This window comes from Streptomyces sp. AC1-42W (genome assembly GCF_003248355.1).
Taxonomy (GTDB): Bacteria; Actinomycetota; Actinomycetes; order Streptomycetales; family Streptomycetaceae; genus Streptomyces.
This window is the reverse complement of sequence record NZ_QKWY01000001.1, coordinates 3,081,339-3,139,009: the sequence shown is the minus strand read 5'-3', so window position 1 is coordinate 3,139,009 and position 57,671 is coordinate 3,081,339. Positions and strand designations below refer to the sequence as shown.

The 57,671-nt window shown below is 72.3% G+C and carries 39 protein-coding genes, 2 pseudogenes and 1 riboswitch (1 of these 42 only partly in view); of the genes and pseudogenes, 18 read left to right on the top strand and 23 right to left on the bottom strand.

All coding sequences use genetic code 11. The features are described 5' to 3' along the window. Window positions 1-43 precede the first annotated feature (43 nt). The 5 genes from DNK56_RS14450 to acmA form a co-directional block, all read right to left on the bottom strand. Window positions 44-676, bottom strand: a complete 633-nt coding sequence (locus DNK56_RS14450) for a DUF6875 domain-containing protein (protein WP_146610482.1) — start codon at window positions 674-676, stop codon at window positions 44-46. A gap of 13 nt (window positions 677-689) precedes the next feature. Further along, a complete protein-coding gene (locus DNK56_RS14445) occupies window positions 690-1,250 on the bottom strand; it encodes a hypothetical protein (RefSeq protein ID WP_146610483.1) in 561 nt (186 codons plus the stop codon). A gap of 12 nt (window positions 1,251-1,262) precedes the next feature. Next, window positions 1,263-1,463 carry an MbtH family protein gene (locus tag DNK56_RS14440; protein ID WP_057667197.1) on the bottom strand — a complete coding sequence of 67 codons (201 nt, stop codon included), beginning with the start codon at window positions 1,461-1,463 and terminating at the stop codon, window positions 1,263-1,265. A gap of 66 nt (window positions 1,464-1,529) precedes the next feature. Continuing rightward, a complete protein-coding gene (locus tag DNK56_RS14435) occupies window positions 1,530-1,766 on the bottom strand; it encodes an acyl carrier protein (RefSeq protein WP_111334110.1) in 237 nt (78 codons plus the stop codon). Then, window positions 1,763-3,181, bottom strand: a complete 1,419-nt coding sequence (gene acmA / locus DNK56_RS14430) for a 3-hydroxy-4-methylanthranilate adenylyltransferase AcmA (protein WP_111334109.1) — start codon at window positions 3,179-3,181, stop codon at window positions 1,763-1,765. Before acmA ends, DNK56_RS14435 begins: the two co-directional genes overlap by 4 nt. A gap of 430 nt (window positions 3,182-3,611) precedes the next feature. Between acmA and acmB the strand changes: the two genes are divergently transcribed. The 7 genes from acmB (at window position 3,612) to acmI (ending at window position 29,105) form a co-directional block, all read left to right on the top strand. Beyond that, a complete protein-coding gene (gene acmB / locus DNK56_RS14425; protein ID WP_111334108.1) occupies window positions 3,612-11,447 on the top strand; it encodes an actinomycin synthase II AcmB in 7,836 nt (2,611 codons plus the stop codon). Continuing rightward, on the top strand, window positions 11,444-24,178 hold the full coding sequence (gene acmC, locus DNK56_RS14420; RefSeq protein ID WP_111334107.1) for a 3-hydroxy-4-methyl-anthranilate pentapeptide lactone synthase III AcmC: 12,735 nt from the start codon (window positions 11,444-11,446) through the stop codon (window positions 24,176-24,178). The genes acmB and acmC overlap by 4 nt, the downstream gene beginning before the upstream one ends. A gap of 71 nt (window positions 24,179-24,249) precedes the next feature. Further along, window positions 24,250-24,882 carry a DUF6875 domain-containing protein gene (locus DNK56_RS14415; RefSeq protein ID WP_111334106.1) on the top strand — a complete coding sequence of 211 codons (633 nt, stop codon included), beginning with the start codon at window positions 24,250-24,252 and terminating at the stop codon, window positions 24,880-24,882. A gap of 34 nt (window positions 24,883-24,916) precedes the next feature. Next, window positions 24,917-25,831, top strand: coding sequence for an alpha/beta hydrolase (locus tag DNK56_RS14410; RefSeq protein WP_057667171.1), 915 nt, complete (start codon window positions 24,917-24,919; stop codon window positions 25,829-25,831). Continuing rightward, window positions 25,828-26,670, top strand: coding sequence for a tryptophan 2,3-dioxygenase (locus DNK56_RS14405; protein WP_111334105.1), 843 nt, complete (start codon window positions 25,828-25,830; stop codon window positions 26,668-26,670). The genes DNK56_RS14410 and DNK56_RS14405 overlap by 4 nt, the downstream gene beginning before the upstream one ends. A gap of 60 nt (window positions 26,671-26,730) precedes the next feature. Continuing rightward, entirely contained in the window at window positions 26,731-27,993 is a 1,263-nt protein-coding gene (kynU, locus tag DNK56_RS14400) for a kynureninase (RefSeq protein WP_111334103.1), read from the top strand. Window positions 27,994-28,064: 71 nt separating this feature from the next. Then, window positions 28,065-29,105 (top strand): 3-hydroxy-D-kynurenine methyltransferase AcmI, encoded by a 1,041-nt coding sequence (acmI, locus tag DNK56_RS14395; RefSeq protein WP_057667167.1) that lies wholly within the window; start codon window positions 28,065-28,067, stop codon window positions 29,103-29,105. 135 nt (window positions 29,106-29,240) lie between these two features. On the opposite strand, the gene DNK56_RS14390 is transcribed toward acmI, so the two are convergent. The 4 genes and pseudogenes from DNK56_RS14390 to DNK56_RS36710 form a co-directional block, all read right to left on the bottom strand. Next, entirely contained in the window at window positions 29,241-29,630 is a 390-nt protein-coding gene (locus DNK56_RS14390) for an LmbU family transcriptional regulator (protein ID WP_146610485.1), read from the bottom strand. Further along, the gene (locus DNK56_RS14385; protein ID WP_111334099.1) at window positions 29,614-31,011 is read right to left on the bottom strand and encodes an IS30 family transposase; all 1,398 of its coding nucleotides are present in this window, start codon (window positions 31,009-31,011) and stop codon (window positions 29,614-29,616) included. The genes DNK56_RS14390 and DNK56_RS14385 overlap by 17 nt, the downstream gene beginning before the upstream one ends. A gap of 47 nt (window positions 31,012-31,058) precedes the next feature. Next, a pseudogene (locus DNK56_RS14380) lies at window positions 31,059-31,966 on the bottom strand (IS3 family transposase); the annotation flags it as partial. A gap of 503 nt (window positions 31,967-32,469) precedes the next feature. Beyond that, window positions 32,470-32,580 (bottom strand): annotated as a pseudogene (locus DNK56_RS36710) (HipA family kinase); the annotation flags it as partial. 161 nt (window positions 32,581-32,741) lie between these two features. On the opposite strand from DNK56_RS36710, the gene DNK56_RS14365 reads away from it, so the two are divergent. Continuing rightward, on the top strand, window positions 32,742-33,173 hold the full coding sequence (locus tag DNK56_RS14365) for a protein-tyrosine phosphatase family protein (RefSeq protein WP_111334091.1): 432 nt from the start codon (window positions 32,742-32,744) through the stop codon (window positions 33,171-33,173). A 45-nt stretch (window positions 33,174-33,218) separates the two neighbouring features. Here DNK56_RS14365 and DNK56_RS34965 read toward each other — a convergent pair whose 3' ends face one another. Continuing rightward, entirely contained in the window at window positions 33,219-33,368 is a 150-nt protein-coding gene (locus DNK56_RS34965; RefSeq protein WP_158558524.1) for a hypothetical protein, read from the bottom strand. Between the two features lie 275 nt (window positions 33,369-33,643). On the opposite strand from DNK56_RS34965, the gene DNK56_RS14360 reads away from it, so the two are divergent. Beyond that, window positions 33,644-34,222 carry a hypothetical protein gene (locus DNK56_RS14360; RefSeq protein WP_146610486.1) on the top strand — a complete coding sequence of 193 codons (579 nt, stop codon included), beginning with the start codon at window positions 33,644-33,646 and terminating at the stop codon, window positions 34,220-34,222. A 152-nt stretch (window positions 34,223-34,374) separates the two neighbouring features. Here the strand turns inward: DNK56_RS14360 and DNK56_RS14355 are convergent, their stop codons facing one another. Continuing rightward, on the bottom strand, window positions 34,375-35,763 hold the full coding sequence (locus tag DNK56_RS14355; protein ID WP_111334087.1) for an IS1380 family transposase: 1,389 nt from the start codon (window positions 35,761-35,763) through the stop codon (window positions 34,375-34,377). Between the two features lie 224 nt (window positions 35,764-35,987). On the opposite strand from DNK56_RS14355, the gene DNK56_RS14350 reads away from it, so the two are divergent. Further along, entirely contained in the window at window positions 35,988-36,590 is a 603-nt protein-coding gene (locus DNK56_RS14350) for an acyl-CoA-like ligand-binding transcription factor (RefSeq protein ID WP_111334085.1), read from the top strand. A gap of 109 nt (window positions 36,591-36,699) precedes the next feature. Beyond that, window positions 36,700-38,301 (top strand): MDR family MFS transporter, encoded by a 1,602-nt coding sequence (locus DNK56_RS14345; RefSeq protein ID WP_111334083.1) that lies wholly within the window; start codon window positions 36,700-36,702, stop codon window positions 38,299-38,301. Between the two features lie 156 nt (window positions 38,302-38,457). Here the strand turns inward: DNK56_RS14345 and DNK56_RS14340 are convergent, their stop codons facing one another. Beyond that, the gene (locus DNK56_RS14340) at window positions 38,458-39,372 is read right to left on the bottom strand and encodes a LysR family transcriptional regulator (protein ID WP_111334081.1); all 915 of its coding nucleotides are present in this window, start codon (window positions 39,370-39,372) and stop codon (window positions 38,458-38,460) included. 38 nt (window positions 39,373-39,410) lie between these two features. Here DNK56_RS14340 and DNK56_RS14335 point away from each other — a divergent pair, with 38 nt between their 5' ends. Further along, complete coding sequence (locus DNK56_RS14335; protein WP_111334079.1) at window positions 39,411-40,439, top strand: DMT family transporter; 1,029 nt, start codon at window positions 39,411-39,413, stop codon at window positions 40,437-40,439. A 24-nt stretch (window positions 40,440-40,463) separates the two neighbouring features. Here DNK56_RS14335 and DNK56_RS14330 read toward each other — a convergent pair whose 3' ends face one another. Continuing rightward, window positions 40,464-41,795, bottom strand: a complete 1,332-nt coding sequence (locus DNK56_RS14330; protein WP_111334077.1) for an aminotransferase class I/II-fold pyridoxal phosphate-dependent enzyme — start codon at window positions 41,793-41,795, stop codon at window positions 40,464-40,466. Window positions 41,796-41,830: 35 nt separating this feature from the next. On the opposite strand from DNK56_RS14330, the gene DNK56_RS14325 reads away from it, so the two are divergent. Then, entirely contained in the window at window positions 41,831-42,544 is a 714-nt protein-coding gene (locus tag DNK56_RS14325) for a pyridoxamine 5'-phosphate oxidase family protein (RefSeq protein ID WP_111334075.1), read from the top strand. A 27-nt stretch (window positions 42,545-42,571) separates the two neighbouring features. Here the strand turns inward: DNK56_RS14325 and DNK56_RS14320 are convergent, their stop codons facing one another. Then, window positions 42,572-43,567 carry an EamA family transporter gene (locus DNK56_RS14320; protein WP_111334073.1) on the bottom strand — a complete coding sequence of 332 codons (996 nt, stop codon included), beginning with the start codon at window positions 43,565-43,567 and terminating at the stop codon, window positions 42,572-42,574. 184 nt (window positions 43,568-43,751) lie between these two features. Between DNK56_RS14320 and DNK56_RS14315 the strand changes: the two genes are divergently transcribed. Beyond that, on the top strand, window positions 43,752-43,952 hold the full coding sequence (locus DNK56_RS14315; protein ID WP_111335798.1) for a hypothetical protein: 201 nt from the start codon (window positions 43,752-43,754) through the stop codon (window positions 43,950-43,952). Between the two features lie 33 nt (window positions 43,953-43,985). On the opposite strand, the gene DNK56_RS14310 is transcribed toward DNK56_RS14315, so the two are convergent. The 5 genes from DNK56_RS14310 to DNK56_RS14290 all read right to left on the bottom strand — a co-directional run bounded on the left by DNK56_RS14310 (window position 43,986) and on the right by DNK56_RS14290 (window position 48,406). Next, on the bottom strand, window positions 43,986-44,564 hold the full coding sequence (locus DNK56_RS14310; RefSeq protein WP_111334071.1) for a PadR family transcriptional regulator: 579 nt from the start codon (window positions 44,562-44,564) through the stop codon (window positions 43,986-43,988). A 43-nt stretch (window positions 44,565-44,607) separates the two neighbouring features. Then, complete coding sequence (locus DNK56_RS14305) at window positions 44,608-45,969, bottom strand: MFS transporter (protein WP_241989867.1); 1,362 nt, start codon at window positions 45,967-45,969, stop codon at window positions 44,608-44,610. After that, window positions 45,966-46,610 carry an ArsR/SmtB family transcription factor gene (locus DNK56_RS14300; protein WP_111334069.1) on the bottom strand — a complete coding sequence of 215 codons (645 nt, stop codon included), beginning with the start codon at window positions 46,608-46,610 and terminating at the stop codon, window positions 45,966-45,968. The genes DNK56_RS14305 and DNK56_RS14300 overlap by 4 nt, the downstream gene beginning before the upstream one ends. A 104-nt stretch (window positions 46,611-46,714) precedes the next feature. Next, window positions 46,715-47,731 (bottom strand): HEAT repeat domain-containing protein, encoded by a 1,017-nt coding sequence (locus tag DNK56_RS14295; RefSeq protein ID WP_199563759.1) that lies wholly within the window; start codon window positions 47,729-47,731, stop codon window positions 46,715-46,717. A 6-nt stretch (window positions 47,732-47,737) separates the two neighbouring features. Then, complete coding sequence (locus DNK56_RS14290) at window positions 47,738-48,406, bottom strand: HEAT repeat domain-containing protein (RefSeq protein WP_111334067.1); 669 nt, start codon at window positions 48,404-48,406, stop codon at window positions 47,738-47,740. A 130-nt stretch (window positions 48,407-48,536) separates the two neighbouring features. Between DNK56_RS14290 and DNK56_RS14285 the strand changes: the two genes are divergently transcribed. After that, window positions 48,537-49,355, top strand: coding sequence for a PhzF family phenazine biosynthesis protein (locus DNK56_RS14285; RefSeq protein WP_111334065.1), 819 nt, complete (start codon window positions 48,537-48,539; stop codon window positions 49,353-49,355). 19 nt (window positions 49,356-49,374) lie between these two features. Here DNK56_RS14285 and DNK56_RS14280 read toward each other — a convergent pair whose 3' ends face one another. Both DNK56_RS14280 and DNK56_RS14275 read right to left on the bottom strand, forming a co-directional pair. After that, on the bottom strand, window positions 49,375-50,223 hold the full coding sequence (locus DNK56_RS14280; protein WP_446750426.1) for a CPBP family intramembrane glutamic endopeptidase: 849 nt from the start codon (window positions 50,221-50,223) through the stop codon (window positions 49,375-49,377). 94 nt (window positions 50,224-50,317) lie between these two features. Then, window positions 50,318-51,823 (bottom strand): glutamate-cysteine ligase family protein, encoded by a 1,506-nt coding sequence (locus tag DNK56_RS14275; protein WP_111334061.1) that lies wholly within the window; start codon window positions 51,821-51,823, stop codon window positions 50,318-50,320. A 482-nt stretch (window positions 51,824-52,305) separates the two neighbouring features. Here DNK56_RS14275 and DNK56_RS14270 point away from each other — a divergent pair, with 482 nt between their 5' ends. Next, the gene (locus DNK56_RS14270) at window positions 52,306-52,902 is read left to right on the top strand and encodes a hypothetical protein (protein WP_111334059.1); all 597 of its coding nucleotides are present in this window, start codon (window positions 52,306-52,308) and stop codon (window positions 52,900-52,902) included. Between the two features lie 245 nt (window positions 52,903-53,147). Continuing rightward, window positions 53,148-53,354 (top strand): DUF5999 family protein, encoded by a 207-nt coding sequence (locus DNK56_RS14265; protein WP_111334057.1) that lies wholly within the window; start codon window positions 53,148-53,150, stop codon window positions 53,352-53,354. Between the two features lie 94 nt (window positions 53,355-53,448). Here the strand turns inward: DNK56_RS14265 and gcvP are convergent, their stop codons facing one another. Continuing rightward, a complete protein-coding gene (gene gcvP / locus DNK56_RS14260; RefSeq protein ID WP_111334055.1) occupies window positions 53,449-56,334 on the bottom strand; it encodes an aminomethyl-transferring glycine dehydrogenase in 2,886 nt (961 codons plus the stop codon). Between the two features lie 190 nt (window positions 56,335-56,524). After that, window positions 56,525-56,622: riboswitch (glycine riboswitch) on the bottom strand. A gap of 116 nt (window positions 56,623-56,738) precedes the next feature. Between gcvP and DNK56_RS14255 the strand changes: the two genes are divergently transcribed. Next, the gene (locus DNK56_RS14255) at window positions 56,739-57,107 is read left to right on the top strand and encodes a PRC-barrel domain-containing protein (RefSeq protein ID WP_111334053.1); all 369 of its coding nucleotides are present in this window, start codon (window positions 56,739-56,741) and stop codon (window positions 57,105-57,107) included. Here DNK56_RS14255 and DNK56_RS14250 read toward each other — a convergent pair. Then, window positions 57,032-57,671, bottom strand: partial view of a DNA polymerase IV gene (locus DNK56_RS14250; RefSeq protein WP_111334051.1) — the 3' portion only. 809 nt of this gene lie beyond the right edge of the window; 640 of the gene's 1,449 nt are visible here — the last part of the coding sequence; its start codon lies off the right edge, out of view; the stop codon is at window positions 57,032-57,034. The two genes, DNK56_RS14255 and DNK56_RS14250, sit on opposite strands and share 76 nt — an antisense overlap.

The window sequence follows — 57,671 nt, the reverse complement described above, 5'->3', positions numbered from 1 at the left end:
TCGTGCCGGGATCGGCACGACGGCTCAACGGTGGGGGCCGACTTCAGGAGCTGTGGCCGTACGCCTGTTCGGCTCGGCGGTAGAGGTCCTGGAGGGCCGGGTCCATGGCGGTGGCGTCCGGGCCGTAGGACTTGCCGAACTTCTCGCGGTACTGGTGGAACCAGTGCGGGTGGTCGTGCAGGAAGAAGATGTCGTGCAGGGCGATGGCACGGACGGCGAGGACGGGTACCGGTGCCCTGCTGACGGCGAACCGGGGGTTGCGGGCCGCCGTGACCTCGCAGTTCTGGTGGAACTGGCCGATCATCAGGCCCCGGGCGACGAAGTCGTCCTTGACGCGGGACTGGGCCAGGTCGAGGAGCGGCGTGTCCTCGCTGCGGAGGTCGGACAGCACGACCACGAGGGCTCGGAGCATCGGGTTACGGCCCTGCCAGGAGAGCAGTTCGTACTCGCGCAGGCTGCTGCGTGCGACCTCCTCCAGGAGTTCGGCGGTGGGGTCCTGCCCGACCAGCCGGAGGCGGACCTCGAGGGTGTTGTTCTTGCGGGAGGGCGCCACGAACGGGCAGATGGGGCCCGTCCGGCCGATCTCCGGGTGGCTCGCCGAAATGTACTCGGTCAGCCAGGTGTCGATCTCGGCCAGTGTGGACTCGATGGTGACGACGGATCCGGTGGGGCTCATCATGTGTACGCCTTCAGCTCTTCACCGGCTCCGAGACGCGGTCGACGGCGACGCGTGCGAGCCGGTGGGTCTCGGCGTGGTCCGGGATGCGGGTGTTGACGAAGGAGAGGACGTCTCCCTTGATGACGACGGCCCAGGCCGTCTCGATCCGGAAGTGGTCGACGGTGGACACCCAGCGCACGAGGATGCCGCCGTCCCCGAGGTCGAGCGGCTCCGACCCGGTCCTGGTGATGTCGATCCGGACGCCGTCGTTGAGCTCCATCCGGTACTCGCGGCAGTCCTGCACCGCGTCCAGGAGTTTTTGGAACACCTGACGGCACGCCGGTCCGTCGAACTGGGCGACGTGGTGGAAGACCACCGAGCCCACCGCGTTGGTGAACAGCGCCGAGCCGTGGTGCAGCGTCTCGGGGTGGGTGCCGCGGGTCAGCATGTTCGTCAGGTCGACGATGGACCGTCCGGCGGGGTCGCCGGAGACGAAGACCGGATCGTAGGCGGCGCTCGGCTCCTCGCCGAAGAACGACTCCTCCAGGTCCTCCTCGGTCAGCAGCAGCCGCTGGAATGCGGTGTCGTCCATCATGTTCCTCTCCTATCGGCGCACGAGGCTGAGCGGGCGCATGTCGGTCCAGTGCGCCTCGATGTGGTCCAGGCAGGACTGGCGGTCGGTCTCGGCGAGCGCGACCGTCCAGCCCGCGGGCACCTCGGCGAAGGCGGGCCAGAGCGAGTACTGGCCCTCGGCGTTGACGAGCACGAGGTACTGGCCGTCGGGGTTCTCGAACGGGTTGGTCATGATCGCTCCTGGCGGATGGTGTGAACGGGGCGCGATGGGTCGTCGGGGCGGGTCGCAGCGCGGCGGTCAGCGCTCCGCGGGCAGCGCCGTGAGGTAGGCGTGGATCCCGTCGATCGAGGTGAACTGCTCCATGTCCTCGAAGTGCGGGTCGATGACCACGCCGTGCCGTTCCTCCAGCCCGTGCTGGAGGACGATCAGGGTGAGCGAGTCCATCACCAGCCCCGCGTCGTCCGGGAACTGCTCGGGCGGGCCGAGGTCGGTGCATTCGGCCAGGATCGCCCTGATGTCGTCCTTCGAGATCACGAGGCCCCCTTGAGCTCAGCGGGCCGGGACTGCGCCGACCGCTCCGAGGTAATGTGCCGGTGCATCAGCGCGCGGTCGCGGGCGAGCTTCCCCATCGAGTTGCGCGGCAGCTGCCGGGTGACGAAGAACCGCTTCGGGATCTTCACCGCGCTCAGCCGTTCCCGGCACCAGGCGGTGAGCTCGTCCGCGGTGAGGTCCTCGTCGCCGCCGACGAACGCCTCGATCGCGTCCTGGTGGGTCACGACCACCTCGGCCACCCGCGGGTGGTCGAGGAGTGCCGCCTCGACCTCGGTGAGGTCCACCTTCAGCCCGCCGACCACGACGAGTGAGTCGGAGCGGCCGAGGATGCTCAGCACCCCGGTCTCCGGGTCCCGGCCGACCCGGTCGAAGGTCCGCAGCCAGCCGTCGCGGTAGCGGTCGGTGTGCTCGCCGTACAGGTAGGGAGAGCGGTCCATCCGGACCAGCAGTTCCTCGCCGTCGATCTCCAGTTCGACGCCCGGCACCGGCGGACCGATCTCGGGCGGGATGCACCGCCCGGACAGGTCCCCGGCGATCAGCCCGATCTCGGTGACGCCGTAGACCTGGCAGATCGGCAGGCCGAAGGCCGCCAGGAACCGCTGACGGGTCTCCTCCGGCACCCGCTCGCCGCCGGAGACGGCCAGCCGCAGCGACAGCCGCTCGGGGCGGTCCGCGGTACGGGCCAGCAGGTCATAGTGGACCGGCGTCCCGTACATCACGGACACCTCGGTCCGCGCCATCAGCCGCAGCACCTCGGCCGGGCGGAAGGTCGCCGGGACGACCAGGGTCGCCCCGGCGGCCAGCGCGTGCAGCACGCCGGTCATCAGGCCCATGTTGTGCATGACCGAGTTCAGCAGCAGTACCCGCTCGCCCGGACCCGGGGTGCCGGGGAGCCCGGCGTGCCGGTCGAGTTCGGCCAGCACGGACCCGGCCGGGCGGCCGATCACCTTGGGCCGGCCGGTCGAGCCGGAGCTGAACTGCACCAGGACGACGCCGTCCTCGGCCGGACGGCCGCCTGCGAGCCGCCGGACCTCGAAGTCGGACTCCTGCCGGAATCCGGTCACCGACCCTCCGGCACCCGCAGCCACGACCAGGTACTGCGGCCGCACACGCTCCACCAGAGGCTCGAATTCGGCCGGTTTCAATCGGAAATCGACCAGAACCACCTGGGCACCGCAGCTCCACAGAGCCAGCAGCACCTGGAGGTACGTGAAACTCGGCGTCATCCGCAGCAGCACCGAGCTGCCTTCGGAAATACCACTCTCTCGAAATCGGAGCCGCAGTCCGGCGACTCCGGCGCGGAGCTCGCCCCGGGTGACCGGGGCGGCCGAGACCGCCCAGAGATCACCGTCGTCCCCGCGCTCCAGCAGCTGTTCCCCCCACCATTTATCGGCCATACCAGCTTCCTCTTATGGGGAAATTCCGGTGGCTTCCAAATCCCGGAAGCCGGAAATTCTGACATTCGGCGATGTCGAAGCTAACACGGCCGCGAGACGGCGGGCAAGGACGCCGACGATCAGTGCCCGCCGACCCGACAAGCCTCTGACCGGCAGCACTTCGGCGATCTCCCGAGCCGGTATCCCGCCGGCGGGACACCGGCTTGAGCCACCCTTGACCCCTCCAGCACCCCGAGTTAGGTTGCCAACGAATTTGCTTTCCGACCAGCTGCCGCCCGGTACCGACGGCGTTCCGTCCTGTCGCGCGAATGTCGGCCAGGCGCACCCATTCCCGTCCTTCCGACCACTTCGCCCATCATTTGAGCCTTCGCAGGATATTCACTTTTCGCTCTCCGGCCGTCCGCGCGGGGGAATCATCGGAGGTTGAAACGTGTTCGTCCGTCCTGATGCCGAGCTGCCGCTCACGGCCGCGCAACGCGAGATCTGGATCGCCGAGCAACGACTGGGGAAAAGGAACCGGGTATTTCGGGTCGGCGAATACCTCGAGATCCACGGGCGGGTCGATCTGGAGCTCTTCGACCGGGCCGTACGACTGGTCGTCGGCGAGGCCCAGGCGCTGCACGTGCGCTTCACCGAGGCGCACGGCGAGGTCCGGCAGGCGCTCCGGCCGCCCACCGACTGGGCGCCGACCCTGGTCGACCTCAGCGCCGAGCCCGACCCCGAACGAGCCGCCCGCGCATGGCTGGCCGCCGCGGTCGCCCGACCGATGGACCTCGCCCGGGAGCACCTGTTCGATCACGCGCTGCTACGCCTGGGGGACGACCGCTGCTACTGGTACCAGGGCTACCACCACATCGTGATGGACGCCTTCGGTACCGTGCTGATCACCCGACGCACGGCAGAGGTCTATACCGCACTCGCCGAGGGCCGGCCGGTGTCGCCGAGCCCCTTCGGGGCGCTGGACGAGTTCCTCGCCGCCGATCAGAAGTACCGCGACTCCGAGGGGTTCACCGGCGACCGGGCGTACTGGACCGAGCGCTTCGCCGACCGCCCCGAGCCGACCGGGATCGTCGCCCGCCCGTCGACCACCCCGGACCACTACCTGCGCCGGACCGCGGCCCTGCCCCCCGGGGAACTGGACGGGCTGCGCGAGGCCGCCCGCGGGGCCCGGGCGCCGTGGTCACACCTGGTGATCGCCGCGGTCGCCGTGTACCTGCACCGGATGACCGGCGCCACCGACGTGGTGCTCGGCCTGCCCGTCACCGCACGGCTGGATCAGCTCCAGCGCCGGACCCCCGGCACCGCCTCCAACGTGCTCCCGCTGCGGCTGACCGTCCGACCCGAGCTGACCCTGCGCCAGCTGCTGACCCAGGTCTCCGCCCGGATCGTCGAGCTGGGCCGGCACCAGCGCTACCGGGCCGAGGACCTCCAACGGGACCTCGACCTGCCGGGCGGCCTGGGCACCTGGTACGCGCCCGTCGTCAACATCATGTCCTTCGACGCCACGCCGACCTTCGCCGGACTGCCCACCACCGCCCACAGCCTCTCCTCCGGCCTGGTCGGCGACCTCACGTTCGCCGCCTGGGACCGCCGCGACGGCGCCGGGCTCACCGTCGACCTCAACGCCCACCCCGAGCTCTGCCCCGAGCGGGAACTCACCGCCCACCACGGGCGGCTGGTCGCCACGCTGCGGGCCATCGCCTCGGACGGGATCGACCGACCGGTCGGCCGGATCGACCTGCTCACCGCCGAGGAGCGGCGCGCGCTGCTGGCCGGCCCCGAGGACGCTCCGGCGACCACCGGGGCGACCACCGAGGCCACCCTGCCGGAGCTGTTCCGGGCCCGTACGGCCGCCGCGCCGGACGCGGTGGCCGTGGTCTGCGACGAAACCTCGCTGACCTACCGGGAGTTGGACGAGCGGGCGAACCGGCTGGCGCACCTGCTCGCCGCGCACGGCGTCGGCCCGGAGCGGATCGTCGCCCTGGCCCTGCCGCGCTCCGTCGACCTGGTTGTCGCCGTCCTCGCCGTCCTCAAGGCCGGAGCCGCCTACCTCCCGCTCGACCCCGAGTACCCGGCCAACCGCCTCGCCCACATGGTCACCGACGCCCAACCCACCCTGATCCTCACCACCACCGAAACCGAGGCCAAGCTCCCCGACAGGCACACCGCGCCCGTCCTCCGGCTGGACGATCCGGAGACACTCGCCGCGCTGGCCGGGCAGCCCGCCCACTCCCCCGCGGTCGGCCTCCGCCCCGACCACCCGGCCTACGTCATCTACACCTCCGGCTCCACCGGGGTGCCCAAGGGCGTGGTCAACACCCACCGGAACGTCGTGCGGCTCTTCGACGCCACCCGCCCGTGGTTCGACTTCGGCCCGGACGACGTCTGGACGCTGTTCCACTCCTACGCCTTCGACTTCTCCGTCTGGGAACTGTGGGGAGCCCTGCTGCACGGCGGCCGACTGGTCGTGGTGCCCTACGACGTCTCCCGCTCCCCGCACGCCTTCCTGGACCTGCTCGCCGACCAGGGCGTCACCGTCCTGAACCAAACCCCCTCCGCCTTCCACCAGTTGGCCCAGGCCGAGGCCGACCCTAGCCGACCCCCGCGCCGACTCACGCTGCGGACGGTGGTCTTCGGCGGCGAGGCCCTGCAACCGGCCCGGCTCGCCGAGTGGTACCGCCGGCACCCGGAGGACACGCCGCAGCTGGTCAACATGTACGGCATCACCGAGACCACCGTGCACGTCACCCACCAGCCGCTCACCCGTGACCGGGCCGCCGCCGGGGCGGCGAGCGTGATCGGCGCCGGCATCCCCGACCTGCGGACCCATGTCCTGGACGGCGGGCTCCAGTTGGTGCCGCCCGGCGCGGTCGGCGAACTGTACGTCGCGGGCCCGGGCCTGGCCCGTGGCTACCTGGGGCGGCCCGCGCTGACCGCCGAGCGTTTCGTCGCCGACCCCTACGGCGTGCCCGGCGCCCGGATGTACCGCACCGGCGACCTGGTGCGCCGGAACCCGGACGGGGAGCTGGAGTTCGTCGGCCGCGCCGACCACCAGGTCAAGGTCCGCGGCTTCCGCATCGAACTCGGCGAGGTGGAGGCAGCCCTCCTCGCGCACCCGGACGTGGAACAGGCGACCGTGATCGTCCGCGAGGACCGGCCCGGCGACACCCGCCTGGTCGCCTACGTCGTCGGCCGGGAGGCCCTCCGCCCCGAGCAGGTACGGGAGTTCACCCGGGAGCGGCTGCCCGAGCACATGGTCCCGGCGGCCGTCGTCCAGCTGGAGCGGCTGCCCCTGACGCCCAACGGCAAACTGGACCGAGCGGCCCTGCCCGAACCGGACTTCGCCCTCGCCGGGACCGGCCGGGAGGCCCGCACCCCGCAGGAGCAGATCGTCTGCGACCTCTTCGCGCAGGTCCTGGGCCTGCCCAGGGTCGGCGTCGACGACGACTTCTTCGAACTCGGCGGCCACTCCCTGCTCGCCACCCGGCTGATCGCCCACCTGCGGACGGTACTCGGGGTCGAGCTGGAGCTGCGCTCACTGTTCGAGGGCCCGACCCCGGCCGCGGTGGCCGCCCGGCTGGACACCGCCGGGCCCGGCCGCCTGGCGCTCACGGTGCGGCAACGGCCGCCGGTGATGCCGCTCTCCTCGGCGCAACGACGGCTCTGGTTCCTCAGCACCTTGGAGGGGCCGAGCGCCACCTACAACATCCCGCTCGTCCTTCGGCTTTCCGGGCGCCTGGACGTCCCGGCGCTGTGCGCGGCGCTCGGGGACGTCGTGGGCCGGCACGAGAGCCTGCGGACGGTGTTCCCCGAGGTCGACGGGACGCCGTACCAGCGCCTGCTGACGCCCGAGGCCGCCGCGCCCCGGCTGACCGTCACCCCGACCAGCGAGGCCGACCTGCCGAATGCCCTCAAGGCGGGCGCCCGGTACGCCTTCGACCTCGCGGGCGAACCGCCGCTGCGCACCGAACTCTTCGAACTGTCCCCGCGGGAACACGTCCTGCTGGTCGTCGCCCACCACATCGCGGCGGACGGCTGGTCGATGGAACCGCTGTCCCGCGAGCTGACCGAGGCGTACGCCGCCCGCGCCGAGGGCCGCGCGCCGCAGTGGGCGCCGCTGCCCGTGCAGTACGCCGACTACACGCTCTGGCAGAACGAGCTGCTCGGCGACCAGAACGACCCCGACAGCCTCTTCGCCACCCAAGTCGCCTACTGGACCGAAACCTTGGCCGGGCTGCCCGACCAGATCACCCTGCCCACCGACCGCCCCCGCCCCGCCGTCATGACCTACCGCGGCGACTACCTCACGGTGGACATCGACCCCGAACTCCACCGACGGCTCACCGAGCTGGCGCGGGGCTCCGGCGCCAGCCTCTTCATGGTCCTCCAGGCCGGACTCGCCGCCCTGCTCAAACGCCTCGGCGCCGGTGACGACATCCCCCTCGGCAGCCCCATCGCCGGCCGCACCGACCAGGCCCTCGACGACCTCATCGGCTTCTTCGTCAACACCCTCGTCCTGCGCACCGACACCACCGGCGACCCCACCTTCACCCAACTCCTCACCCGCGTCCGCGAAACCTCCCTCGCCGCCTACGCCCACCAGGACGTCCCCTTCGAATACCTCGTCGAAGTCCTCAACCCCACTCGCACCCTCGCCCACCACCCCCTCTTCCAGATCATGCTCGCCCTCCAGAACGCTCCGGAGAACGAGTTCAGCCTGCCGGGACTGCGCGCGGGGATCGAACTCGGCAGGACGGGAACGGCCAAGTTCGACCTCTTCTTCAGCCTCACCGAGCGGCGGGGGCCGGACGGCGAACCCCAGGGGCTGACGGGCGAGGTCGAGTACTCCAGCGACCTCTACGAGGCAGCCACCGTCCAGGCCCTCTTCAACCGCTGGATCCACCTCCTGGATGCCGTGACCGCCCAACCCGAGCAGCCGCTCAGTCGCATCGACGTCCTCACCCCGGAGGAGAGGAACCGCACGATCGTCGAGGTCAACCGGACCGAACTGCCGCTGCCCGACGCCTCGTCGGCGGAGCTGTTCGAACAACAGGTGACCCTCACACCCGACGCCCCCGCCCTGGTCAGCGACGGCGCCACGCTCAGCTACTCCGAGCTCAACACGCGCGCCAACCACCTCGCCCACCAGCTCACCACCCGGGGCATCCGCCCCGGCGACGCCGTCGCCGTCCTCCTCCAACGCTCCCCCGACACCGTCACCACCGTCCTCGCCCTCGCCAAGACCGGCGCGACCTACATCCCCCTCGACAGCCGCTACCCCGCCGACCGCATCCGCCTCGTCCTCGACGAGACCCGCACCAAACTCCTCATCACCGACCACACCACCGAACTCGACACCACCACCACCCAGTTCAACCCCGCCGACACCCCCCACGACGGCGAAGACCCCGGCAACCCGAACCACACCACCCACCCCGACGACGCCGCCTACATCATGTACACCAGCGGCTCCACCGGCCGCCCCAAGGGCGTCATCGCCACCCACCGCAACATCACCGCCCTCGCCCTCGACCCCCGCTTCGACCCCACCGCCCACCGCCGCGTCCTCCTCCACTCCCCCACCGCCTTCGACGCCTCCACCTACGAGATCTGGGTCCCCCTCCTCAACGGCAACACCGTCGTCCTCGCCCCCACCGGCGACCTCGACGTCCACACCTACCACCGCGTCATCACCGACCAGCAGATCACCGCCCTCTGGCTGACCAGCTCCCTCTTCAACCTCCTCACCGAGCAGAGCCCGGAGACCTTCACCCGGGTCCGGCAGATCTGGACCGGCGGCGAGGCCGTCTCCGGCGCCACCGTCACCCGGCTTCAGCAGGCATGCCCCGACACCACCGTGGTCGACGGCTACGGCCCCACCGAGACCACCACCTTCGCCACCCACAACCCCGTCCCCACCCCCTACACCGGCTCCGCCGTCGTCCCCATTGGCCGCCCCATGGCCACCATGCACACCTACGTCCTCGACGACAGCCTCCAGCCCGTCGCCCCCGGCGTCACCGGCGAGCTCTACCTCGCTGGCAGCGGCCTCGCCCGCGGCTACCTGGACCGTCCCGCCCTCACCGCCGAACGCTTCGTCGCCAACCCCCACCGGCCCGGCGAACGCATGTACCGCACCGGTGACCTGGCACGCTGGAGCGCTGACGCCCAGCTGGAGTTCGTCGGCCGCGCCGACCAGCAGGTCAAGGTCCGCGGCTTCCGCATCGAACCCGGCGAGATCGAGAACGTCCTCACCGGCCACCCCGCCGTCGCCCAGGCCGCGATCCTCGTCCGCGAGGACCAGCCGGGCCGCCCCCGCCTCGTCGCCTACGTCGTCGCGGACGGCGGAACGGCCCCGGACGGTCTGCGCGAGGCCCTCCGGCGGCGCCTGCCCGAGTACATGGTGCCGTCCGCATTCGTCGTCCTCGACCGGCTGCCGCTGACGGCCAACGGCAAGGTGGACCGGGCCGCCCTGCCCGCGCCCGAGGTCTCCCGCGCCGGGTCGGTGCGCGAGCCCCGCACCCCGCGCGAGGGGCTGCTCGGGGACCTGTTCGCCCAGGCTCTCGGGGTGGAACGGGTCGGGCTCTACGAGGACTTCTTCGCCCTCGGCGGGGACAGCATCGTCTCGATCCGGCTGGTGAGCCTGGCCCGTTCGGCGGGCATCGGTTTCTCCGTCCGGGACGTCTTCGAGCAGCGCACGGCGGCCGGCCTGGCCGTGGTCGCCGAGGAGCTGACCGCGTCGGACGGGGAGGCGGACGAGTCGGCGGTCGGGCCGGTGACGCCGACGCCGATCATGCGCTGGTTCGACGAACGCGGCGGCTCGATCGACCGGTTCCACCAGGCGATGCTGTTGCAGGTGCCGGCCGCGCTGGGCGAGAAACGGCTCGTGACGGCCGTCCAGGCCCTGCTGGACCACCACGACGCGCTGCGCCTCACCAGGGTGCCGAGCGAGGATGGCCCCGCCGGGCCGTGGGAGCTGCACATCCCGGCGGCCGGCACGCTCTCCGCCGCCGACCTCGTCCGGCGCGTCGACCTCGACGGCCCCCTCGACGAGGCGACCGTCCGCACCCACCTCGACGCCGCCCAGGCCCGGCTCCACGCCGAGCGCGGGGTGCTGCTCCAGGCGGTCTGGTTCGACGCCGGTCCGCGCCGACCGGGCCGGTTGCTGCTCCTGGTCAACCACCTGGTGGTGGACGGGGTGTCCTGGCGCATCCTGCTGCCGGACCTGGTCGCGGCCTGGGAGGCCACCGCGCAGGGCGACCCGCCGCGGCTGGAGCCGGTGCCCACGTCCTTCGGCCGCTGGTCCCGACTGCTCGCGGCCGAGGCCCGGCGCCCGGCCAGGGCCGCCGAGGCGGCGCTGTGGACGGAGGTGCTCACCCCCGTCGACCCGCCGCTCACCGCCACCCGGCCGGACCGCACCCGGGACACCGTCGGCCGAGCCCGCAGCCTCACCGTCTCCCTGCCGCCGGAGGTCGTCTCCCCACTGCTGACGACCGTCCCTGCGGCCTTCCACGCCGGGGTGAACGACGTGCTGCTGACCGCACTCGCCCTGGCGGTCGCCCGCTGGCGGCGCGGCCACGGCCGGGGCCCGCACACCGCGCTCCTGGTGGACGTCGAGGGCCACGGCCGCGAGGAGATCGTCGACGGCACCGACCTGTCGCGCACCGTGGGCTGGTTCACCTCCCTGTACCCCGTCCGGCTCGACCCGGGCGCCCTGGGCTGGGAGGAGGTGACCGGCGGTGCCCCGGCCCTCGGGCCGGCCCTCAAGCGGGTCAAGGAACAGCTGCGCGAACTGCCCGACCGTGGCCTGGGCTTCGGCCTGCTGCGCCACCTCGACCCGGCGACCGGGCCGGTGCTGGCCGGGCTCGCCACCCCGCAGCTGGGCTTCAACTACCTCGGCCGCTTCCCGGCCGCCGGCACGCCGCTGGTGCCGGGCAGCCCGGCCTGGACGGTCGCGCCGGAGGCGGGCCTGTTGAGCGGCACCGACCCGACCACCGCGCTCGCCCACGGCCTGGAGGTCAACTCGATGGTCCGCGACACCCCGGACGGCCCGGACCTGGAGGCCGTCTGGACGTGGGCCCCCGACCTCTGGCCCGAGCCGCACGTCCGCTCCCTCGCCGAGGACTGGTTCCAGGCGATCCGCGGCCTGGTCCGGCACGCGGACCGGCCCGACACCGGCGGCTACACGCCGTCCGACTTCCCCCTGACCGAGCTCAGCCAGCACGACATCGAACAACTCGAAGCCCCGTGGAGGATTCAGAAATGACGTCGTCGGGCCTGGAAGACATCCTGCCCCTCTCCCCGATGCAGGAAGGGCTGCTGTTCCACTCCCGCTACGAGCAGGACGGCGCGGACGTCTACGCGGTGCAGCACGTGTTAGACCTCGCCGGCCCCCTCGACGGCGCGCGGCTGAGGGAGGCGGTCGGCGCCCTGGTGCAGCGGCACCCGAACCTGCGGGCCGCCTTCCGGCAGGTGGATTCGGGCCGGACGGTCCAGCTAATTTCCCGTCATGTCGACCTGCCCTGGGAGGAGTTCGACCTCTCCTCGATGCCCGCCCCGGAAGCGGAGGCGGAGCTGTCCCGGATCGCCGCGAAGGAGCACGGCCGCCGCTTCGACCCGGCCGAGCCGCCGCTGCTGCGCTTCACCCTGGTGCGCACGGCCGAGGAGCACCACCGGCTGATCCTGACCACCCATCACATCCTGCTGGACGGCTGGTCGACGCCGATCCTGGTGCGCGAGCTGACCGCGCTGTACGCCGACGGCCCGGCCGCCGAGCTGCCCCGGGTCACCCCGTACCGGCAGTACCTCGGCTGGCTGGCCCAGCAGGACCGGCCGGCGGCGGAGGCGGCGTGGCGCGAGGCGCTCGGGGACCTCGAACAGCCCACCCTGGTGGCGCCGGTGGACCCGGCGCGGGCCGCGCTGATGCCGGAACGCATCACCACCGAGCTGGCCGAGGAGCGCACGGCGGCGCTCGTCGAGTGGGCCCGCCGGCACGGCGTCACCCTCAACACGGTGCTGCAGGCGGCCTGGGGCCTGGTCCTGAGCCGTCGCACCGGGCACCACGACGTGGTGTTCGGCGCCGTCGCGGCCGGGCGCGACCCTCAGCTGGCCGGGGTCGAGTCGATGGTGGGCCTGCTCATCACCATGGTCCCGGTCCGGGTCCGGCTGGACCACGCGCAGTCGCTGCTGGAGGCGGTCCGACGGCTCCAGGACGAGCAGTCCCGCCTCACCTCGCACCACCACCTCGGGCTCGCCAGGATCATCCAGCAACTCACCGGTATGAGCGAGCTGTTCGACACCTCCCTGGTGTTCGAGAACTATCCCTGGCAGGACCCGGCCGAGCTGCCGGCGACCGGGCTGCGGATCACCCCCGACCTCGGACGTGGCCGGGACGCCACCCACTACCCGCTGACGCTGATCGCCGCCCCGGGCCGCCGGCTCTACCTGCGCCTCGACTACCGCGGCGACCTGTTCGACCGGGCGGAGGCTTGTGCCCTCGTCGAACGGCTGATCCGCGTCCTGGACCTGGCGGTCGCCGACGCCGAGCGCCCGCTCGGCCGGGTCGACCTGCTCACCGCCGAGGAGCGGCGGGAGCTGCTGCACGCCGGGAACGGCGCCGGGATGCCGCTCGAGGCCGCGAGCCTGCCGGAGCTGTTCCGGGCCCGGGTGGCCGCCGCGCCGGACGCGGTGGCCGTGGAGTACGGCGAGGAGGCCCTCCGTTACCGGGAGTTGGACGAGCGGGCGAACCGGCTGGCGCACCTGCTCGCCGCGCACGGCGTCGGCCCGGAGCGGATCGTCGCCCTGGCCCTGCCGCGCTCCGTCGACCTGGTTGTCGCCGTCCTCGCCGTCCTCAAGGCCGGAGCCGCCTACCTCCCGCTCGACCCCGAGTACCCGGCCAACCGCCTCGCCCACATGGTCACCGACGCCCAACCCACCCTCGTCCTCACCACCACCGAAACCGAGGCCAAGCTCCCCGACGGGCACCCCGGCCTGCTGCTGGACGACCCGGCCGTGCTCGCCGACCTCTCCGGCCGCCCCGCCCACGACCCCGTGGTGGAGCTCCACCCCGACCACCCCGCGTACGTCATCTACACCTCCGGCTCCACCGGCGTGCCCAAGGGCGTGGTCATGCCCGCGGGCGGTCTGCTCAACCTCCTCCAGTGGCACCACCGCGCGGTCGGCGACGAACCCGGCACCAGGACGGCCCAGTTCACTGCGATCAGCTTCGACGTGTCCGCCCAGGAGGTGCTCTCCTCGGTGGCCTTCGGCAAGACCCTGGTGATCCCCGACGAGGAGGTGCGGCGCGACGCCGCCCGGTTCGCCGGGTGGCTCGACGACCGACAGGTGGACGAGCTGTTCGCGCCCAACCTCGTCCTGGAGGCGCTCGCCGAGGCGGCCGTCGAGACGGGCCGGACGCTGCCGCAACTACGGACGGTCGCCCAGGCCGGCGAGGCGCTGACGCTGAGCCGCACCGTCCGCGCGTTCCACCGCTCGGCCCCGGGCCGTCGCCTGCACAACCACTACGGCCCGACCGAGACCCACGTGGTCACCGCCCACGCCCTCGGCGACGACCCCGAGGACTGGCGGCTCCCCGCGCCGATCGGGCGGCCGATCGACAACACCCACGCCTACGTCCTGGACGCGGGCCTGCGGCTCGTCGAGCCAGGTGTGGTGGGCGAGCTGTACATCGCGGGCGCCGGTCTGGCCCGCGGCTACCTGGGCCGGCCCGCCCTGACCGCCGAGCGTTTCCTCGCCGACCCGTACGGTCTCGAACCGGGCGGCCGGATGTACCGCACCGGCGACCTGGTGCGCCGGAACCCGGACGGGGAGCTGGAGTTCGTCGGCCGCGCCGACCACCAGGTCAAGGTCCGCGGCTTCCGGATCGAGCCCGGCGAGATCGAGAAGGTCCTCACCGACCACCCCGACATCGCCCAGGCCGCCGTCGTCACCCGCCCGCGCCGGCCCGGCGATCTGCGCCTGGTCGCCTACGTCGTCGGCCGGGAGGCCCTCCGCCCCGAGCAGGTACGGGAGTTCACCCGGGAGCGGCTGCCCGAGCACATGGTCCCGGCGGCCGTCGTCCAGCTGGAGCGGCTGCCCCTGACGCCCAACGGCAAACTGGACCGAGCGGCCCTGCCCGAACCGGACTTCGCCCTCGCCGGGACCGGCCGGGAGGCCCGCACCCCGCAGGAGCAGATCGTCTGCGACCTCTTCGCGCAGGTCCTGGGCCTGCCCAGGGTCGGCGTCGACGACGACTTCTTCGAACTCGGCGGCCACTCCCTGCTCGCCACCCGGCTGATCGCCCGGATCCGGGCCGCCTTCAGCGTGGAACTCGGCCTGCGCACCCTGTTCGAGGCCCGTACGGCGGCCGCCGTCGCCGCGCACCTCGACCTCGCCGGGCCCGCCAGGACAGCACTGACGAAGCACCAACTGCCGGACGCCGTACCGCTGTCCTTCGCCCAGCGACGGCTCTGGTTCCTGCACAAGATGGAGGGGCCGAGCGCCACCTACAACATCCCGCTGGCGCTGCGGCTCACGGGCGAGCTGAACCTCGAGGCGCTGCGCGCGGCGCTCGAGGACGTCACAGGCCGGCACGAGAGCCTGCGGACGGTGTTCCCCGAGGTCGACGGCACGCCGTACCAGCGGGTGCTGGACACGGCGACCATCGAGCTGGTCCGGACCGCCACCACCGAGGCGGAGCTGACCGACCACCTGCTCCGGGCCGCCCGCCATCCGTTCGACCTCGCGGGCGAACCGCCGCTGCGCACCGAGCTCTTCGAGCTGTCGGCGCGGGAGCACGTCCTGCTGCTGGTGGTCCACCACATCGCGGGCGACGGCTGGTCCCTGGGCCCCCTCGCCTCTGATCTCGCCCGCGCCTACGCCGCCCGCGCCGAGGGCCGCGCGCCGCAGTGGGCGCCGCTGCCCGTGCAGTACGCCGACTACACGCTCTGGCAGAACGAGCTGCTCGGCGACCAGAACGACCCCGACAGCCTCTTCGCCACCCAAGTCGCCTACTGGACCGAAACCTTGGCCGGGCTGCCCGACCAGATCACCCTGCCCACCGACCGCCCCCGCCCCGCCGTCATGACCTACCGCGGCGACTACCTCACGGTGGACATCGACCCCGAACTCCACCGACGGCTCACCGAGCTGGCGCGGGGCTCCGGCGCCAGCCTCTTCATGGTCCTCCAGGCCGGACTCGCCGCCCTGCTCAAACGCCTCGGCGCCGGTGACGACATCCCCCTCGGCAGCCCCATCGCCGGCCGCACCGACCAGGCCCTCGACGACCTCATCGGCTTCTTCGTCAACACCCTCGTCCTGCGCACCGACACCACCGGCGACCCCACCTTCACCCAACTCCTCACCCGCGTCCGCGAAACCTCCCTCGCCGCCTACGCCCACCAGGACGTCCCCTTCGAATACCTCGTCGAAGTCCTCAACCCCACTCGCACCCTCGCCCACCACCCCCTCTTCCAGATCATGCTCGCCCTCCAGAACGCCCCCGAGGGCACCTTCCAACTCCCCGGCCTGACCGTCGACGTGGCACCCGGACGCACCGGCACCGCCAAGTTCGACCTCTTCTTCAGCCTCGCCGAACGTCGAGGCGCCGACGGCGAACCCCAGGGCATCACCGGCGCCGTCGAATACTCCAGCGACATCTACGACGCCCCCACCGTCCAGGCCCTCTTCAACCGCTGGATCCACCTGCTCGACACCGCCACCGCCCAACCCGACCAGCCCCTCAGCCGCATCGACCTGCTCACCGCGCAGGAGCACCACCAGCTGCTGGACACCTGGCTGGACACCGCCGTCGAGGTCGGCCCGGACCTGCTGCCGGCCCGCTTCGCCCGTCAGGCCGCCGCCACGCCGCAGGCCGTCGCCCTGATCGCCGGGGACGACTCCCTGACCTACGCGGAGCTGGACGCCCGCGCCAACCGGCTCGCCCACGCCCTGCTGCGCGAGGGCGCCGGACCGGACCGGCTGGTCGCGCTCGCCCTGCCCCGGACCGCCGAGCTGGTCGTCGCCCTACTGGCGGTGCTCAAGACCGGCGCCGCGTACCTCCCGCTGGACCCCGACCACCCGGCGGCGCGGCTCTCCCACGTGCTGGGCGACGCCCGGCCCGCCCTGCTGCTCACCGACACCCGTACCGAGCAGCACCTGCCCGCCGACGCGGACACCCGCCGACTGGCGCTCGACTCCGCCGAGGTCCGGGCCCTGCTGGCGGACTGCCCCGACACCGACCCGGCGGAGGAGGGCGTGACCCCCGCGCCGGGCTCCGCCGCCTACGTGATCTACACCTCCGGCTCCACCGGCCGGCCCAAGGGCGTGGTCGTCCCGCACTCCGCGCTGGTCAACTTCCTCACCGCGATGCGCCGGCAGGCCCCGCTGCGGCCCCAGGAGCGGCTGCTCGCGGTCACCACGGTCGCCTTCGACATCGCCGCGCTGGAGCTGTACCACCCGCTGCTCTCCGGTGCCGCGGTCGTCCTGGCACCCAAGGAGGCCGTTCCCCAGCCGTCCGCCGTGCTGGACCTGATCGCCCGGCACGGCGTCACCACCATCCAGGGCACCCCGTCGCTCTGGCAGCTGCTGGTCGGACACGACGCGGAGGCCCTGCGCGGGCTGCGGATGCTGGTCGGCGGCGAGGCCCTTCCGCTGTCCCTGGCCGAGGCCCTGCGGGCGCTCACCGACGACCTGGTCAACCTGTACGGCCCGACCGAGACCACCATCTGGTCCACCGCAGCCGAGCTGGCCGGTGGCACCGGCGCCGCACCGATCGGTCGGCCGATCGCCAACACCAGGGTCTACGTCCTGGACGACGGCCTCCAGCCGGTCGCCCCCGGCGTGGTCGGCGAGCTGTACATCGCGGGCGCCGGGCTGGCCCGCGGCTACCTGGACCGCCCCGCCCTGACCGCCGAGCGTTTCCTCGCCGACCCGTACGGTCTCGAACCGGGCGGCCGGATGTACCGCACCGGCGACCTGGTGCGCCGGAACCCGGACGGGGAGCTGGAGTTCGTCGGCCGCGCCGACCACCAGGTCAAGGTCCGCGGCTTCCGGATCGAGCCCGGCGAGATCGAGAAGGTCCTCACCGACCACCCCGACATCGCCCAGGCCGCCGTCGTCGTCCGTGAGGACCAGCCCGGCGACGCCCGGCTGGTCGCCTACGTCGTCACCGGCGGCTCGGCGGACGCCCGCGACGAGCAGGTCGAACAGGACCAGCTCGACGAGTGGCAGGACCTCTACGACTCGGTCTACACCGCCGCGTCGGAGACCGCCTTCGGTGAGAACTTCGCCAGCTGGAACAGCAGTTACGACGGCCTGCCGATCCCGCTCGACCAGATGCGGGAATGGCGGGACACCACCGTCGAACGCATCCGCGGCCTCAACCCCCGCCGGGTGCTGGAGATCGGCGTCGGCACGGGCCTGCTGCTGTCCCGACTCGCCCCGCACTGCGAGGAGTACTGGGGCACCGACTTCTCCCCCACCGTCATCGCCGACCTGCGCGGCCACGTGGAGGCCGACCCCGAACTCGCCGCCCGGGTGCAGCTGCGCACCCAGCCCGCGCACGACGTCGACCAGCTGCCGCACGGCCACTTCGACACCGTCGTCCTCAACTCGGTCGTCCAGTACTTCCCGAACGCCGGGTACCTGGAGCAGATCCTCGACCACGCCCTGCGGATCCTCGCGCCCGGCGGCACCGTCTTCATCGGCGACATCCGCAACCCGCGGCTGCTGCGCACCTTCACCACCGCCGTCCACACCGCCCGTGCCACCGACCCGGCGGACCACGCCGCCGTGCGGCGCGCCGTCGAGCACGCGCTGGTCCTGGAGAAGGAACTGCTGATCGATCCCGAGTACTTCACCGCGCTCGGCCATCACGTCCCCGATCTCGCCGGCGTCGACATCCGCCTCAAGCCCGGCACCGTCGAGAACGAGCTCACCCGCTACCGCTACGACGCCACCCTCCACAAGGCCGGCGCCCACACCCACCCACTCACCGGCCCCCCCGAGCGGCCGTGGTCCGGGCACGCGGACCCGGACGCCGAACTGGCCGCGCTGGCCCGGCAGCTCGACTCCGAGCGCCCCGCCCGACTGCGCGTCACCGGCATCCCCAACCCGCGCCTCGCCCGCGAACTCGCCCTCCAGCACGCCCTCGACACCGCCACCGCGCCGATCGCCCCTTCGCCGACCGCCGACGCCCAGGGGCCGCAGCCCGACCTGGACGCCCTGCACCGGCTCGGACGGCAGCTCGGCTACTGGACCGCCGCGACCTGGAACACCCACCGGCCCGACGCCGTCGACCTCGTCCTCGTCGCGCTGAGCGACCTCGACGGTGCCACGCCCACCGGCACCTACGCCTCGGCCGGCACCAGCACGCCCGCCACCCCGCTGTCCAGCCTGACCACCAACCCCGCGGCCGGGCGCGGCACCAGCGCCCTCCTCACGACCCTGCGCGAGCACGCCCGCACCCACCTGCCCGACTACATGCAGCCCAGCGCCCTCGTCCCGCTCGACCGGCTGCCGCTCACCGCGAACGGAAAGCTGGACCGGGCGGCCCTGCCCGCACCAGACTTCACCCTCGCCGGGACCGGCCGGGAGCCGCGCACCCCGCAGGAGCAGATCGTCTGCGACCTGTTCACCCAGGTCCTGGGCCTGCCCAGGGTCGGTATCGACGACGACTTCTTCGAACTCGGCGGCCACTCCCTGCTCGCCACCCGGCTGATCGCCCAGATCCGGGCACTCTTTGGCGTCGAACTGGAGCTGCGCTCGCTGTTCGAGGGCCCGACCCCGGCCGCGGTGGCCGCCCGGCTGGACACCGCCGGGCCCGGCCGCCTGGCGCTCACCGTGCAGGAGCGGCCCGCGACCATGCCGCTGTCCTTCGCCCAGCGACGGCTCTGGTTCATCCACAAGATGGAGGGGCCGAGCGCCACCTACAACATCCCGCTGGCGCTGCGGCTCAGCGGTGACCTGGACCGCGACGCGCTGCGCGGCGCGCTGACGGACCTGGTCGGCCGGCACGAGAGCCTGCGGACGGTGTTCCCCGAGGTCGACGGGACGCCGTACCAGCGCCTGCTGACGCCCGAGGCCGCCGCGCCCCGGCTGACCGTCACCCCGACCAGCGAAGCCGACCTGCCGGACGCCCTGGAAGCGGCCGCCCGCCATCCGTTCGACCTCGCGGGCGAACCGCCGCTGCGCACCGAGCTCTTCGAGCTGTCGGCGCGGGAGCACGTCCTGCTGCTGGTGGTCCACCACATCGCGGGCGACGGCTGGTCCCTGGGCCCCCTCGCCTCTGATCTCGCCCGCGCCTACGCCGCCCGCGCCGAGGGCCGCGCGCCGCAGTGGGCGCCGCTGCCCGTGCAGTACGCCGACTACACGCTCTGGCAGAACGAGCTGCTCGGCGACCAGAACGACCCCGACAGCCTCTTCGCCACCCAAGTCGCCTACTGGACCGAAACCTTGGCCGGGCTGCCCGACCAGATCACCCTGCCCACCGACCGCCCCCGCCCCGCCGTCATGACCTACCGCGGCGACTACCTCACGGTGGACATCGACCCCGAACTCCACCGACGGCTCACCGAGCTGGCGCGGGGCTCCGGCGCCAGCCTCTTCATGGTCCTCCAGGCCGGACTCGCCGCCCTGCTCAAACGCCTCGGCGCCGGTGACGACATCCCCCTCGGCAGCCCCATCGCCGGCCGCACCGACCAGGCCCTCGACGACCTCATCGGCTTCTTCGTCAACACCCTCGTCCTGCGCACCGACACCACCGGCGACCCCACCTTCACCCAACTCCTCACCCGCGTCCGCGAAACCTCCCTCGCCGCCTACGCCCACCAGGACGTCCCCTTCGAATACCTCGTCGAAGTCCTCAACCCCACTCGCACCCTCGCCCACCACCCCCTCTTCCAGATCATGCTCGCCCTCCAGAACGCCCCCGAGGGCACCTTCCAACTCCCCGGCCTGACCGTCGACGTGGCACCCGGACGCACCGGCACCGCCAAGTTCGACCTCTTCTTCAGCCTCGCCGAACGTCGAGGCGCCGACGGCGAACCCCAGGGCATCACCGGCGCCGTCGAATACTCCAGCGACATCTACGACGCCCCCACCGTCCAGGCCCTCTTCAACCGCTGGATCCACCTGCTCGACACCGCCACCGCCCAACCCGACCAGCCCCTCAGCCGCATCGACGTCCTCACCCCGGAGGAGAGGAACCGCACGATCGTCGAGGTCAACCGGACCGAACTGCCGCTGCCCGACGCCTCGTCGGCGGAGCTGTTCGAACAACAGGTGACCCTCACACCCGACGCCCCCGCCCTGGTCAGCGACGGCGCCACGCTCAGCTACTCCGAGCTCAACACGCGCGCCAACCACCTCGCCCACCAGCTCACCACCCGGGGCATCCGCCCCGGCGACGCCGTCGCCGTCCTCCTCCAACGCTCCCCCGACACCGTCACCACCGTCCTCGCCCTCGCCAAGACCGGCGCGACCTACATCCCCCTCGACAGCCGCTACCCCGCCGACCGCATCCGCCTCGTCCTCGACGAGACCCGCACCAAACTCCTCATCACCGACCACACCACCGAACTCGACACCACCACGACCCAGTTCAACCCCGCCGACACCCCCCACGACGGCGAAGACCCCGGCAACCCGAACCACACCACCCACCCCGACGACGCCGCCTACATCATGTACACCAGCGGCTCCACCGGCCGCCCCAAGGGCGTCATCGCCACCCACCGCAACATCACCGCCCTCGCCCTCGACCCCCGCTTCGACCCCACCGCCCACCGCCGCGTCCTCCTCCACTCCCCCACCGCCTTCGACGCCTCCACCTACGAGATCTGGGTCCCCCTCCTCAACGGCAACACCGTCGTCCTCGCCCCCACCGGCGACCTCGACGTCCACACCTACCACCGCGTCATCACCGACCAGCAGATCACCGCCCTCTGGCTGACCAGCTCCCTCTTCAACCTCCTCACCGAGCAGAGCCCGGAGACCTTCACCCGGGTCCGGCAGATCTGGACCGGCGGCGAGGCCGTCTCCGGCGCCACCGTCACCCGGCTTCAGCAGGCATGCCCCGACACCACCGTGGTCGACGGCTACGGCCCCACCGAGACCACCACCTTCGCCACCCACAACCCCGTCCCCACCCCCTACACCGGCTCCGCCGTCGTCCCCATTGGCCGCCCCATGGCCACCATGCACACCTACGTCCTCGACGACAGCCTCCAGCCCGTCGCCCCCGGCGTCACCGGCGAGCTCTACCTCGCTGGCAGCGGCCTCGCCCGCGGCTACCTGGACCGTCCCGCCCTCACCGCCGAACGCTTCGTCGCCAACCCGTACGCCGCACCCGGAGAACGCATGTACCGCACCGGCGACCTGGCACGCTGGAACCCCGACGACCACCTCGAGTACGCCGGCCGCGCCGACCACCAGGTCAAGGTCCGCGGCTTCCGCATCGAACCCGGCGAGATCGAGAACGTCCTCACCGACCATCCCGCCGTCGCCCAGGCCGCCGTCCACCTCAACCGGGACCAGCCCGGCAACCCCCGGCTCGTCGCGTACGTCGTCGCGGACACCTCGGCGCCGAGCAGCGATGTGGACCAGCAGCACCAGATCGGCGAGTGGCAGGACCTCTACGACTCCCTCTACGCGGCCCCCACGGCCGAGTTCGGCGAGGACTTCTCCGGCTGGAACAGCAGCTACGACGGCCGGCCGATCCCCCTCGACCAGATGCGGGAGTGGCGCGACGCCACCGTGGAACGCATCCGCGGCCTCAACCCGCGCCGGGTGCTGGAGATCGGCGTCGGCACGGGCCTGCTGCTCGCGAAGCTGGCCCCCGAGTGCGAGGAGTACTGGGGCACGGACCTCTCGCCCACCGTGATCGAGGCGCTCTCCCGGCACGTCGACGCCGACCCGGAGCTGGCCCGGCGGGTCACCCTGCGGGCCGGTGCCGCGCACGAGCACGAGGGGCTGCCCGTCGGCCACTTCGACACCGTCGTGCTCAACTCCGTGGTCCAGTACTTCCCGAACGCCGACTACTTCGCCCAGGTCATCGAGCAGGCGCTGCGGCTGCTGTCCCCCGGCGGCGCCGTGTTCATCGGCGACATCCGCAACCCGCGGCTGCTGCGCACCTTCACCACCGCCGTCCAGACCGCCCGCGCGGAGGACCCGGCCGACACCGCCGCCGTGCGGCGCGCCGTCGAGCAGAGCCTGGTGCTGGAGAAGGAACTCCTGGTCGACCCGGAGTACTTCACCGCGCTCACCCACCGCCTCCCGGACCTCGCCGGCGTCGACCTGCGGCTCAAGCGCGGCGCCGCCCACAACGAGTTGACCCGCTACCGCTACGACACCACGCTCCACAAGGCCGGAATCACCGCGCTCCCGCTGTCCGAGGCCGCCGTCCTGGCCTGGCCGCAGGACGCCGAGGCACTCGCCCGGCACCTGGCCGAGGCCCGGCCGGAGCGGCTGCGCGTCGCCGGCGCGCCCAACTCCCGGATAGCCGCCGACCTCGCGGCCCAGCACGCCCTGGAGTCCGGCACCGCCCCGGCCGGGCCCTACGCCACGGAGCAGCCGGACCTCGAGGCACTCCACCGCCTCGGGGAGGACCACGGGTACTGGACGGCCGTCACCTGGTCCGCCCACCGCCCCGACACCGTCGACCTCACCTTCGTCCGGCGCGGCCTGCTCGACGGCGCCGTCCCGGTCGGTACGTACGCCCCGGCGGCCGCCGGCGACCCGGCGACGCCGCTCACCGCCTTCACCACCAACCCCGTCGGCAGCCGGGGCACCGCCGCGCTGCTCACCGCGCTGCGCGAACACGCCGCCGCCCAACTGCCTGACTACATGCGGCCCGCCGCAATCGTCCCGCTCGACCGCCTGCCGCTCACCGCCAACGGCAAGCTCGACCGGGCCGCCCTCCCGGCACTCGACCCGGAGCACGCGGACACCGGCCGCGCCCCCAGGACGCCGCAGGAGCAGGTGGTCTGCGAGCTGTTCGCGGAGGTGCTCGGCCGGCCGCTCGTCGGTGTGGACCAGGACTTCTTCGACCTCGGCGGGCACTCGCTGCTCGCCACCCGGCTGATCGCCCGGCTGCGCGCCGCCTTCGGCGTGGAACTGGGCCTGCGCAGCCTCTTCGAGGCGCCGACGCCGGGCGGGATCGCCGCCCGGCTGGACCTCGACGACCCGGACGGCTCCTACGAGGTGGTGCTGCCGCTGCGCGCCCAGGGCAGCAGGCCGCCGCTGTTCTGCATCCACCCCGGTGGCGGCATCAGCTGGTCGTACAGCGCGCTGATCAAGCACCTCGGCCCGGAGTACCCGCTGTACGGCATCCAGGCGCGCAGCCTGGCCCGCCCGGAGCCGCGGCCGGAGAGCATCGAGGAGATGGCGGTGGACTACGCCGACCAGATCCAGGGCGTGCAGCCGCACGGCCCCTACCACCTGGCCGGCTGGTCGTTCGGCGGGCTGTGCGCCCATGCCCTGGCCGCGGAGTTCCAGCGGCGCGGCGAGCCGGTGGCGCTGGTCGCGGTGCTCGATGTGATCCCGAACTGGCAGGGGCTCACCCACGACGACGTCCCGGCCCCCGACGACCGGGTGATGCTGCTGTACCACGTCGGCCTGGTCGACGACGGCAGCCACCGCAACGACCGCGAAGAGCTGACCTTCGCCAGGGCCCGCGAGATCCTGCGCCGCCAGGGCAGTGTGCTCGCCAACCTGGAGGAGGACCGGCTCACCACGATCACCGAGATCTCGGCCAACAACACCCATCTGACCGTCGACTACCAGCCCGGCCCGATCGACGGCGACCTGCTGCTGATCGCCGCCTCGGAACAGCAGGACCCGCCGGTCACCGCCGATGCCTGGCGGCCGTACGTCTGCGGCGCGGTCGAGGCCCACGTGGTGCCCGGCGAGCACGGCTCCATGCTGACCCGGCCCGGCACCCTGGCCGAGATCGGCCGGATCCTGTCGGCCAAGCTCCGCGAACTCGGTGACGGCGCGTGACCCGCCGGCCGGCAGCGCGAGGCACCTCTCATCCGCGTCCCACCAGGACTGACCAGCGAGGACTGACAACGATGCTGACCGATGTGCTCTCCGTCGACCTGGAGAAGGCTCTGGAGGTTGTCGACGGTTGGTTGAGCGACTACATCTGTCGACCGCACGAGGAGCTCGGACGCCCCGGGCCGGTGTGCCCGTTCGTCGAGCCGGCCCAGCGGGCCGGCGCGCTGGAGGTCCGGGTCCGGCTGGTCGGGCCGACCCCGAGCCAGACGCTGCTCAACGAGATCGTCCGCTGCGGCCTGGACGAGTTCAGCGAGGTGGACTGGAAGTCCGGCAATCCGAACCTGCGCTCGCTGCTGCTGGTGCTGCCCGACCTGCCGCCCGAGCACCTGCACCTGCTGGACGAGGCGCACGCGCTGCTGAAGCACGAGAGCGTCCGACGCGGGCTGATGATCGGACAGTTCCATGAGCGCTGCGCCGAGAAGGCCGCCCTCAACCCGCTCTTCGAGGTCAGCTGGGCCCCGGTACCGACGGTCGCGGTGCGCTCCATGGCCATCCACGACGTGCTGTTCCTGTCGAACCGGCGGGACTGGTTCGAGGAGTACGCCCGCCGCTTCGGGCCCCGCTACCGCACCTCCGCCAACGGCGTCGACCCGCTGCTGGCCGAGATGTACGAGCGGGCCTGCGCCCGCCACGGTGTGAGGGGCTGACCGGGATGCACCAGGAACCTCGCGGGGCTGCCCGATGACCGGCGCCGCCGTGTACCGCGGCATGGACCGGGCCACCCTCGACCGGCAGTACTCGCCGAGCACCACGGTGCCCAGCCTCCAGGCGTACCTGGACGACTACCGGCGGATAAGCGCCGACGCCCGGCGCCGCCACCCGGTGCGGGCCGGGCTCGCGTACGGCCCGCACCCGGCGGAGCTGCTCGACTACTTCCCCGCGACGGGCCGCAGCGATGCGCCGCTGCTGGTCTTCGTCCACGGCGGCAACTGGCAGGCGCTGGGCCGGGCCGAGTCCGCCTTCGCGGTGCCGGCCCTGCTCGCCGCCGGCGCGGCCGTCGCCGTGGTCGAGTACGGGCTGGCGCCGGACACCCCGCTGGAGGCGATGGCCGGCATGGTGCGGCGCAGCGTCGCCTGGCTGCTGCGGCACGCGGACGCGCTGGGCTTCGCCCCGGACCGGCTGCACCTGTGCGGCACCTCCGCCGGCGCCCACCTGGCCGCGATGGCGCTGCTGCCCCACCCCGACGACGGCCCGGACACGTCCGGCCGGATCGCCGGAGCCGTCCTGCTAAGCGGGATCTATGACCTGGAGCCGGTCCAACTGTCGTACGTCAACGACGCGCTGCGGCTGGACGGGGCCGGGGCCCGGCGCAACAGCCCGCTGCTCCGGCTGCCGCCCCGGCTGCCCCCGCTGGTGGTGGCCCGTGGTGACAACGAGACCGAGGAGTACGTCCGCCAGCACGAGCAGATGGTGGCGGCGCTGCGTGCGCGGGCGGCGGTGACGGAGGTCGTGGCCGAGCGGCGCGACCACTTCGACCTCCCGTACGACCTGGGCGTCCGGGGGACGGGGCTCGGCGACGCCGTGCTCGCACAGCTGGGCCTGGCAGAACAGCCGGGAGCGGAAGAGCAGTTGGAACCGGAGGAGGCGACCGCATGACCGTCGAACAGGAAGCCACGGGGTGTCCCTTCTCCGGCGCCGCACCGGACGACGCCTTCGCGCCGTACGCCCAGTACGCGCGGATGAACTCCCTGCTGTCCCTCCAGCACCCGCTCAGCACGGCGGACACCGAACCCGGCTTCATCATCATGAGCCAGGTGAAGGAGCTGCTGTTCAAACTCCTGCACACCGAACTCACCACCGCCCGCGACCAGTTGCGCAACGACGGGCTGGACGACGCACTGTGGACGCTGCGCCGGGCCGGCCGGGTGCAGCAGGTGCTGCTGGTGAGCTGGGAGACCTTCGCCGTGCTGTCGCCGGTGGAGTTCGCCGAGTTCCGGGACGTCCTCGGGACGGCCTCCGGCTTCCAGTCGGTGGGCTACCGGCGGCTGGAGTTCCTGCTCGGCAACAAGAACCCGGCGATGGTTGAGCCGCACCGCGACTCCCCCGCGTACCAGGAGGTGCTGGCCCAGCTCCACGAGCCGAGCCTGTACGACGAGGCGCTCGCCCTGCTGACCCGGCGCGGTCTGCTGGCGGCGGGTCAGCAGGGCGGCCCGGCCGATCCGGCGGCGCCGTACCGGTCCGGCGCCGAGGTCGAGGCGGCCTGGCTGGCGGTCTACCGGGATCCGACCGGCCACCGCGACCTCCACCTCCTCGCCGAGGCGCTGATGGACCTCGCGGACCAGTTCGCCCGCTGGCGCTACACCCACCTGGTCACCGTCCAGCGGATGCTGGGCGCCAAACCGGGCACCGGCGGCACCTCCGGGGTGTCCTGGCTGTCCGGGATCAGCGAGCACCGGTTCTTCCCGGAACTGTGGTCGGTGCGCTCGGAGATCTGATCCCCCACGACCCGAAAACCCGATCACAGCACGAGAGACACAAGAGAGACGAGGCGACCGATGAACGGCGGGACAACCCGTGAGGCGGCCGAACGGCTGGACGCGGACGATCCGCTGGCCGCGTTCCGAGGCCGGTTCGTGGCCACCGATCCCGAGCTGATCTACCTGGACGGCAACTCGCTGGGCCGACTGCCCGCGGCCACCCCGGAGCTGCTCCGCGGCGTGGTCGAACAGGGCTGGGGCGACGGCCTGGTGAGGTCCTGGGAGAGCTGGATCGACTGGGGCTCGCGGTTGGGCGACCGGCTCGCCGAGCACGTGCTCGGGGCGCGCCCCGGCGAGGTGGTGATTTCCGACTCCACCTCGGTCAACCTGTTCAAGCTGGCCGCCGCCGCCCTGGACGCCGCCCCCGACCGGGGCACCGTCCTGATGGACGCCGAGGACTTCCCCACCAACCGCTACGTCCTGCAGGGCCTGGCCGAGCAGCGCGGGCTGCGGCTGCGCCGGCTGCGCTCCGACCTGGACGGCGGCCTGTCCCTGGACGTGCTGCGCTCGGCCCTCGACGGAGACGTCGCCCTGGTGGTGCTGTCGCTGGTGTCCTACCGCAGCGGCGCCCTGCTGGACATGGCGGCGGTGAACGAGCTGGCCCGCGCGGCCGGTGCGCGGGTGCTGTGGGACCTCTCCCACGCGGCCGGCGCCGTCCCGGTCGAACTGGCCGCGACCAGCGCGGACCTCGCGGTCGGCTGCACCTACAAGTACCTCAACGGCGGCCCGGGTTCGCCTGCCTTCCTGTACGTGCGCCGGGAACTTCAGGCCGCGCTGCGCCAGCCGATCTGGGGCTGGTACGGGCAGCGCGACATGTTCCACATGGGCCCCGACTACGACCCGGTGCCCTCGATCGAGCGCTTCCTGGTGAGCACCCCGCCGCTGCTGTCGCTGGCGGCGATCGACCCGGCGCTGGCGCTGGTCGAGGAGGCCGGGGTCGAGCGGATCCGCGCCAAGGGGCTGCTGCTGGGCCAGTTGGTGACCGACCTCGCCGAGGAGTGGCTGACACCGCTCGGCTTCCGGCCGGCCTCGCCGGCGCGGCCCGAACAGTGCGGCTCGCACGTGTCCCTGCACCACCCCGACGCCTGGCGGATCTGCCAGACGCTCGCCTCGGACGCCCGGGTGGTCTGCGACTACCGCGTCCCGGACCGGCTGCGGATCGGCCCGTCCCCGCTGTACACCGGCTTCACCGAGGTCTGGGACGCCGTGCACCGCCTGCGCGAGGTCGTGGCGCGCGGCGCCCACCTGTCCCGGCCGGCCGAACTGGCACGGGTGACCTGACCCCCCGGCCTGTGCTCAGCCTTCCCCCCAGCCCCGTCGCTGACCCGATACTGACCCGATACGGAGTACCCATGGCAGACGTCCGCCCCTTCGGCACCGAGGACCTGGTCCGGATCCTCTTCGGATCCTCGGCCTTCCAGATGCTCAACGCCGGCTGCAACCTCGGCCTGTTCGCGCTGCTCGACGCCCGGCCCGATCTCGACCCCGAGGAGATCGGCCGGGAACTGGGCCTGGAGGCCCGCCCGGTGCAGATCCTCCTGCTCGGCACCACCTCCCTCGGCCTGACGGTGCGCCAGGACGGGCGCTACCGCAACGCGGCCCTGCTGGGCGGCATGATCGCCGACGGGACGTGGGAGATCATGGAGGACCTGGTCGCCTACGAGGAGCAGATCGTCCGACCGGCCGAGGTGGACTTCACCGAGTCGCTGCGCGCCAACACCAACGTCGGCCTGCGCCGGATCGAGGGCACCGGCACCGACCTGTACCACCGGCTGTGCGCCAACCCCGAGCTGGAGCAGCTCTTCTACCGCTGCATGCGCTCGTGGTCGCGGCTCTCGAACCCGATCCTGGTCGAGCAGGCCGACCTGACCGGTGTGCGCCGGGTGCTGGACGTCGGCGGCGGCGACGGCGTGAACGCGATCGCCCTCGCCCGGGCCAACCCCGGGGTCGAGTTCACCGTGCTCGATCTGCCCGGCACGGTCGGGATCGCCCGCAAGAAGATCGCCGAGAACGGCCTCACCGACCGGATCACCGTGCTGGCGGCCGACATCTTCACCGACACCTACCCGTCCGGGCACGACTGCGTGCTGTTCGCCAACCAGCTGGTGATCTGGTCGCCGGAGGAGAACCTGACGCTGCTCCGCAAGGCCCACCGGGCGCTGCCCGACGGCGGCCGGGTGCTGGTCTTCAACGCCATGTCCGACGACTCCGGCGACGGCCCGCTGTACGCGGCGCTGGACAACGTCTACTTCGCCACCCTGCCCGCCGCGAGCAGCACCATCTACCCCTGGGGCCAGTACGAGGAGTGGTTCACCGCGGCCGGGTTCACCGGCTTCCAGCGGCTGCCCGGCGGCCGGTGGACGCCGCACGGCGTGATCAGCGCGGTCAAGTGACGCCTCCTCCGCTCCCGGCGTCATCAAGGCCGTGAACGGCGGACGGGCTCCCCGGCAGCACCGAGGAGCCCGTCCGGATCCGGATCGGCTCAGCCGCCCTCCGGGGTGACGGTGTGGCGCGGTCCATCGCCCGACTCAGCCGACTTCGTGCGCGGCGGCGCGGTCGAGGGCGGCGAGGACCCAGTCCTCGAAGTCCAGGTCGACCCTGGACGCCGCGTGGCGCCAGTGCTCCACCCGATCACGGTTCACGCTGATCCGGGGCAGGCTGGCCGATCCCGGCCGGGGCTCCCGGACTCCCCGGCGGCTCTCCCGCAGTTGGAGCCGGAGCTGGTTGCGGGACCAGCCGTGCTGCTCGGCGCGATCGAGCCAGGCGTCCGCCTCGGCGGGGGACAGCGAGGCCACTTCGGCGTGGTGGCCGAAACTGAGCGCCTCGCGGCGGCGCCGGAGTTCGAAACGCCGGGCCACCCAGGCATAGTTGCGCAGAGTCTGGTAGTCGAGCCCGACGGATTCAACCGGTCGTCGCAACGCTGGCTGGTGGGACCGATCGTAGCTGCTTGGTGAACACTTCAGCCGGGGTTCGCCACCCGAGGGTTTTCCGGGGCCGGTTGTTGAAGACCGCCGCGACGGCCAGGAGCTCTTCGCTGTTCCAGCGGGACAAGTCGGTGCCCTTGGGGAAGTACTGACGTAGTAGGCCGTTGGTGTTCTCGTTGGTCCCGCGTTGCCAGGGGCTGTGGGGGTCGGCGAAGTAGACAGGGATGCCGGTCTCGACCGTGAAGGCGGCGTGCGCGGACAACTCCTTGCCGCGGTCCCAGGTGAGAGACCGCCGGAGTTGCTCAGGCAGTGTGGTCATCGTCCTGGCCAGGGCGTTCTTCATCGTGATGGCGCCGTATCCGGCCAGAGCGGGTCCGTTCTTCGTGCGCGGGACCACACCGTAGCCCTCCTCGCGCGGCAGGTGGACCAGTATGGTGAACCTGGTGGTGCGCTCGACGAGAGTCCCGATCGCCGAGCGTTTCAGCCCGATGATGAGGTCGCCCTCCCAGTGCCCGGGAACGGCGCGGTCCTCGGCCTCGGCGGGACGCTCGCTGAGGAGGACCTTGTCGGTGACGTGGGCCCACGCCTTCTGCCGGCTGCGTGCCCGGGGAACACGCAGCGCCCGTCCGGTGCGCAGGCAGGCCACCAGCTCGCGTTTCAGCGCACCACGTCCCTCGACGTAGAGCGCCTGGTAGATCGCCTCGTGACTGATGCGCATGTCCTCATCGTCGGGGAACTCGACCGGCAGGCGTCGCGCGATCTGCTCCGGGCTCCATGCTGTCACCCAGCCTCTGTCGCCGCGGTGCGGTTTGTTGCGCCCCTTCCAGGCCGGGCCCTTTGGGCCCACACGATGGCCTCCGGCGTCGGTGACGTCCCCAGACAGCCGGGCCTGGACGTAGGCTCGCAGCCTCGGATTGCCCACGAGCTTGGCCGTCTTCGGGCGCCGGGCCCGGCGTTCAGCGTGCCACTGCGCGGTCGAGGCCCGGTAGTCCAGCTTGTAGGTCCGGGTAGAGGCATTGCGCCGCAGCTCACGGGAGACCGTCGACGGCGCCCGTCCGAGCCTGCGGGCGATCTCGCGGACGCCGGCGCCCTGGGCATGCCAGACGGCGATGTCCTCCCGTTCGGGAAACGACAGGTAGCGCCCGGACACCTCATCAGGAAGACACGGATTCACGCCGCCAGCGTGCCGGAACCAGCGGAATCCCACAGGCCCGGACACCCTGGCAGCACTGCACGCATCCTCTGTCTTGGCACCCCGAGCGATCGCCGTCCAGAACCTGACCCTGTCCTCACGCCAGGCCACCGACGGCCTGCCCGGCGACGGCATCAACCCCCGATACGCACGAACCTGCTTGTGCCGCTCCACAGAGCCCATCGCTCCACCTCCCGATCAAGGTGTTGCGACGATCAGTTGAATCCGTCCTGAGCTCCGTGGTCGGTGTGCATGATCGATCCGGCGAGACTGCCGCAGGTGTGGACCGCTGCGGCCAGGGCGTCGGTCACCAGGTCCGCGCGCACGTGGCCGGCGATCGCCCAGCCGGCCAGACGGCGTGAGGCGAGGTCGATGACGGTCGCCAGGTAGCAGAACTTCCCGCCCTCGAGGGGCAGGTAGGTGATGTCGCCGACGTACTTCGTGTTCGGCCTGTCCGCGGTGAAGTCGCGGCTGATCCGGTCCGGGGCCTTGGCCGCTGCCGGGTCGGGGACGGTGGTGCGGTGCCGACGGCGCAACCGGACCCCTTCGATCCCGGACGCCCGAATGATCCTGGCGACGCGCTTGTGGTTGACGGCCTCACCGTTCTCCTCGCGGAGCTCGGCGGTGATCCTGGGGGCTCCGTAGGTGCCGTCCGATTCCTGGTGCACCGCCCGTATCCGGGCGGCGAGGCGGGCGTCGGTCACCTGCCGGGCGGCCCGGTCCGCTGCCGTCCGCCGCCAGTAGTAGAAGCTCGAGCGGCTGACGCCGAGGATGCTGCAGAGCCGCTTCACGCCGTGACGGCGCTGGAGGTCGGCGACGCACTGGAAGCGGTTCACCAGCGCGTCTCCCCGGCGAAATACTTCGCCGCTTTGCGCAGGATCTCGCCTTCCTCCTCCAGCTCACGGACCTTCTTCCGCAAGGCGGCGTTCTCCGCCTCCAGCGGGGCCGGCGGCTGGGCCGGCTCCTGCGTCCGCCGTCCTCGGGGACGGCTCACCCCTGCTGCCCTCACCCAGTTCCGCAGTGTCTCCGGGTTGATCCCCAGATCGGCTGCGACCGACCTGATCGTCGCTTCCGGCCTCGACTCGTAGAGCGCGACCGCGTCCTCCTTGAACTGCGGCGGGTAGTTCTTCATGACCACGAGATGTCCGTTCTCAGTTCCTCAGGATCCAGTGTCTCGTGTGTCCAACATCAGGGGTCAAGGCCCCGTTTTCTCTCACACACATCTCACCAACAGAGTCGACGTGCCTGGACAGCAAGGGCCTGAACTGGCCTTATACGGCTCACCTGGGCCGCCCGAGACCCCACAAGACACGATTCACAACCTGTGCCATGTGGGACCGACCGCCGCCGGCATCTGCCCCTCAATCCCATCTCGGTCAGCCGCTAGCGTGGGCGGCCAAAGCGCGCCGTGGTCACTCAACGTGCTGGTCCTACAGCCGCAGGAAGACCGGCCCTCCCCGTGTCACAGTGCGCCCGGCACAGGATCCTCTGGGGAGAATCTGGGGAGTATTCGAAGGCTTGGGGAGTGCGTGGGGAGAATCGGCTGCATAACGCAGTACCAAGCTGAAAGACACCGAAAGACGCGTCCCTGCAGTTCAGAGGCCCACAGAACCTCGAAACCGCAGGTCAGCGCCATCAGGTAGACAACTTCATGACGTACGTACCGAGATCGTCGGCCTCGACGATCCCGGGGAGCGAGCCGCCTTCACGCAGGGGCGTGACATAGCGAGTCGCTACAACCTCTTGCAACACTTTCCCGGGCCACCCATCTCTTCAGCCTCACGATCCACGCAACACATCGTAAGCAAGGGTGATCGGCCGGGCGACGGCGCTCGGGCGGGTGCCGGTGGTGGCGGGTCCGCGGGTCAGCCATGCCGGGCAGGCCGTGATCGTGCCCTGTATAGGGTGCTCGTATGAGTGAGGGATGGGACACCACGGACGGAATCCTGCGGTTACCTTCGGGTGCGCTCGTGCGTGGCCGGGGTCTGCGATACCCGCTGCCTTCGGGGCCCGTGCCGTCGTTCGCGGTCTATCTGCTCGGCAAGCAGCCCCCGCCGACCGAGTGGGAGGCGCGATGGCTGCCGTGGCCCGACTTCCGCCTTCCCCGGGATCGCAGGCAGGCCCAAGAGGTGCTGCGGGAGGCGTTGGAGCGGGCGGGGAACGAGCGCGTCGAGGTCGCCTGCGGAGGCGGGCGGGGCCGGACGGGGACCGCCTTGGCCTGCATGGCCGTCCTCGACGGGGTTCCGCCGGACCAAGCCGTCGCGTTCGTCCGCCGGCACTACCACCCCCGCGCCGTGGAGACGCCCTGGCAGCGCCGATTCGTGCTGCGCTTCGACGCCGCGTAGCGGCCCCGGCCGGAGCGGGAACCGCCGCGTCGCCCCGGACTGTGGTCACGACGCCATCGCCGCCGGGTCGCACGTCCGCAGGGCCGTGACGTAGTTCGCGTTCGTCCCGTAGGCGGAGGGGGCTGCGGCCAGGGTCAGGAGGCCTGCCGCGATCGTGGCGGCGAGGGCGAGAGCGGGCGATATGCGGTTCGTCATGGGCCCATGGCCGAGATTCGACGGTGCCCGGCACCCCGCCCCCGTCGTCCTCCCTCACCGAGAACCCCACGTATGGGTGAAGATCCGCCATCGGCCAGGACGATATGCCAGGAAAAAACGTTGTTTCGGGCATGAATCCACAGGAGTCCTGGAGTCACCACAAGGTTCTGGCAGAGGAATTCTGTTTGCATGACGAACAAGTCAGATTCGCGGAAGCCGCCTTGCGTGAGGCACAGATGCACCGTAGCCGGTCGCTGGCCGCTTTCGCTGTCACGGTGGGTCGTGACAGGTCCGTCGCCGATCTGCTGGGACTGCAGGCGCGGGAGGTGAGGTCGGCGCGGCGCGAGGTGGGCGTGGAGACCGCCCGGTCCGCCGCCGACCATCTGCTCAACGCTCCGGCGGCCGGAACCGAGGGCACCGGGACGGTGTGGTCCGAGGAACTGGACGCCGCGCTGAGCGCCGGCTGGCGGGAGGGCGTGGACCTGCACGCGCTCGCGGCGCGGCTCGGTATGGACGTGGCGAGCGTCGTGACCCGGCTGAAGGATTTGTCCACGCAGGGCATCCTGCGGGGCGACGGCACCCCGACGAGCAGGGGCCGCCACCGCAAGCAGGCCGACGGCGCCCCGCCGCGCCCGGCGGGGCGCACGCCCCAGACCCAATCACAGCCCCAGCCCCAGGCGCACCCGCACCCGCACCCGCAGCCGCGCGAGCAGCCGGCCGGGCAGGGGATGACGGAGAGCTGGGCGGAGTGGGAGTCGCAGCTCACCCCCGAGCGCGAGCAGCCCCCGGCCCAGGAGATCAGCGGGCTCGTCCTGGAGGGCGTGGTGTGTCCGCCGTACCAGTACGGCTACTGAGCCTCGATCCACCGCGTGAATTCTGATCTTCGGTATCGGGCGGGCTCGGGGTGATCTTTCGGGGTGCGGGCAGCGCGATGGGCCGGGTGGCCGTCCGGTGCGGGGTCTCCGAGGTTCTTCCAGGTCGTGGGCGGTCAGGTCGAGCGTGTGGTTCAGGTGAGCATGCGCTGGCCGGTGGCTGTCCACAGGTCGGTGAAGTCGTCGGCCCGGCGCCAGCGTTCGGGCAGGTGGAGGGTGACGCGGCGGGCGCCGGTGGCGATCCGGGCGGGGATGTTGATCAGGTGGCGTCGGATGGTGCCGGTCCTCGCCCTGGCGTGGAAGGCGGAGGCGAGGTGGCCGCTGGCGCGGGTGAGGTTGTAGGCGGTGGCTGCGAGGGTGAGCCAGGCGGCGTTCGCGGTGAACTTCCCCGACGGCAGGTGGGCGAGCGCGGAGTTTTCCAGGTCGGCGAAGACCTGCTCGATGACGGCGTGTTCGCGGTGCATGGGTTCGGCCTGGGCCAGGACGAAGGGGCTGTCGGTGAAGATGACGTGGTGACGCCAGACGCCGAAGAGCTGGGCCTGCCCCTCGGGCACGCTCTTGGGGTTCAGGCGCTTCACCCGGCGCACGATCAGCCGGGCGGTGGTGTGGAACGCCTTCTTCTTGCTGGTGAACGCGGTGAAGGGGACCTCGGCGATCTCCGCGTCGGAGATCCAGCGTTCCTCGTCGGCGTCCCAGACGGCGGCGGCGTACTTGATCGGTGTCCAGGCGTCCTCGGGAACGGTGGCGATGGCCTCGCGGATCTTCTTCCTGACCGCGACCGCGAGCGAGAACCGTGCGCCGGCCTTGCGGCAGACGTCGACGACCTTGTGGGAGAAGTACGCGGAGTCGGCGCGGACGATGATCTGTGCGGTGATGCCCATCGCCCGCACCACCGCAAGGGCCTCGCGCAGCAGACGTGCCGCACCCTTGCCGGAACCCGCCGAGCCCTTGCGCAGCCTGGTGGCCACGATCACCGGCGCGCAGGTGCCCGTCTTGACGGTGACGATCTGGAAGTGCAGGCCGCGCTGTTTGGTGTAGCCGAAGGAGGCGCCCTGCTTGGCCGGGCCGTAGACCTGCTTGACCTTGGAGTCGATGTCGACGAACACCACCTCGTCCGCGGTGGGGACCAGGCCGGTGTGCGCGGCGAGATTGCACGTGAACGCCCGGGCGGCGGACTCCAGTTGGCGTACGTGCCCCCAGGTGAACGCGCGCAGGAACGTGCCCAGCGTGGACGGGGCACGCACCCCGCCGAACAACCGGGCCAGCCCACCATGACGCAGCACATCCAGGTCATCGATGCTGTCCGCCCCGGCCACCATCCCGCCCACGATCGACAGCGCCTTCGCGTCGGCGGCCGTCCCGGCACCGTTCTTGGCGCCGGTGAGCTTCACCTTCTCGGCCACCAGGGCGGGCAGGCCGCACCGCTCGGCCAGCCGGATCGTGGGGATGAGCCCGGCATGCGCGATCAGGTCGGGGTCGTCGAACGCGGCGAACAGCGCCGCCGGACTGTGGAAGACTTTCACTTACGAGGTGCCTTGCTTCGTGGGACTGATGAGAGCCTAGGAACTCCCATCATCCCAGGTCAGCAGGCACCTCTTCTTATTTCCTCGTCCACAGACCCACTATCGCGCGGTGGATCCAGGCTGAGGCGCCGCCCACGCACGCTCCGGCACCGAGTGCGCGGGCCGGCGCTGCGGCCCCGTTTAAAATTTTGCCTGGGCTGCAAAATTGCATAGCATCCATCTTCATGAGCGACGACCCGCCCCTGGGGCTGCGTGAGCGCAAGAAGCGCGCCACGCGCGACGCCCTGGCGGGCGTGGCACTGCGCATGGCCGCCGAGCGGGGCTTCGAGCAGGTGACCGTCGAGGCGGTCACCGATGCCGTCGGGGTCTCCGTGCGCACGTTCTTCAACTACTTCGCGTGCCTGGAGGACGCCATCACGCGTCCCGGCCCGGAGAGCGCCGAGCGGACCCGGCGGGCCGTGCTCAACGCGCCGGAGCACCTCACCGCGCTCGAAGCCCTCAGCGAGGCCATCGCCCAGGAGCTCGCCTCCATCGAGGAGGACCACGAGCGCTGGGAGCTCCAGACGGCCGTGCTGCGCAAGAGCCCGGCGCTGCTGCCCAACTTCCTGGCCGCCCGCGGCGCCGACGAGAAGGCCATGATCGCCGTCGTCGCCGAGCGCCTCGGCCAGGACCCCGTGGCCGATCTCTACCCCCGGCTCCTCGCCCATGTCGCCCTGGCCGCGGTGCGCGCCTCGGTCGAGGTCTGGGTGGCCACGGGCCGTACACGTACCTTCCAGAGCCTGTACCGCGAGGCGTTCGCCTCCCTGGCCGCCGGTCTGAAGGCCTGAGCGCGCCCCCGGCGTACCGCGCCGGGCCGCTCACCCACCCCCGCACCATCCCTCCGCGCGGCCCCACCCGTCGCGGAGCCAGTCACCAGAGAATGAGGAACGTCAGCCGATGACCGCTGCCGTCACACCCGAAACCGGCCCGGCCGGTCCGAAAGAGGAGGCCGCGTCAGGCATGACGCGGCGCCAGATACTCCAGGCCATGTCGGGCCTGATGGCCGGCATGTTCGTGGCGATCCTGGCCTCCACCGTCGTCGCCAACGCCCTGCCCAGGATCATCGCCGACCTGCACGGCACCCAGTCCTCGTACACCTGGGTCGTCACGGCCGAACTCCTCGCCATGACGGCGACGGTGCCGATCTGGGGCAAGCTCTCCGACCTGTACGACAAGAAGCTGCTCATCCAGCTGTCGCTGTCGATGTTCGTCGTCGGCTCGCTCGTCGCGGGCTTCTCGCACAGCGTCGGGCTACTCATCGTCAGCCGTGTCGTGCAGGGCATCGGCGCGGGCGGGCTCACCGCGCTCGCCCAGGTCGTGATGGCGGCGATCATCCCGCCGCGCGAACTCGGCCGCTACTCCGGCATCTTCGGCGCCGTGTTCGCCGTGGGCACGGTCGCCGGGCCGCTCATCGGCGGCGTCCTGGTGGACACCTCCTGGCTGGGCTGGCGCTGGTGCTTCTTCATCGGCGTACCGTTCGCGCTGCTGGCCATCGTGCTGCTCCAGCTCACCCTCAAACTGCCGACGATCCGCCGCGAGGTGAAGATCGACTACGTCGGTGCCGTGCTCATCATGAGCGGCGTCAGCGCGCTGCTGCTGTGGGTGACCCTGGCCGGCAACCGCTTCGACTGGATGTCCTGGCAGACCGCCGCGCTCGTGACCGCCGGTGTGGTCCTGCTGGGCACCGCCGTGTGGGTCGAGTCGCGCGTGCCGGAACCGATCATCCCGCTCGACATCTTCCGCAACCGCACGGTGGCGCTGACGACGGTCGCGAGCCTGCTCGTCGGTGTCGCCATGTTCGGCGGCACGGTGTTCCTCTCCCAGTACTTCCAGATCTCGCTCGGCAAGTCCCCGACGACCGCCGGTCTGATGAGCCTGCCGATGATCCTCGGCCTGATGGTCTCGACGACCGTGGCCGGCCAGATCATCTCCGCGCGGGGCAAGTGGAAGAGCTTCCTCATCGCGGGCGGCATCATCATGACCGCGGGCATGGGTCTGCTGTCCACGATCGGCGCCGACTCCTCGTTCGGCCTGCTCAGCGTGTACATGGTGGTTCTCGGCGTCGGCGTCGGCATGCTGATGCAGAACCTGGTGCTGGCCGCGCAGAACGACGTGCCCGCCTCCGAACTGGGCGCGGCGACCTCGGTCCTGTCGTTCTTCCGCAGCCTCGGCGGTGCCATCGGTACGAGCGCGCTCGGCGCCGTCCTGGGCCACCGGGTGGCGCAGGAGTTGGAGAAGGGCTTCGGCAAACCGGCGGGCGGCGGTGAGAGCACCGTCCCCGATCTGAGCACGCTGCCCGCCCCGGCGCGCGAGATCGTCGAGCAGGCGTACGGCGTCGCCACCGCGGACGTCTTCCTGATCGGCGCCCCGTTCGCCTTCCTGGCGCTGATCGCGGTGCTGTTCATCAAGGAGAAGCCGCTGCGCACGCAGAGCGGCATGGAGCGTCTGGCGGAGGAGACGGCGGCGGCCGAGTCCGCCGCGGCCACCCCGGCGCACTGAGCGCGGCCCCTGCGGGGCCCGTCCTCCCCCACACCGGGGGCGGGCGGGCCCCGCAGGGCTGTTCCGGCGGCGGGACTTCCCGCGCGGGTCGCTGGGCGTCCGAGGGCGCGCTTCTGAAGCAACGCCGTCCGCCCGGCTAGCGGAACCTCAAAAGGTTCACCCGCCCTGCTCGCCCACGTTCCGGCCCGACTCGCGCAGGGCCGCGACGGCCGCCCTGATCGAGGGCCGCCGGTCCGCGTCGGAGCGCCACACCGCGTGGACGTGCCGCCGCATCGTCTGGCGGACGGGCACCAGCCGTACGCCGTCCGGCACCGGCCCCCGGCCCAGCCGGGGCGCCACGCACACCCCCATGCCGGCGGCGATCAGCGCGAGCTGCGTGTGGTGCTCGCCCGCGAGATGGGCGATGCGCGGTTCGATGCCCTTGGAGCGGAGCGTGAACATCAGCCAGTCGTAGCAGAACTCGCCCTCCGGCCAGGACACCCAGTCGTCGTCGGCGAAGTCCTCCAGGTCCACCTCGGACCGCCCGGCCAGCGGGTGACCGGCCGGCATCGCGATGTCCGGGGCGTCGTCGAGCAGTTCCGCCCTGGTCAGTCCGCCGGGCACGGGGAGCCGCTTGTTGCTCCAGTCCAGCACGACCGCCAGATCGATGTCGCCCCTGAGCACCGCCCGGATGCCGTCCTCCGGTTCCAGCTCCAGGGTGCGTACCCGCAGTTCGGGATGGCCGGCGCGCAGCGCGAGCAGCGTCGAGGGGAACAGGCCGCGCGCCGCCGTGGGGAACGCGCCGAGCCGGATCTCCCCCACCACCTCGCCGCGCTGGGCCTCGATGTCGGACTGGGCCAGCTCCACCTGTGACAGGATGCGGGCCGCGTGGTCGGCGAGCAGCCGTCCGGCGTCCGTGAGCCGCACTCCGCGTCCGTTCCTGGCGAGGAGCTGCTGCCCCACCTCGCGCTCCAGCTTCGCCATCTGCTGCGAGACCGCCGACGTCGTGACGTGCAGTCCCTCGGCGGCGCCGCTGACCGAACCAAGTCTGGCCAGGGCGTCGAGGGTGCGCAGGCGCTCCAGGTTCAACATGTAAGCGATGCTACGTGAAACCGCACACAAAATCTCACTTGTGCTACGAAGTCCGGCCGGTCATCGTGGTCCTCATGAGCGCCCCGCCCGCACCCCGGCCCGCCACCGAGTCCTCCGTGCCCCCGGGCGCGCCGCCCGAGGCACCGGCCACCGCCGGACCGTCCGCCACCGGCACGCCCGCCCGGCGCCCGGCGCTGGACTGGCGGCTGCGGTTCGCGGCGCTCTCGCTCATCTGGGGTTTCAGCTTTCTGTTGATCAAGGTGGGGACCGACGCGTACGCGCCGTTCCAGGTGACGTTCGGGCGGCTCGTGTCGGGGACCGCCGTGCTGGCGGTGGTGATGGCGGTGAAGCGGGAGCGGCTGCCGCGTTCCGCCCGCACCTGGGGCCATCTGGCCGTGGCGGCGTTCTTCCTCAACGCCCTGCCGTTCTCCCTGTTCGCCTACGCGGAACTGACCATTCCGTCGACGCTGGCGGGCATCTGCAACGCGACGTCGCCGCTGTGGGGGATGGCGCTGTCGCTCGTCGCCCTGTCCGAGGACCGGCCGACCCGGCGGCGGGTCGCCGGTCTCGGGCTCGGCTTCCTCGGCGTGCTGACGGTGCTCGGGGCCTGGCAGGGCTTCTCCGGGCTGGACTTCGGCGGGACCGCCATGGCCCTGTTGGCGTCGCTCAGCTACCCGATCGGCTGGATCTATGTGCGCCGGACACTGGCCGGCAACGACGCGTCCACCCTCGCCCTCACGGGCAGCCAGCTCTTCCTGGGGACGGTGCAACTCGCGGTCGTCACCCCGCTGTTCACCGGCATGCCCGGCGGCTTCCCGGTGCTGCCGACGCTGGCCGTCCTCGCGCTCGGGGCGCTGGGCACCGGTCTCGCGGTGCTGCTCCAGTACGGCCTGGTCCAGGAGGTCGGGCCGACGACCGCGCAGATGGTCACCTACTTCATCCCGGTCATCGCCACGGCGGCCGGCGTCGCCGTGCTGGGTGAGGAGCTGAGCTGGAACACCCCGGTCGGCGCGCTCGTCGTCCTGGCCGGCGCCGCCCTGACCCAGAGCAGACCGCGCGCCGCGTGACGGGGTGCCGGGGCCCGGTCCCGGTCAGCCGTAGTTGAGTGGCCTCGCCGGACCGGCCGCCCCGGCCACCGCGTCGGCCAGTGGGCCGATGTCGGCGTCGGTGAGCGAGGACACGGTGAGCCGGACCGCCTGCGGCGCGTCGATACGGAACCGGGCTCCGGGCGCCACCGCCCAGCCGGCCTGGAGCAGCCGGGCCACGGCGCCCGTCTCGTCGCTCACCGGCACCCAGACGTTCATCCCGCTGCGGCCGTGCGCCTCGACGCCCCGGTCCGCCAGGGCCCGCACGAGCGCGTCGCGGCGGCGGGCGTAGGAGCCGGCCACCTCGCGCGGGTCCACGGCCCCGGCGTTCCACAGGTGGACCACGGTCCGCTGGAGCAGCCGGCTGACCCAGCCGGGCCCCAGCCGCTGGCGGCCGGTGACCCGGTCCACCGTGACGGCGTCACCGGTGAGCACCGCGACCCGCAGATCCGGCCCGTACGCCTTGGCCGTCGAGCGGACGAACGCCCAGCGGTCCGTGACCCCCGCCAGCGGGTGCAGCGGCTGGTCGACGATGGCGTGCCCGTGGTCGTCCTCGATGAGCAGGATGCCGGGATGGCGGGCGAGGACGGCACGCAGCCGGTCCGCGCGCGCGGCGGAGACGGCCGCGCCGGTCGGGTTCTGCGCCCGGTCCGTGACGACGACGGCCCGCGCGCCCGCCCGCAGCGCCGCTTCGAGCGCGTCGGGCAGCGGTCCCTCGTCGTCGAGCGCGACCGGCAGGGGCCGCATGCCCAGCGCGGGCACCAGGTCCAGCAGCCCGCCCCAGCCTGGGTCCTCGACCGCGACCGGGTCGCCGGGCCGCAGATGCGCGGCGAGCACCCGCTCGATCGCGTCCAGCGAGCCGGAGGCGACGGCCACCGGCCCGGCCGGGACGCCGTCCGCGTCCAGGGCGGCGCGGGCGAGCGCGGCGAACTCCGGGTCGACGAAGGCCCCTCCGTACAGGCCCGGCTCGTGCGCGTACGCCTCGGCGACCGCCGCGAAGGCTTCGCCCAGGCGCGGCAGCAGGGCCGGGTCGGGGTTGCCGTCGCCCAGGTCCCGTACGCCGGGCGGGGCCTCCACCCGTATCGAACCGCGCGCGGTGCTCGCGGGGCGGGGCCGGACGCGGCTGCCCCGGCGACCGGCGGTCTCGATCACCCCGCGCTCGCGCAGGATGCGGTAGGCGGCCGCGACGGTGTTCGGGTTCACCTCCAGGTAGACGGCCAACTCGCGCATGGGCGGCAGCACTTGGCCGGGCTCCAGCTCCCCGGAGCCGACCCCGTGCTCGACGCTGGCGGCAATGTCCTGTGCACGCCGCCCACTGATCCGATACTCTCCTAGCACAAACCATAGTATGCACTAGTGCAATGGAGTCCGCAATGCCGGAGACCGCTCCCCAGCAGACCACGTCCTCGGACGCCCCGGCCGGCTACGGGCCGACGGACCGCACCGTTCCCACCCGGCTGCGCGAGCGGGCCGCGTACGACCGCGAAACGGTCCACGCGATACTCGACGACGCCTTCCTGTGCCACCTCGGCTTCGTGCGCGAGGGCGCGCCGGTCGTCCTGCCGACGCTGTTCGGGCGGGTCGGCGACCGGCTGTACGTCCACGGCTCGACCGGTTCCCGGCCGTTGCGGGAGTCCGGCGGCGAGGAGGGGCTGCCCGTCTGTCTGACGGTGACGCATGTGGACGGCCTGGTGCTGGCCCGCTCCGCCTTCCACCACTCGCTCAACTACCGTTCCGTGGTCGTGCACGGCACGGCGTACCAGGTGACCGATCCCGAGGAGCAGCGCGTCGCGCTGGACGCGATCGTGGAGCAGGCGGTGCCGGGGCGCTCGAAGGACGCCCGCCCGGCCGACGCCAGGGAACTGGCCGCCACCGCCGTCGTCCGGCTGGATCTGCGCGAGGTCTCCGCCAAGATCCGTACCGGCGGACCCGGCGACGACGCGCGCGACCTCGGCCTGCCGCACTGGGCGGGCGTCGTCCCGGTCGCCCCCGCCTTCGCCGCACCGGTCCCGGCGGACGACCTGGACCCGTCGATCGAGGTGCCCGCGTACCTCGAAGCGCTCCAGGGTGTCCGGCGAACCCGCTAGACGCCGCGGGGATTGGCCGGACACCCGCTAGGACCGTGCGGCGGACCGCTCCACGCCGGCGTCCGCCGCGGCCGGTCCCGAGGCGACGGGGCCGACAGACGGGCGGGGCGTGGCCGACTGGGCGATGAGGGCGCCGGCCAGGACCAGCGCGCCGCCGATGAGCTGCGGGAGCGCCAGGTGCTCACCGAGGAGCACCCAGGCGAGGCCGGTCGCGATGACCGCCTCCAGGCAGGCGACGACCCCGGCGACCGCCGGGGACAGCATGCGCACGGAGACCACGCCGGTGACGTACGCGAGGACGGTGGCCAGCAGCACGATCCAGGCCAGCAGCAGCCATGCGGGCACCTCGGTGCCGTCCATCACCGTGTCGCCGCCGAGCACCGAGTGGTCCATGGTCCACGGCCGTGCGACCGCGGTGAGCACCAGGGCGCCGATGAGCAGCCCGTAGGCGATGACGCCGACCGGATTCGGCGGCCCTGCCCCGTCCGGCGACGCCTCGCCGCCGCCCTGGTCGGAGAGGACGAAGTAGCCGACCTGGCAGCAGGCGGCGCCGAGCGCGAGCAGCAGCCCGATCGCGTCGAATCCGAGGCCGGCCCACACCTCGACCACACAGGCGAGGCCGCCGACCGCGAGGACGACGCCGAGGGCCGCCGCGCGCGTCACCGGCCGCCGCTGGACGAAGCGCACCCAGCCGAGGACCAGCGCCGGCGACAGGTACTCCACCAGCAGGGCGACACCCACGGGGATGCGGGAGATGGCCGCGAAGTAGCAGGCCTGGACGCCCGCGACGGCGAGCAGCCCGAAGCCCAGCAGCAGCGCGGGCCGTTCGCGTACCAGCGCGCGGTGGCGCCAGGCCACGGGGAGCATCACGAGCGCGGCGCCCGCCACCCGCAGCCAGACCACGTGGAGCGGGTCGAGTCCCGCCTCGATCAGCGGCTTGGCCGCCACTCCGGAACCACCGAATGCGAACGCCGAGGCGAGGGCGAGTCCCAGGCCGGCGCTTCTCCCCTGAGACGCGTGCATCGGCACATCATGACAGCTGGGGTCAGGACCGTCACCCCGTTGACGCCTGACGTCGCGTAACCCCCCGACACCGTCCGCGCCCCTGACATCCGCCTCGTCCGGGTGTACGGGGCAACCGGCGGCCCGCCCGTACACGTCCCACAGACGGGAGCGGGTGTTCGCGGCGCGGCGGGAGGGAACCGGGGTGAGCTGGCTGGTGTCCCTGCCGGCGCTCGACGGGCGCGACTACGTCTACCGGGTCCACGCACCGCACGACGCGCTGCCCGCCGATCTGTTCTGGTCGGCGTTCCACTGCCACGACGACGGTCCGCATCCGCGCGCCTCCGACCGCTTCGACGCGGCGCACATCTGGTGCACGGGCGGGGACCAGGCCCCTCCCCGCTGACCCGCCTCCGACCCGCCTCGGGGTTCTCGGGGCTCAGTGCTCGTCGGCGAGGATGAGGTAGAGCTTCTTGCGGGCCTCGTTGACGACCGCGAGCGCCTTTTCGCGCTGGTCGGGCGAGCCGGTCTTCCAGACCTGGCCGAACGCCTCCATCAGGCCGACGCCGGCCTGCCGGACCTCGTTCATCCTCTCCCAGTCGACGCCGCGCCCGGCCTCCTCCCAGGGGGCCTCCGGCCCGGTCTCGGCCTCGGTGCGTCCGGCGTCGGTGAGCGTGAACAGCTTCTTGCCGCCCTCGCTCGCGCTGACGATCAGCCCCTCGTCCTCCAGCAGCTGGAGGGTCGGGTACACCGACCCGGGGCTGGGCCGCCAGGCGCCGCCGCTGCGCTCGCCGATCTCCTGGATCATCTCGTAGCCGTGCATCGGCCGGTCCCTGAGCAGCGCCAGGATCGACGCCCGCACATCACCGCGCCGCGCCCTCCCCCGGCCGCCACCCCGGTTGCGCCCGCCGCCGAACGGCGGCCCGAACGGCCCGAAAGCCGCCCGGCGCCCCTCGAACCCCCCGCCCGGCCCGTGGCTGTGGCGGCCGTGTCCATGTTCGTACCCATGTGTACGCATAACCGTACTCCTCTGCTTCTCTTCGATACGTTCTCTTCGTTCTCTACATCGCTGAACCATCGCGATGCCTCGACGATATATCGGAACCGATCGCATAGCAACCCACCGAGTCCGGCGGAGTCCGGCGTGCGGTCGCGCCGCGGTGAGTCCACAGGAGAGCTGCCGCCAGCAGCAGGGCGCCTCCCAGCAGCCAGGGCATCGGGCCCGGCGGAAGGGCACCCATGATCAAGCCGGTGAGCGCTGCCACCAGTTGCAGGGCGAGAGACTGGACGGACAGGGCGGTGGCCCGGCCCGAACTGGCGACCCGGCGATGCAGAAGGTCGTTCTCGCTCGGCCCCGCCGCGCCGAGCCCGAGGTAGACCAGGCCGTAGCCGACGGCCGCGATGACCGTGGAGCCCGCTCCGGCGAACGCCGCGGTTGCGCCGAGCAGCAGCAAGCCGCTCGCGCTCACGCCGAGGCTGACCATGACCGCGCGCTCTCCGCCGCCCGCGAGCCGGGCGGTCAGCGGTGCCAGGTGGCTGCCGATACCCGAGCAGATGAATCCGGCGCAGGCGAGCGCGGCAAACAGCACCGCCCCCGACTCCGATGCGCCCGTGAGGGCCGCGGCACGGCCCGGCGTGAGCAGTTCGATCGCGGCCAGGGCGCCGCCGGCGGCCCCAGCGCTGAGGAGCACCCGGCGGACCAGCGCGTCGCGGCCCCCCAGCCGCAGTCCGTCCACGATGGTGGCCGGGATGCTGCGCAGTACGTAGGGGAGGGTGACCGGCGGCCGGGGCGGCTCCCGCAGAGCGGTCACGACGTACAGCACGTAGACGATCTCGATTGCCGCGCCCAGCAGTATCGGGACGGACAGGGGCAGCACCAGCCCGGACGTCACTTCGCCCAGTCGCGTGCCAAGGGCGGGGCCGAGTCCGAGCAGCCAGGGAAGGGCGCCGCCGAGCAGGGTTCCGGTGGCGAGCGCGGCGGATGTCGCAGATCCGCCGCGGGCCAGCCCGGTACGCAGGTCGGCGTCGGGGCCGGAGTGCGCCTGGACGGTGTCGACGTACCAGGCTTCGGCCGGGCCACTGGACAGGGCGCGGCCCGCGCCCATCAGGGCCATACCGAGGCCGAGCAGCCAGGGAGCGGTGCCCAGGCCCACGAGGGTCAGGGCGGCCAGGTTCAGCAGCCCGGCGGCGGCCAGAACAGTGCGGCGGCCGAAGACGTCGGACAGGCCCCCGGTGGGCAGTTCCAGTGCGGCGGCGGTGAGGGAGTGCGCGGCGAAGAAGCCCGCGATGGCCGCCATGGCCATGCCGCGCTCGGTGAGCAGCAGGATCAGGGGAGCGGTGCTCAGTCCCAGTGGCAGCCAGAACAGAACGCAGACCGTGACGTAGCGGCGGCGTGCTGCGCGTATGTCCAGCGGCCCGGTCATGACGCGTCCTCGGCATCCGTCACCGCGGGGGCCGTGGTTTCCTCCTCGGCGCCGGGGTCGCGCGGTGCCAGGGGCAGTCCGGCGGTGAGGAGTACGACCTGCGCGGCGCGTGGATCTTGTGCGTCGCGGGTGGTCAGTTCCGCCAGCTTCCGGTCGAACGCCTCCCAGAGTTCGGTGAGCGACTCCGGGGTCAGGCGGGGCATCAGGTCGTTGATCCCGGACGGCTCCGCCCATTCCCGGCCCAGCCGCCCGTCGGCGATGTCGGCCTCGTGCCGGGCGAGCGATGCCTCCAGGTGCTCGATCTGGACCCTGCGCGACAGGCCGACGTAGGCGCGGCTGCCCGGTGCGGCCTCCATCGCCTTGTTGCTCCAGGAGGTCACGGAGTGCACCGCCTGCCAGCGGCGCTCCCGCCCGTCACGGTGCTCGGCCTCGGTGACGAACGCGTACTTCGCCAGAACCCGCAGGTGGTAGCTGGTGGAAGCGGACGACTCCCCGGTCCTGACCGCGAGTTCGCTCGCGGTGGCGGGGCCGTCCTGCCGCAGCATCCCGAGCAGCCGGATGCGCAGCGGGTGTGTGAGGGCCTTCAGGGCTGCCGCATCCCGCTCGGGATCGAGTACACGTTTCTGCTCTTCGCTGACCATGACCGGAGGCTAGAGCAGCCGAGAGATTCTGCAAAAGTATTTTTGCAGAATTTATTTGGGAAAGTGGTCGGCGGTCGGCCGGTCGCTGTCACGGGTCAGCGCTCTCAGGGGGCGGGCGGCCGTTCCTCGCCCCGCAGGCCGAGCAGATACACGGCGGTCACCGCGACGCCCCGGTCCTCGTCGTGTGCGAGTTCTCCGAGCGCCCGCGACGCCACCGGGCCGGGGATGTCCGCGAGTGCCTGGGTGAGGCGGCGGCGGGCGCCCGCGTCCGGGGCGGGGTCCGTGAGGCGGGCGACGAGCGCGGTGGCGATCCGGTCGGCGGTGCCGGGTTCCGCCGCCAGGACGCCGAGCGCGTCGGCCGCCTCCACGTCCCGCTCCGCGTCGGCGACCATGTCGATGAGCGTGGGGACGGCCGCCGCCACCCCGCGCGCCCCGAGCGCCGGGGCCGCGTACCGGCGCACCGCCGGGTCCGGGTGCCCGAGGGCCTCCCGCAGCAGCGCGGCCGCCGCCTCGCCGGGGATCTCCGCGACGGCTCGCACCGCGCGGGCGCGGACCTCCGGCACCGGCGACCGCAGCCCCTCGGCCAGCGGGGCGAGCCCGTCGCCCGCCCGGGCGAGGGCCCAGCGCAGGGCGCCGGCCACACTCGGGTCCGGCTCCCCCAGCACCGCGTCGACCAGCGCCTCCACCGGCACCGGCTCCTCGCCGGCCGCGGACAGCGCCGCCCGCTGGCGCGTACCGGGGCTGCTGGAGCCCAGCGCCTGGAGGAGCGAGACGGTACGCAGGACCTCCTCCCAGCCCGCCGGCTCCGCGGCCCCGATCCGGTCCAGCCGGGTGAGCAGCTCCGTCTCGCTCGCGATCCGTTCCCGGGTGCGCCGCGCCAGGTCGGCGACGAGCCCCGCCGGGCTGAAGCCGGGATCGTCCAGGGCGCGCCCGACCTCGCGCAGCGACAGCCCCAGCGACCGCAGGCTCTCGATGTGGAAGATGCGCCGGACGTCCTCGCCGGAGTACTCGCGATATCCGGCGTCGTTGCGTCCGGTCGGCCGCACAAGACCCAGCGACTCGTAGTGGCGGAGCATGCGCGCGCTGACCCCGGACCGCCGCGCCACCTCACCGATCAGCACCGCGCCTCACCCCGTCCCGTCGTCCGTTCCCAGAGCCACCCTGCGCTTGGCCTCCTCGATCGCGAAGTCGAACCCGGCATCCGGGTCACGGCGCAGCGCCTCGGTGGCGAGCGCGTGCTCGCGGACATGCGGTTCGGGGTGCGCGGCGGCGGTGCGCAGGGCCGGTTCGGCCGCCTCGCCGAGGGCGATCAGCGCGCGGCTGAGGCTCAGCCGCGTCTCCCTGCCGCCGCGCCCGAGCTGCCCGGTCAGCACGGCGGCGAGTCCCGCCTCCTCGCCCTCGGGTGCCAGGGCGACGGCCGTCCGCCAGGCCGTGCGCGCCACCTCGTCGTCGGGGTCCGTCAGCAGGTCCCGGCCGATCGCCGGCCACGCCCGCCGGTCGCCCGTCTTGGACAGGGTGTGCAGCGCCTGAGCGCGTGCCCGCGGATGCTCCGAGCGCAGTTCGTCCATCAGCCGGGGCACGGTGAGCGCCTGCGGGTGCCGGGTGAGCGCCCAGGTCAGCATCTCCCGTACGGAGAAGTCGGGTTCGGTCCCGCACAGCTCGACGAGCCGGTCCACCAGCCTCGGCTCGGGTGCCGAGCCGACCGCCAGCGCGGTCCGCAGCCGCACCGAGGCGTCGCCGTGCGCCAGCCCGCGCAGCGCGCGTGTCATGTCCGTCTCCTCGTGCGTCCCGGTCATCGGAACCACCTCCTGGCGGTTCAGTGAAGCGCTTGACACGGTGACAAGGTCAAGCCGGGACGCGTTTCGGTGCCACCGGTACGGGATTGGCCTTGGTCCGTCGCCGGGAGCCGCGCCTACGGTCGGGGTCATGAGGATTCGCATCGTGGACGCGTTCACCGACCGCCCCTTCACCGGCAACCCCGCAGGAGTGATGCTGTTCGGCCCGGAGGGCTTCCCCGAGGACCGGTTCCTCCAGGGGGTCGCCGCCGAGCTGAACCTCTCCGAGACCGCGTTCGCCCATCCGCTGCCCGCGGGCGGTGAGGCGGACTGGGCGCTGCGCTGGTTCACGCCGGTCACGGAGGTGGACATGTGTGGCCACGCCACGCTCGCCACCGCGCACGTCCTGCACACCTCGAGCGCGGCGAGCGGCACGGTCCGCTTCGCCGCCCGGTGCGGCACGCTGACCTCCGTCGCGCACCCGGACGCCTCGTACACGCTCGACTTCCCGACCGCCCCGCTGACCCCCGAGCCCGCCCCGGACGGTCTCGCCGAGGCCCTGGGCGCCGCGCCGGTGTCGGTGCACGACACGGGCGCGCAGGTGGGGGACCTGCTGGTGGAGCTGGCGGACGAGGCGACGGTACGGGGGCTGGCCCCGGACTTCGCGGCGCTGGCCGGGCTCTCGCGGCGGGGGGTCATCGCGACGGCCGCCGCCGCGCCGGTCCGGGCGTACGACTACGTGTCACGCGGCTTCTTCCCGGCCGTGGGCATCGACGAGGACCCGGTGACCGGCAGCGCCCACACCGCCCTGGCCCCCTTCTGGTCGGCCCGGCTCGGCCGCGACACGCTGACCGGGCTCCAGGTCTCCGCGCGCTCGGGCCTGGTCCGCACCGCGCTGCGCGGTGCGCGGACGCTGCTGACGGGGCGTGCGGTCACGGTGCTGGACGGCGAGCTGCTCGTCGCGCCGTAGGACGGCGGGCCCGCCGGGCTCACGGGGTGGGCAGCCAGTCCACGCGGCCGGCGAGGAGCGCGTATCCGACGAAGGCGCCGATGTCGAGGAGCGCGTGCGCGGCGACCAGCGGGCCCACCCGCTGCCAGCGGCGGTACAGCAGGACGAAGACGACGCCCATCACCATGTTCCCGATGAACCCGCCGATGCCCTGGTAGAGGTGGTACGAGCCGCGCAGCACGGAACTGGCGACCAGGGCGGCCATCGGCGTCCAGCCCAGCTGCCCCAGCCGGCGCAGCAGGTAGCCGACGACGATGACCTCCTCCAGGACGGAGTTCTGGAGGGCCGACAGGATGAGGACGGGGAACTTCCACCACACGTCGGGCAGGGACTCCGGGACGACCGTGAGGTTGAACCCGGTGGCCCTGGCGACGAGGTAGAAGGCGAGTCCGGCGCTGCCGATGCAGGCCGCGACGACCGCGCCGCGCACCGTGTCCTGGCCCGGCCGGGTGCGGTCGAAGCCGATGACGCGCAGCCCCGTGCCCTCCCGGATCAGGAAGTGCGCCACGAGCGCGACGGGCACCAGCGCGGTGGAGATTCCGAAGAGCTGCCAGGCGAGGTCCAGCCAGGGGCGGCCCGGGGCGTGGGAGCCGTTGAGGGTGGCCGCCTGATCCTTCAAGCCCCCCGGTTTCGTCAGTGAGCCGACGAAGCTGATGAGGGCGGACACGCCGCTCGCGCCCAGTGAGAGCGCCAGCACCAGCACCGTCTCGGACCGGAGAGTCCGCCGTGACACGGCCTCCTGGGGAAAAGAATCGGCCACTTGCCCCGTCTCCACCTGACACCCGCTCTCCGTTGCGCCTTCGCGTCCCGCACCGCTCGCCGCCCCCATTCTCAACGAGGGGCGTCACCGACGTGGGACGACGCCACAGCATGCCCGACGACCGCGCACCGGCTGCGAGCGGGTACCGGCGGGCGAGCGGCCGTCACGGTGCCGGGATGCCCGCCGGCCAGGTGTGCACCGGGTCGCCGCCCTGCATCAGCTCGCCGTAGCGCCGGGTCATCGCGGCGAGCGCGGCGCCCCGGTCCAGGCCCGCCTCGCGCGCCCGGTGGTAGGTGTCGGCCTGCCAGGAGGCACCGTTCGTACGCCGCTTGCAGCGCTCCTCGATGATGCCGAGGTAGTGGTCCCGGTCCGCCGGTTCGACGTTCCACGCGTCGAGCCCGGCGGCGGCCAGCGGCAGCAGCTCGTCGCGGACCAGCTTCGTCACGGGCGTCCGTGCCAGACCGCCCGAGCGGCCGGGACGGGGCCACAGCAGCTCCGCCTCGATGCCCCGGCGGCAGGCGGTCTCGAAGTTCTCCGCCGCGGCCGCGAACGGCATCCTGGTCCACACCGGCCGCGACTCCTCCGCGAGGGCCCGGACCAGGCCGTAGTACAGCGCGGTGTTGGCGATGACGTCGGCGACGGTCGGGCCCGCGGGCAGCACCCGGTTCTCCACCCGCAGATGGGGGACGCCGTCGACGACCCCGTACACCGGGCGGTTCCAGCGGTAGACCGTGCCGTTGTGCAGGACCAGCTCCTTCAGCTGGGGCACCCCGCCGTCGGCGAGGACGCGCAGCGGCTCCTCCTCGTCGCAGATCGGCAGCAGCGGGGGGAAGTAGCGCAGGTTCTCCTCGAAGAGTTCCCGGACGGAGCCGATCCACTGCTCGCCGAACCAGGTCCGGGGCCGCACGCCCTGGTTGCGCAGCTCGGGCGGCCGGGTGTCCGTGGCCTGCTCGAACAGCGGCGGCCGCGACTCGCGCCACAGCTCCCGGCCGAACAGGAACGGCGAGTTGGCGCCCAGGGCCACCTGGACGGCTGCCACGGCCTGCGCCGCGTTCCACACGGCGGCGAAGCGCTCCGGGGTGACCTGGAGATGGAGCTGGAGCGAGGTGCAGGCGGCCTCCGGCGTGATCGAGCCGGCGGAGCAGACCAGCCGCTCGACGCCTTCGATATCGACCGCGAAATCCTCGCCCCGGGCGGCCACCATTTGATCGTTCAGGAGGGCGTAGCGGTCACCGTCGGAGAGATTGGACCGGACCATGTCGTCGCGGCCCAGGGTGGGCAGGATTCCGATCATCATGATCCCGGCATCGACTTCACCGGCCTTGCGGTCGGCATATCCGAGCCCGGTCCTCAGCTCTTCGGCCAGCTGATCGAGAACACGCCCCGACAGATGATGGGGGACTATGTTCACCTCAAGATTGAACATCCCCAGTTCCGTCTGGAAATCGTGACTCGCGATGCGCTCCAGCACCTCCCCATTCAACATCTTCGGCATGGCGTCGGCGCCCGTGAGATTCAGCTCGATCTCCATGCCCATGAGGTTGCGCGGCCGGTCGAACCGCCGCTCGGCGAGCAGCCCGGACAGCGCCTCCAGGCACTGGTGCAGCTTCTTCCGGTACTTCTGCCGATCGGACAGGTCAAAGGCACCGGCGACGACCTTCTCCCCCATGGATGTGTCCCTCCTCGAGTGGCCGAGCGCGCGGCAGGGCCGCTCGCATCACGATCGATAATGCCCGCAGGACGTGATCCGTAACGCCCCGCACGCGGCGCGCACCCGCTAATGTGTGCGCCGGGGCCCCGGGCACATTCACTCGGCATGGGGCAATGGCCGGTTTCCCCGCTCCACGGGCCGGTAATGCCCCGGCGGGTTTCGGCCGACCGCTGCGCGGGAAAAACCCGAGGCGGCGGCTGCGCCGCTCGCACCGAATCAGCACGATCTCCGCATAATAAAGTCCGGATACCGCCTTGTCGGCATTAGCTGCGGCGGCTAGTGGAAACACCGTCTGAACACGGTTCGTATAAACTCCGCGGACGAGGCAGAGAGTTGACGCACCGGCTCAGTCACCGGCCCCCTCTGGCCCCGCACGCCGACAGCGCCGTCCGCACCCGCCCGCGCACCACCGTGTCTCCGAAGTGAGAGGCGACCCCATCATGCCGCTGCATGTTCCCCCTGCCCCACCGCCCGCGCTGCGCAGTGTTCTCGCGGCGCTCGGTTCTCCGACCGCCGTCCGAGAGGCCCGTACCCCCGCCCTGCGAACCGCGCAGGGACCGCTGAGCCCCGAACATCCGCTGCCCGTCCATGTGCTGGACCTCGCCCCCGACGCCGCCGCGCCCGCCACCCGGCTCGCCGCCTGGCGCTTCCAGATCCGCAGCACCGAGCGTGCGGTGGCGGCGGCGGACGCCGTGCTCACCGCGGACGGCTGGACCTTCTCGCACTTCTTCGAGGGCCCGTACATCCCCTCGACGGAGCTGGCCCTGCGTCAGGCGGAGTCGATGGGCGGCCGATACCAGCCGCGGCTGCTGTCGATCCCCGACCTCTACATGCTGGCCCTGTGGCTGCACGGCGACCCGGAGGCCGACGCCTCCTGCGGCGCCCCCGCCCCGGCCGACCTGCTGGTGCCGCTGGCGCCCGCGCCGCCCGGCTTCGCGGCCCACCGCCCGCACCGGGCCGCCGAGCTGCTGCCCGTGATCACCACCCGGATCATGCCCGGCCCCGGCCCGCGCCTGGGCTCCCCGGCCCCGGCGTGAAACCACCCCGCCCATCCGGACTAGTCCCATCCGGCCACCCCGAACCACCCGAAGGGACAGTGCAGTTGGGCTGAACCGTCCGGCTGGGTGACGCGTCATGTGAGGAGTGGAAGCGCTGCGGCGAAATCCCTGCGGATTCGCGCCCGTAGGGCAACACTGGGAGCCGACCGAACGATACGGGGACGGTCATGAACACCACTCCACACCGCAGCCAGCCCAACTCGACGCAGCGAAAGAACCCATCCATGTGCCAGCATCAGCCACCCTGCCCGACAGCCGACTCCGCCGACCGGGAAGCCGCCCGGCAGGTGGCACACCACCCGGAGCAGGGCTGGAGTCTGCTGTGCAACGGCGTCCTGCTCTTCGAGGACACCGGTGAGCTGCTTCCGGACGGACAGATCATCGCCCCGCACCGGCCCCTGTCGGCGGGCCGGGTGATGAAGGCCGCCTGAGCGGCCGAGTACGGAAAAGGGGCCGGCCCGGAGAAATCTCCGCACCGGCCCCGACGCGTGTCCGCGTCACACCGCCCCGATCGGACGGTCCCGATCAGTTGTCGTACTCGTCCAGGGGCGGGCACGAGCAGACGAGGTTGCGGTCACCGAACGCACCGTCGATCCGGCGCACCGGCGGCCAGTACTTGTCGGCGGCCGCGACCCCGGCCGGGAAGACCGCCACCTCGCGGCTGTAGCCGTGCTCCCACTCCCCGCCGAGCGCGGCGGCGGTGTGCGGGGCGTTGGCGAGCGGGTTGTCGTCCGCGCTCCACTCCCCCGTCGCGACCTTCTCGATCTCCGCGCGAATCGCGATCATCGTGTCGCAGAACCGGTCCAGCTCCGCCAGGTCCTCGCTCTCGGTCGGCTCGATCATCAGCGTCCCGGCGACCGGGAACGACATGGTCGGCGAGTGGAAGCCGTAGTCGATGAGCCGCTTGGCGACATCGTCGATGCTGACCCCGGTCGCCTTGGAGAGCGGCCGCAGATCCACGATGCACTCGTGCGCCACCAGCCCGGCCGGGCCGTTGTACAGGATCGGGTAGTGCGGTTCGAGGCGCTTGGCGATGTAGTTGGCCGCGAGCACGGCCACCTGCGTCGCGCGCTTGAGGCCCTCGCCGCCCATCAGGCGTACGTACGCCCACGAGATCGGGAGGATGCCGGCGGAGCCCCAGGGGGCGGCCGCGATCGGGCCGACGCCGGTCTCCGGGCCCGCCGAGGGCTGCAGCGGGTGGTTGGGCAGGTACGGCGCCAGGTGCGCGCGCACACCGACCGGGCCGACGCCCGGACCGCCGCCGCCGTGCGGGATGCAGAAGGTCTTGTGCAGGTTCAGGTGCGAGACGTCGCCGCCGAACCGGCCGGGCTTGGCCAGCCCCACCAGCGCGTTGAGGTTGGCGCCGTCCACGTAGACCTGGCCGCCGGCGTCGTGCACCTCGGCGCAGATGTCGGCGACGTGCTCCTCGAAGACGCCGTGCGTCGACGGGTAGGTGATCATGAGCACGGCCAGTTCGTCGCGGTGCTGCGCGATCTTGGCCCGCAGGTCCTCGATGTCGACCTCGCCGTCGTCGGCGGTCTTCACGACGACCACCTTCATGCCGGCCATCACGGCGCTCGCCGCGTTGGTGCCGTGCGCGGAGGACGGGATGAGGCAGACGGTGCGCTTCTCGTCGCCGTTGGCGCGGTGGTACGCGCGCACGGCCAGCAGCCCGGCGAACTCGCCCTGCGAACCGGCGTTCGGCTGGATGGAGACCGCGTCGTAGCCGGTGACCTCGGCCAGCCGCTCCTCCAGCTCACGGATGAGCGTGAGGAAGCCCTCGGCCTGCTCGGCGGGCGCGAACGGGTGCAGCGCACCGAACTCCGGCCAGGTGATCGACTCCATCTCGGCGGTCGCGTTCAGCTTCATGGTGCAGGAGCCGAGCGGGATCATGCCGCGGTCCAGCGCGTAGTCGCGGTCGGCGAGCTTGCGCAGGTAGCGCAGCATCGCGGTCTCGGACCGGTGCTGGTGGAAGACCGGGTGGGTCAGGATCGCGTCGGTGCGCAGCAGCGCCTCGGGCAGCGCGTCCTCGGTGGTGGCGTCCAGCGCCTCCACGTCCCCGTCCGCGCCGAACGCGGCCCAGACGGCGGCGATCTGCGTACGGGTCGTGGTCTCGTCGCAGGCGACGGAGACAGTGTCGGCGTCCACCTGGCGCAGGTTGACGCCGTGCTCGCGGGCCCCGGCCACGACCTCGCCCGCCCGGCCGGGCACGCGGACGGTGAGGGTGTCGAAGTAGGAGCCGGTGACGACGTCCACACCGGCGGCGCGCAGGCCCTCGGCGAGGATCGCCGCGTAGCGGTGGGTGCGCCGGGCGATGGTGCGCAGGCCCTCGGGGCCGTGGTAGACGGCGTACATGCCGGCCATGACGGCGAGCAGCACCTGCGCGGTACAGATGTTGCTGGTGGCCTTCTCGCGGCGGATGTGCTGCTCGCGGGTCTGCAGGGCCAGCCGGTACGCCTTGTTGCCGTCCGCGTCCACGGAGACGCCGACGAGGCGGCCGGGCAGGCTGCGGGCGAACTTCTCGCGGACCGCCATGTAGCCGGCGTGCGGGCCGCCGAAGCCCATCGGCACACCGAAGCGCTGCGTGGTGCCCACGGCGATGTCGGCGCCCAGCTCGCCGGGCGAGGTGAGCAGCGTGAGCGCCAGCAGGTCGGCGGCCACGGTGACGATCGCGCCCAGCTCGTGCGCCCGGTCGATCACGGGCTTGAGGTCCCGGACGGCCCCGGAGGCGCCGGGGTACTGGAGCAGGACGCCGAAGACGCCCCGCTCGGCGATCTCGGCCGGGATGCCCTCGGTGAGGTCGGCGACGACGACCTCGACACCGGTCGGCTCGGCGCGCGTCCCGATGACGGCGGTGGTCTGCGGGAGGGCGTCGGCGTCGACCAGGAAGACGCCGTTCTTCACCTTGCCGACGCGCCGGGACAGCGCCATGGCCTCGGCGGCGGCGGTGCCCTCGTCGAGCAGGGAGGCGCCGGAGGTGGGCAGGCCGGTCAGCTCGGCGACCATCGTCTGGAAGTTCAGCAGGGCTTCGAGGCGGCCCTGGGAGATCTCCGGCTGGTACGGCGTGTAGGCCGTGTACCAGGCGGGGTTCTCCATGACGTTGCGCAGGATCACCGGCGGGGTGAAGGTGCCGTAGTAGCCGAGCCCGATCATCGGGGCGAGGACCTGGTTGCGGTCGGCGAGCCGGCGCAGCTCGGCCAGCACCTCCGCCTCGGTCCGGGCCTCCGGCAGGCTCAGCGCCTCCGCGCTCCTGATCACGTCGGGCACGGCGGCCGCGGTCAGCTCGTCCAGCGAGCCGTACCCGACCTGGGCCAGCATCTTCGCCTGCGCCTCGGCATCGGGACCGATGTGGCGCTGCTCGAAGGGAATGCCCTGTTCCAGGTGCGAGAGCGGGGTGCGACGGGGGGTCATGGTGGAGGGCCTCCTGGTCTGTCACGACCTGCGAGGGCACCACTGCTTCGGGTGCCCGAACGGCCTCCCCCTCTGTCATCTCAACCTGAGAGCTTCACCGGCACCGCGCGGGCGCCGGCTTTCACCGTCGGTGAGGGAGGCCCCGCCCGGCCCACGGCCGCGCACAACCCGCCCTGCTTTCCAGAGTGACCTCGTCCGTGCGGTACAGGGGCCTGAGAGATTCCGGGGAGGAGTTGCTCCTTCGGCGTCGTCCGGATCGTCTCCGGGCGACTCTCCCGCACGGGGTCAGCAGCCATGGCCAGCGTACCAGCGGGGTACACGACGGGAATTCTCGAGTGGCCAAGACCACGGAACTGCACTTCTGTAGTCCCTGTGGACCAGCCGCGACCAGTGTGGGAGGGACCGTGCAGACCGATATCGACCCGCGCAGCCTGATCGGCCGCAAGGCTTTCGACCGCAAGGGCACCAAGATCGGGACCGTGGACGAGGTGTACCTCGACGACGCCACCGGGGTACCCGAATGGGCGGCCGTGCGCACCGGCCTCTTCAGCCGTGACGCCTTCGTCCCGCTGGAGCCGAGCGAGTTCGTCGACGACACACTGCGCGTCCCCTTCGACCGGACGCTGATCAAGGACGCGCCGGACTTCGGGGTGGGCCGCCACCTCTCGCCGGAGCAGGAGCTCCAGCTCTACCGCCACTACGGCCTGGACGCCGCCCCCGGCACACCTCCCCCGGACCGCGACTTCGGGCGGCTCGCCGGCCACGAGGAGTAGTCGGGGGCGTCCCTGACCAGGGGCAGCGGGTCGGCGGCGCGCAGCTCGGGGTCGTCGACCCGGAACGTGCGCACCCGGCCGGGCGCCGACCCCGGTTCCTCGAACCGCACGGTGACCCGGCCGACGCCGCTGCCCTGCACCCAGCCGTGCCCGTGCGTCTCGTGCCGTACGTCGTGCCCGGCGGGCCAGCGGCGCGCCGCGAGCTGTTCGGCGTCCTCCGGCTCCGGTTCGGCCTCCTCCCGCTCCGCGCCGCCCGTCTCCTCGGGTGTCCCGGTGTCGTCCGGCTCCGCCGCCCGCTCGCCGGCGGCCTGGGCGAACAGGTCCTCCTGGGTGAAGTCGGCGAGCCCGGTGACGCCGACGCCGAGCAGCCGCACGCCCCCGGTGGTGTCCACGGACTCCAGCAGCCGGGCTGCGGACTCCCGGACCACGGCGGGGTCGTCCGTGGGCCCGCGCAGCGTCTCGGAGCGGGTCAGCGTGGAGAAGTCGTAGCGGCGGACCTTCAGCACCACCGTGCGCCCCGAGCGGCCGGCGCCCCGCAGCCGCTCGACGCACCGGCCGGCCAGC

Bases quoted from the DNA above. Each gene is read 5' to 3' on its own strand.
- DNK56_RS14450 (WP_146610482.1), bottom strand. From the start codon at position 676: ATGAGCCCCACCGGATCCGTCGTCACCATCGAGTCCACACTGGCCGAG.
- DNK56_RS14445 (WP_146610483.1), bottom strand. From the start codon at position 1,250: ATGGACGACACCGCATTCCAGCGGCTGCTGCTGACCGAGGAGGACCTG.
- DNK56_RS14440 (WP_057667197.1), bottom strand. From the start codon at position 1,463: ATGACCAACCCGTTCGAGAACCCCGACGGCCAGTACCTCGTGCTCGTC.
- acmA (WP_111334109.1), bottom strand. From the start codon at position 3,181: ATGGCCGATAAATGGTGGGGGGAACAGCTGCTGGAGCGCGGGGACGAC.
- acmC (WP_111334107.1), top strand. From the start codon at position 11,444: ATGACGTCGTCGGGCCTGGAAGACATCCTGCCCCTCTCCCCGATGCAG.
- DNK56_RS14415 (WP_111334106.1), top strand. From the start codon at position 24,250: ATGCTGACCGATGTGCTCTCCGTCGACCTGGAGAAGGCTCTGGAGGTT.
- DNK56_RS14410 (WP_057667171.1), top strand. From the start codon at position 24,917: ATGACCGGCGCCGCCGTGTACCGCGGCATGGACCGGGCCACCCTCGAC.
- DNK56_RS14405 (WP_111334105.1), top strand. From the start codon at position 25,828: ATGACCGTCGAACAGGAAGCCACGGGGTGTCCCTTCTCCGGCGCCGCA.
- kynU (WP_111334103.1), top strand. From the start codon at position 26,731: ATGAACGGCGGGACAACCCGTGAGGCGGCCGAACGGCTGGACGCGGAC.
- acmI (WP_057667167.1), top strand. From the start codon at position 28,065: ATGGCAGACGTCCGCCCCTTCGGCACCGAGGACCTGGTCCGGATCCTC.
- DNK56_RS14385 (WP_111334099.1), bottom strand. From the start codon at position 31,011: ATGGGCTCTGTGGAGCGGCACAAGCAGGTTCGTGCGTATCGGGGGTTG.
- DNK56_RS14365 (WP_111334091.1), top strand. From the start codon at position 32,742: ATGAGTGAGGGATGGGACACCACGGACGGAATCCTGCGGTTACCTTCG.
- DNK56_RS34965 (WP_158558524.1), bottom strand. From the start codon at position 33,368: ATGACGAACCGCATATCGCCCGCTCTCGCCCTCGCCGCCACGATCGCG.
- DNK56_RS14350 (WP_111334085.1), top strand. From the start codon at position 35,988: ATGAGCGACGACCCGCCCCTGGGGCTGCGTGAGCGCAAGAAGCGCGCC.
- DNK56_RS14345 (WP_111334083.1), top strand. From the start codon at position 36,700: ATGACCGCTGCCGTCACACCCGAAACCGGCCCGGCCGGTCCGAAAGAG.
- DNK56_RS14340 (WP_111334081.1), bottom strand. From the start codon at position 39,372: ATGTTGAACCTGGAGCGCCTGCGCACCCTCGACGCCCTGGCCAGACTT.
- DNK56_RS14325 (WP_111334075.1), top strand. From the start codon at position 41,831: ATGCCGGAGACCGCTCCCCAGCAGACCACGTCCTCGGACGCCCCGGCC.
- DNK56_RS14320 (WP_111334073.1), bottom strand. From the start codon at position 43,567: ATGCACGCGTCTCAGGGGAGAAGCGCCGGCCTGGGACTCGCCCTCGCC.
- DNK56_RS14310 (WP_111334071.1), bottom strand. From the start codon at position 44,564: ATGCGTACACATGGGTACGAACATGGACACGGCCGCCACAGCCACGGG.
- DNK56_RS14305 (WP_241989867.1), bottom strand. From the start codon at position 45,969: ATGACCGGGCCGCTGGACATACGCGCAGCACGCCGCCGCTACGTCACG.
- DNK56_RS14300 (WP_111334069.1), bottom strand. From the start codon at position 46,610: ATGGTCAGCGAAGAGCAGAAACGTGTACTCGATCCCGAGCGGGATGCG.
- DNK56_RS14290 (WP_111334067.1), bottom strand. From the start codon at position 48,406: ATGACCGGGACGCACGAGGAGACGGACATGACACGCGCGCTGCGCGGG.
- DNK56_RS14285 (WP_111334065.1), top strand. From the start codon at position 48,537: ATGAGGATTCGCATCGTGGACGCGTTCACCGACCGCCCCTTCACCGGC.
- DNK56_RS14280 (WP_446750426.1), bottom strand. From the start codon at position 50,223: ATGGGGGCGGCGAGCGGTGCGGGACGCGAAGGCGCAACGGAGAGCGGG.
- DNK56_RS14275 (WP_111334061.1), bottom strand. From the start codon at position 51,823: ATGGGGGAGAAGGTCGTCGCCGGTGCCTTTGACCTGTCCGATCGGCAG.
- DNK56_RS14270 (WP_111334059.1), top strand. From the start codon at position 52,306: ATGCCGCTGCATGTTCCCCCTGCCCCACCGCCCGCGCTGCGCAGTGTT.
- DNK56_RS14265 (WP_111334057.1), top strand. From the start codon at position 53,148: ATGTGCCAGCATCAGCCACCCTGCCCGACAGCCGACTCCGCCGACCGG.
- gcvP (WP_111334055.1), bottom strand. From the start codon at position 56,334: ATGACCCCCCGTCGCACCCCGCTCTCGCACCTGGAACAGGGCATTCCC.